Raw genomic sequence first — 46,220 nt, forward strand, 5'->3', positions numbered from 1 at the left:
TTCAGCCGCGCACGCCCTTCCGGGGTCAACTCCGTGATGTCCTGCCCCAGTTGATACGCCATCTCCACCTCATCGGCTCTCAACTGCGCCACCACCACCGCCTCCGAGCTCGGGTTCTCCACCGCCGCCGGCACCTCCTCCACCGCCACTACCCCCAAGCCCTCCGGCGCCTTCACCTTTGACACCGACCCTTTCCCTTCCTTCAACACCTCCACCGCGGCCGCCTCCTGACCCTGGCTCCTCCCCTCCCCCGCGGGGCTCAACTCCACCTTCCCCTTCATCACTACCACCATTACTCCCACCGTCACCAGGCTCATCAACACCACCGCTTTCGTTATGTTTCGGGTCGTTTTCATCGTCGTGTCTTTCTTTCAGAAGTTTCGTCAGCTGTTCTCTCCCTCTGCCTCTTACCGAACCAGGATGTCCGTCGGCAGGTTCACTCCGGGTTTGATGATGATCGGGTCAATGATCGGCTTGATCGGGATCAGCGGATCGATAATCGGCTTGATGATGATCCGGTCGTCAGGGCACTCCGTGCTCCCTTCCCCACTTCCCAACAGGATCGTCAGGTTGTTGAAGTCCTGCGTATGCGGGAACACCAGGCTATACCCGTTCTGCACCCGGCTGCTGGCCGCCAGCACGAAACTATACGCGCAGGACTTGCTCGCTCGCCATTCTCGGCTCGCCAACGGCACTTCCAACGTCGTCACCCCATTCCACTTCCGCGCTCCATCCGCATTGATGTGGTTCACAAAGAACGGCACTCCCAGGCTCGATCCCCCGCTGGTGTAGGTATCCGAGTAGATCGTTCCCGTGCTGTGCCCGTGTCCATAGTTGCCCGCCAGCCAGAACCCGTTCAACGCGCCGTTGTCATCCTTCACCGTCACATCAAACGTAAACCCGCGCGGGGCGCTTCCCTGCGTCACGATCCCGCACTCGCAGATGTCCTGACCGTTATACTGAATGTTGTTGATCTTTACTTCGGGGGCCGTGTTTACCACCTTCAAGGTCAACAGGTTACCAGCCGGACTCGGCAACACACCGCCCACCGCATTGAGCAGCTCCAGCTTCAACCGATACGTCCCATCCGCAAACGACGGGGTGTGCCAACCCAGGATCTGGTTGGGGTTATACCACAGCTCCATCGCCGTCGGGATCGGATACGCGTCCTGGGCATCAGGTCCAATGGCCTGCACCACCCAGCTCGACCCATTCCACTTGTAGTTGCTCCAGCTCTGGCGCAATCGGGTGAACGCTCCCCCATCCTTCGAGGCCAGGATCCGATACCGGGCGGCTCCGAAGTTGTAGCGCAGCGTGCTCCACCGGCCGAACACCCGCAGATCGCTCCCGAACGGGGCGTTAGTCGCGTAGTAATAGCCAGGCTGATTGATGTTCGCATACCCGTCCCCGCTGATAAACGTGGCCGGCACCAATCCCACTCCCATGAACACCGGGCCCGATCCACCGGGATACGCCGGGCTCGTGGCCAAGGACAGGTTGAAGAGGTTCGACAGGTCGGGCATCAGGGTGTTCGACGGCTGATGGGTGTTGAACGCCGGAGCTTCCGATCGGGTGGTCACGTTAAATCGAACGTGCGGGGTGAGCATCGGCAGCCAGCTCCAGGTGGCCGGATGGGCTCCGATCTCATTGAGATCCAGGCGCAGTTCCCAGAACCGATGCGGCACCGCCGAGTTCAAGGTCGGCCCAAACCCGACTTTGCCCAGGGAGTTGGGGTCCGTAGCCATGCAACCCGTCGAGGAGTTGAGGCTGAGCCTCATCGACTTTACGAACTCTTTGCCATCATTGCACGAGCTGTAGTCCAGATCCACGTTCGGGGTCACCGCGCGGTTCAAATCGATATCAAACGCCAGCCGGAACCAGTCTCCGGTGTTGGCTCCGCCACCGGCGGGCGGGTTATTCACGGTGTCATCCACCACATCGATCAGCACATACAGATACTGACCATTGTTCATGGTCATGAGCTTGCCGTGCGCCAAGGGGGTCGACTGGGCGGTGGCCCATTCTCCGGGGCTTACCACCCCGTTGATCACCGGCGTGGTGTTCGCCCACCGCCTCATGATGTTCACATCCGCGTGGGCTTCCGTCGCTCCCATCGTCACGACCCCACCCAGCACCGCGGCCATCGCCGCGCTCTTCATTCCGTCCGCAGTCAGAAAGTTCTTCAGGCTTTTCATAATAGTCAGCGTCGCTTCGCTTTGGGTGGAACTTCCATCGCGTTGCTAGGGGGTCTACGCGCCGCCTTTTCCGGTTCTTTCACTTTTTTTTGGGGGGAAGGGAACGATTACGAAGAAGATGGGGGACAGGTCCCGAACCCGGCAGGGTTCACAGAGATTAGCCGGCGATCGCAGCGCAGCGAAGATCCCCGGTCAACGATCCCCCCTTCCGCTGCACCTGAAAGGCGTGCCACCCCTATGACTGCGGAGACACGTCTCCGCTTTTCCTGCGCGCGACGGAGTGGCTAGGGGGGTGCCCTTCGCCAAGAGGCGCGCGGGAGGGGATCAGGTGGCGTGCAGGAACAGCGGTGTCGTGCCACCGCGGTCCATTGCCCGTCGCCCCCCTGATCCTCCTCGCTTGAGAACCGGCCCTAGGCAAAAACCACCGCCCCCGGCAGCGTTGGCCCGAATCTCGCTATACCGTCCTTCACGTGACTGACCGAATTGACCTATGAACCCGGAATATGCAGTTGATCTTCTCAAGAATACGATGCTGCAAGCAGCCACCCTGGCTGCGCCCGTCCTGATGGCCGCGATGATCATCGGGCTGGCAGTCAGCCTCTTTCAAGCGGTGACCTCGATTCACGAACAGACCCTCTCCTTTGTTCCAAAGGTCGTGGGCATCATGGCCTTATTGGTAGCTCTCCTGCCCTGGCTAACCCGATCGATGCTGGAGTTCACTCAGTCCATGTTCGAACGCATTCCTCAAATGGTTCAGTAAGCTAGCCAACACCCAACGACGTGACCCCTTACCCATGACTGGCGCGGCGAATGAACTCTTTACCGGGCTGATGGTGTTTTTTCGCTGCTCCGCGATGCTGTTTCTTTTCCCGGTGCTGTCCTCGCCCCAGTTCCCTGTTCGCCTGCGCATCGCACTCTCAGCGATGGTCAGTCTGATCGTCACTCCCGGTGCCCTCCAACCGGCGCCTCCCGATGTCCAGCTGTTTGGACTCGCTCTGCTGATGCTCAAGGAAATCGGAACGGGGCTCCTCCTAGGATTCGTCTCTCGCATGACCTTTCATGCGATGGAACTCTGCGCGAGCATCATTGGCATCGAGATTGGCCTGAATATCGTTTCGACATTCTCGCCGATGTCCGACGGTCGGGCGGAGATTTTTGGCACGATCACCTACTTCCTCGGGGCGATGCTGATCTTCACCCTGGATCTTCATCACTGGATGCTGGGCGCCTTTCAACGCAGCTTCGATGTACTGCCCATCCACGGCGCACAGCTCTCCATGCCGCTCTACTACGACGTGCTCCGCCGCACATCCGGGGTATTCGAATCAGGGCTGATTATGGCGGCTCCCGTGCTGGCCACCTCCTTTCTGATCACCCTCACCTTTTCCGTCATCAGCCGGGCGGTGCCGACCGTCAACGTGTTCGCCGAAAGCTTCAGCTTCAAGTTGCTAGCCGGATTGCTGGTTTTCGGCTTCACCCTGAATCTCACCGCCCAGCACGCGGCCAACTACCTGCGGAGGCTGCCAGAGGACTTGTTGCGTGTGGCTAAATTGCTCGCCCCCTCCTAATCCATCGCTGCTATGGCCGACCAAGAGGGAGAGAAAATATATGAACCAACGCAGCGGCGCGTTGAGGAGGCTCAACGACGAGGCCAAATCCCGCTGAGTGCTGAGGTTCAAACCGCAGTGGTCCTGCTGGCATGTCTCTTGGGCGCGCTCTTCGGCGGCCATGAACTGTGGCGGGGGATGATGTTTTCGATGACGGGAATGCTCAATCACCTCCACGATTTCCCGCTCACCCAAGAAGGACTGCAAAAGGACTTATTCTCAGCGGGGCTTTATTTCCTAAGTTCGATCGCCTCGCTGCTTCTCGCCATCATCGGCGGAGGACTCCTGGCCGGAGGTTTGCAAAGTCGGTTTCAGACCTTTTCTGAAGTGCTTCGTTTCGATTGGGAACGAGTTAACCCCATGAACGGGTTTTCACGCATGTTCTCCACCCAGGCAGCCGTCCCCACCCTGATCGCCATCGTGAAGCTCAGTGTGATCGGATGCCTGACCTACGGGCAGATCAACAAAATCATCGCCGACCCAATCTTCTCCACCGCGGTCACAACGGCAAGAATTGCCGAGTTCCTTGGAGAAACTGCCTTCAGCATCATCCTCCGGGTAAGTGTTGCCCTGTCCTTCATCGCGTCAGTGGACTACGGCTACCAACTCTGGAAACACCGTCAGGACATGATGATGACACGGCAGGAGTTCGAAGAGGAGCAGAAGAGCAGTGAAGGTAACCCGCAAGTCAAAGCCGCCCAACGGAAACGTCGCCAAAAGGTGAGCCAACGCCAGATGCTCTTGGATGTGCCCAAGGCTGATTTGGTGGTCACCAACCCCACCCACTTGGCGGTCGCTCTGCGCTATGACCGCAAAACGATGAAGGCCCCTATGGTCATCGCGAAGGGGTCACGCCTCAACGCGTTGAAAATTCGAGAGATAGCTAAACAGCATCAGGTCCCGATCATCGAAAACAAGCCCTTGGCGCGGATGTTGTTTCGGCACGCGAAGGTGGGTGGCGAAATTCCTGCTCAATTCTACGCCGCCGTGGCGGAACTGCTCGCCTATGTCTACCGGGTGAACCGTTATCGCTATTTCGCCGAGCAGAACCGTCCGCAACCATAACATGGCCGCCACTAACTCAAGCATCGTTCGTCTTCTCCGCCAGGCCGACCTCTGGTTCATTGTCGGACTGTTCGGCACCCTGATGCTCCTGGTGTTCCCGGTGCCATCCATAGTGTTAGACCTGCTGTTGGCGGTAAGCATCGCGCTATCCCTCTTGACCGTCTTGGTCATTCTCTACTTGCGAGAGCCCTCGGATTTTACGGCATTCCCGACGCTGCTGCTGATTACCACCCTGTTCCGCCTGGGCTTAAACGTCGCGTCAACGCGTCTGATTCTCCTCGATGGCTTCGCCGGACACATCATCGAAGCTTTCGGCAATTTTGCCGTGGGTGGCAACTTCGTGGTGGGATTGGTGGTGTTTATCATCCTGGTCCTGATCAATTTCGTCGTCATCACCAAGGGCGCCGGCCGTATCGCTGAAGTGGCAGCACGCTTCACGTTGGATGCGTTGCCCGGCAAACAAATGGCTATCGACGCCGAACTGAACGCCGGTTTGATCGATGAAGGCGAAGCGCGCCGACGCCGACGTCGGGTCGAACAAGAAGCTGACTTCTATGGGGCAATGGACGGTGCCAGCAAGTTCGTTCGCGGCGATGCCATCGCGGCGATCCTGATCACGCTGGTGAATTTGATCGGCGGTTTTGCCGTGGGCGTCGCCCAACGCGACCTGCCGCTGGCGGAGGCGCTGAAGCAATACACCCTCTTGTCGATTGGCGACGGTCTGGTGTCACAGGTGCCGGCGCTGATTACTTCGACCGCCGCCGCCATCCTGGTCACCCGAGCGGCTGCCAAGACGGATCTCGGCCACGAGCTAGGAACTCAACTCCTCTTCTCACCTCGAGCATTGGTGATTCTCAGCACCATGCTAGGCCTGCTGTCGCTGGTGCCCGGCCTGCCGACGTTCCCGTTCCTAGTCCTAGCCGTCATCACCGGATCCCTTAGCTACGCCATGCAGCGCTGGGGCCCGCTGCTGCAAGCGATCCCTGCGGCCGCCGGTCAGGACGACCCCAAGTCGCCCGCCAGCAAATCTGCCGGGGCACCAGGCACAGCGGAACCTGGCGCGGCCGGCTCCCCGGTTCCCAAGCCGGGCGGCAGTGGAGAAAAGTTGGAAACGCTGCTGCAACTCGATTCATTCCAAATTGAGCTGGGATACGCGCTCGTCAGTTTGGCCGATGTCCGCAAGCGGGGGGATTTGCTCGAGCGCGTCACGGGTGTCAGACGCACCTTCGCCCAAGAGATGGGTGTGATCATCCCGCCCATCCGCCTGCGGGACAATCTGCAACTGGCGTCGAACGAATACCGATTCATCCTGAAGGGAATGATCATCGCCAAAGGAGAGCTGATGCCCGGCTACCTCCTGGCCATGAATGCCACCCAAAGCAAGGTCTCGCTCAAGGGAGTTCCCACCGTGGAACCGGTGTTTCAGCTGCCCGCCACCTGGATCACGGAAGGTGAACGAAAAACGGCCGAACTTGCTGGATATTCCATCGTCGATGCGGCCTCGGTGCTGGTGACGCATCTCTCCGAGGCGCTCAAACGCCATTGCCACGAGATTCTCAGTCGCCAGGATGTGCAGGTCCTCCTCGACAACCTCAAACAGACCCATGCCACGGTTGTCAACGAGTTGATCCCGGCCCAGATGAATGTAGGCCAGGTTCAGCGGATCCTGCAAAACCTCCTGGCCGAAGGCATCTCCATCCGCAACCTGGCCGGCATCCTCGAAAAGGTCAGCGACTACGCCTCCGTGACCAAGAACCCTGACGAACTGTCCGAGCAGGCTCGTCGAGTGCTGGGTGCCCAGATCACTCGCCCCTACCAAATAGAGCCCAATCGGATGCGCGCCATCACCCTGGACCCGCGTTTGGAACAACAAATCGCTCAGTTCGTCCGACATACCCCCAATGAGATCACTCTGGCGCTCGAGCCAAGACTGGCCAAGCACATCGTCGAATCGCTGTCCCGACAGCTTCAGCAATTGCTCGCGGCCGGATACCCTCCCGTCGTTCTCTGCGCGCCAAGCATTCGTCTCGCTTTCCGTCGCTTCTTTGAAGCGACCTTCTCCGACCTGGCAGTGGTCTCCTACGCGGAAGTCCCCTCCAAGGTTGACGTGCTGAACACCGCCGTGGTGCCGGCTCTCGCCGAAACTGCTCAAGCCGCCTAAACCAACCCCGTCGCCACCACCTCACTCCAGGAATCGCATGGAAATCATTCCCTTTGTTGCACGCACCGCTGCGGAGGCCTTCGCCAGGATTCAAGCGGAGATGGGGCCCGAGGCCGTGGTTCTCAATGTCCGTCAGCTCCCAGTCCACGGATTGGCGCGCCTCTGGCGCAAGCCGCACATCGAGGTGCTCGCGTGCCCACCGGGGTTGTTCCACGCAAAGGCACCCACTTCCGGTTTCATCCCCCCGCCCGCGATGGCTGCGCCCCTGCCCAGCCAACCTGCCATGCCGGGATCGGGAAGGTCATCCGCCGACTCCCACCTGGATTCGTACACTCCAGCCAGTCAAGGCGAGCGGGTCTGGCCGGTTCCAGGACTTCGAAAAAGTCGCTGGCGAATCTCAAGCCTGCTCGGCACGGCCGGGCTGAGTCCAATCACCGCCCAACGGCTGCTGGACGATATCGAAACGCGGCACGGAAGCGAACCCCCGCGGAGCCTTCCCGAGGAGATCGTGGTGCTCAAGGAGACCCTGCGCCAGCTCTGGACAGTTTCCGGCCCGATCATGCGCAAGCGTCCACAAATTTTGATCGGGGCGGCGGGAGCTGGAAAAACCACACTGCTCTGCAAATGGCTGACCAAGCTGGCGCTCACCGAGGGCAATCCAGTACGGGTCTTCCGAATCGACGGCGTGACGGCCAATACCGCCGAGACGCTCGACGTTCATGCCGAGATCCTCGGAGTTCCGGTGGAGCGCACCGTCGCCGGGCTCTCAAATTCCACTTCAGAGGAATGGCGTCTGGTCGATGTACCCGGTGTCGACTGGCGGGATCGTCCTGCCATAGGCGAATTGCGCCGGGCATTGGACAAATTTACCGGCGCAGATGTCCATTTGGTCCTCAACGGTGCCTATGAGGTCTCGGTCCTTCTTTCCCAGGCCAGGGCATTTTCTTCCCTTCCCATCACCGGACTGATGGTGACCCACTTAGACGAGGAAAACCGATGGGCTAAACTCTGGAATCTGGTGCTGGAAACGCCACTTCCACTGCGTTTCCTGAGTGCCGGGCCCAATATTCCCGGCGAATTCCTCGAAGCCACACCCGATCTGTTGAATGACCGATGGTTAGGCGGTCATCGACCCTAAATCGGTGCCTAACCGGTGATTGCCACAGAGTTGGCAAATCACCTGCTAGACATCCCACCGTGCCGCAAAGGTATGAAGCTCATGATGATTCTCGGAGGCCTAATCGGGTTCACTGTGAGCTTAGGTATCGGACTGAGTCAGGAAGGATACTGGCCGGGGATTTTGGGGCGGGCCTGTGTGGCCGCGCTGATCACCGGATGGCTGCTCCGCTGGTGGAGCCATCAATGGCTGAGAAGTTTGCAGGAGGCAAACCGCCAACGCTGGTTGGAAGCCCGACTCAAAGCCGAGCAAAAAGCCGCCGCCGAAGGGACCGTCGCGACGGAACGACCGAATGCCGCCACGCATAAACCATGAAATCTCCATCCACCCAACCTCAAGAACCTGTGGCCCTGACCGAACCCCGCGCGATCCAAGCCAGCCTCTGGCAGCGGTATCGCAAACCCGGCGCCGATCGCTCGGTTGAAAATGAATTGATCCAGCAGTACTTGCCCCTGGTCAAGACCGTGGTTGGCCGGCTGGCCATGACGCTCCCGCCCCACGTGGACATCGAGGATCTCTATAGCGCCGGAATGGTCGGATTGCTAAATGCGGTCCGCCAGTTCGATCCCAAAATGGGCACCGTTTTCGAAGGCTATGCCCGCTTGCGCATCCGCGGTTCCGTGCTCGATGAATTGCGCCGCATGGATTGGGTTCCCCGCTCCGTGCACGTCAAGGCTCGCGAGGTGGAGGGGGTCATGCGTCAGCTCGAGCAAAAAAACGGACGACTGCCCACCGACGCGGAGATGGCCGAGGGACTCAAGATCAATCTCCAAGAATACTATCAACTGCTGGAGGAAATTCGCCCCGCAACGTTCGTCAGCCTGGATGCGGCCACCCACTACGATGTGGACGACGGAACGGGACAGAACGAGACCATCGCGGATCCCCGCCAGGAGGAGCCGGGCGAGGATGTCTCGCGTCGGGAGCTCGCGCGGCTCATCGCCAAGCGCCTGGAAACGCTCCCGGATATGCAACGGAAAGTACTCGCCCTCTACTACTTTGAAGATCTGCGCCTGCGCGAAATCGCCGAAGTCTTCGGGCTCACCGAGTCGCGGATCTGCCAGATCCACGCCAAGGCCATCCTCTCGATCCGCTCAGCCATCAACAAGCTCGACCAACGCAAGCTGGAGCAGATGGCGGCCTGATTTCAGCTCGGCCGGTTCGCTCCGGCCGAGTCTTGGTGTCTGACAATTTCGGTCACGTTCGCACATGTTTGTCATCATCGGCAGTATCATCGTGATTGGCTCGGTCATCGGGGGGTTCCTGATGGCCGGCGGCAGTCCCGGATCCCTGTGGCAGACTTCCGAAGTCGTGGTGATCTGCGGTGCCGCCTTCGGCGCCATGGTCATCATGGCCCCCAAGGATGTGCTGATCTCCATGTTCAAGATGGCGCTCGGATGCCTCAAGGGATCCCCTTACGGAAAGGCAGCTTACGAAGACCTGCTGAAGCTGCTCTATGAGCTATTCATGCTCGGCCGACGGAACGGCATGATCGCCCTGGAAGAACATGTGATGAAGCCGGAGTCCTCCAGCATCCTGAGCAAGTACCCCTCGTTCGTTAAGAATCATCATGCCGTCGAGTTCTTGGTCGGCGGCCTCAAACCCATCATCGACGGGAAGATCAAGCCGGATCAGCTGAAGTCCCTGCTCGACGCCGAAATCGACAAGGCTGGCCACGAGGATCACATTCCTATCGCTGTCTTGACCAAAACAGCGGACGCGATGCCCGGATTCGGGATCGTCGCGGCCGTGTTGGGCATTATCATCACGATGGCCTCGATCGGCGGCCCGCCCGAAGCGATCGGACATCACGTCGCCGCCGCGCTGGTCGGGACGTTCTTGGGGATTCTTGTATCCTACGGCTTCCTCAATCCGCTGGCGACGAATATGGAGATTATGGCCGAGGAGCACCATGCTTACACCAAGTGCATCGCCCTCTCCGTCGTCAGCTTCGCCAACGGCATGGCTCCCATCATGGCGGTGGAAGTGGCCCGCCGCGGTTTGGGTCATTCGGTAAAGCCGACGGCCGACGAACTGGAAGCGATGATGAAGAACTTGAACACGGCTCCCAAAGGTTGATTCGGACTGACACCCTATGGCTGGCGCTGGTGGATCATGGAAAGTAGCTTACGCAGACTTCGTCACTGCGATGATGGCGCTATTCCTGGTGCTCTGGCTGGTCTCGCAGGACCAAAAGATCAAGGAATCCGTGGAGCGCGCCTTCCGAAATCCCTTCGCCTCCCTCACCAAGGAATCGGTCGGCATCATTCCCAGCAAGGAAACCCAGGCGGTTCGTTCCGAAAGTGGGAACTTCGATTCGGCGTCGGCCGTGGAGCTCACCATGCTCCGCCGCCTGATGCAGGACTTGTCCAAACAGCTCCAAGACCAAGATTCCAATCCTGAGGAAGAAGTGGTCAAGCTCGAGATGTCCCCTGAAGGATTGCGCATTAGTGTGTTTGACCGCGGCACCAAGCCGGTCTTCAAGGGCGACAGCGACAGTTTCACGGATTACGGCAAATGGATTTTTAGCACCCTGGCGTGGGATATCTCGCGCTACACCAGCTTCAACATCGAACTCGAGGGGCATACGGAAAAGAAGGGTTCTTCGACTGAGAACAACGCCGACCCTTGGCGCCTGTCGGCGGATCGTGCCAACGCCAGCCGGGAGGTTCTGACCCAGCATGGCGTCAAGAACACTCAGATTCGCAAAGTCGCGGGTTTTGCCGATACCGAACCGTTGGCTGGTATCACTCCTCAGGATGAGACCAATCGCCGGGTAACCGTCATGCTCAAAATTCGCGGCTCATGAAATCTCCTTTCGTTCCCTTGACCGCGAACAGCCTGCCTAAGGTCCAAAAGGCATTCGTCCCCAAAGTTCTGCCGCCGGCCGACCATTCGTCTGCTCCAGCTCCTGCCTCCCCTGGCGCGCACGCTCACGCGGCGCATCACCACCCACGCGGCGAAGCGTCCATCGAGCTCAAAAAGGAGGGCGACCGAGTGGTTGGGATCACGGTGCGATGCGGCTGCGGCGAGGTGATCGAGATCGAGTGTATGACGTAAGGGATGGGCAAGCGTGGATTTGGAGTCCCGCTAACCACGCGAACCACGCGAAGAAGAACCCGAAGCGAAGTGCCCAATCTCGATGCTTCTACGATGTCTAATGTAGCGACGTCCGTCCTCGGACGCCTCCCCGCCCTATGGGCCGACACGGCCCACGCTACAATTGTCGAGAGGTCCGTCCTCGGACGTTCCCAACGTTACCAGCAGATGACATGGTACGACAGCCTTTTGAGCTCCGACTCCCCATCGCTCCCAGAAGCCCCATCGATGCAAGACCCATCCAAAGCAACGTGGCGCAGTTAGGTTCCGGTATTAGGAAAAGATTAAACATCTTGAGTCCATAGCCCAGGCTGCCGTTCCCCAGATGGGGTTGACCAAGAGCATCCACACCTGACAGCTCCCAGGAAGTGATCAGGTTTGACTTTCCCCTGGGAATCCCTGGGTCTGCCAGTGCTTCCGCCCAAGACTCCACAGTGCCACCTCTATTGTCCCAGACACGTAATTGCATGGTAATAAAATCACCTCCATAGGTATCAGGGAAGTCCAGCTTAGCTCTTCCGTTAATCCGACCATCAGCTCTGAACGTCACTTTAGTAAGCTCATGAGGCGAAAGATCCGTCTCCTCTGCCACTGCCCGAGGAGCCCACCAAAGTTCCGCGTAAAAACCATCCCCTGTTACGATCTGGCTGCCTGCGAAATCCGATACCGAGCTGCTCACGATCTGCTTATCGGGGGCATCGGGGTGAGGCTGGAAAACAAAGGCTTCTCGACTCATGCGAACATTGGAGTAGGTCAACGACCCTTGACCAAGAACGCCCCACGAAGTGTGCAGCAGAATCGTGAAGATGAAGAGCACTAAAGTTTTCACGGGTTGAGCAAGCTATCATCGAGCTGTGGGGCAGATCCACCCTGAGTTGGGCTTACACAACAAGAACGCGAGCCCCAAAAACCCAGCCAGAACCAAACCGGATGGTTCCGGCACGACAGAGAGTGCAAAAGACTCCATCCCGATTCCTATGATTCCGGAGCCCAAATGAAAACCACCATTCGCATCAACCCCATCAAGTTCCCAATCGAAGATGAGGTTAGATACACCGCGTGGAATTGTAGGATCTCCAATTACCTGCTCCCAACTTGAGAGTCTACCATTTCGGTTGTCCCAAGCTCTCATTTGAAACGTCACCCTATCACCACCAAAGGTGTCAGGAATAGTCAGCCGGGAAATCCCGTTGAACAGGCCAGAGTGTCGAAAGGTAACAAGAGAACCTGGAACAGGGGTTAGAGACTCAGGCCCAGCAAATCTCTCGGGCGAATACCACAACTCGGCGTAATAGGATGCACCGTTCAGGGGCGAACGATTGGTGTAGAGGGATCGATCATTCCCATGCACCTCGAGGTGAGGAGCCGCAGGATCAACACCGTAAATGGGTCGATCTGCGAGGCCCAAAGCATTCTGATAGCCCACGTAACCTTGCGCCGACGAGTTTCCTGCGCAGAGCAGATTAAGTGCTAAGCCAAACAGGCCCCCCAGGCACCGGCGTGGCGAATGAAGAACCAGGTTGTGAGTCATCATAGGCTCGAGGTCCAGTTCATCAATATCCCCTCGAGAATCTTGTCTTCCAGTTTGGGTGCAATCGAGATGTTCATAAAGCACTTTCTCCAACTCCGCACACTATGATTCTCACTACAAAAAAACCGTAATGGGCGATCCCTGTTGTTGGGTTAGGTCTGTCGTGGGAATGGTCTCAAGGCTTGGAGTCGCGAGGGCCGCAGGCTCCTCGGAGACAGAGCAGACCCTACTTTGCACCGCAGAGACGGGAAGAGCGCCGAGAAGACTAGGTGCAGGTGAGTAGTATGGGGAGAGCAGAGACCGAGAGTCCTTGCGGCTATCATCAGAGAATTGGTCCATTCCAGAAACCTCTGCGCCCTTCCCGTCTCTGCGGTGTAAAGTCAGGAGGCACCAGTATTCCCAAGCAGAACGCCCCTTCTGCTCTCGGACATCGCGTCCTTTGCGACCATAGCGGTTCAACACATCCGTCCGTGTCCTTCCGCTACACCTCAACTCACTTTCGCATGAACCCTCGGTAGAAGGAGCGGATCCCGCGGAACAAGCCCGTAGCCTGCCTGAGTTTCGTAACCAATCCTCCGCCCAGGTGGGATTTTGCCCACCAGCCGCCAATCAACGGGGCCGCTGCGGAGAAAACCGGGGCGGCTTGGCGGGCCAGTCGGGAAAGCGTGTCCACCCACGACAATGCCGGCTCCAGCTGGCGACACTCTCTGGCCAGCCGAGCCCGCTTCTGAGCGCCCGTCGCAATCAGCTCCTGCTTGCGACGCCGGAGTTCCTCTAGTCCTTGATTCCCAAACATTCGCGATCCTTTTTCAATTCGCTGAGGGTTCCGGAGAACGGAGTCGCTGATTTGAGTCGGTAACTGAGCCGCCGCCAGATCATCACCCCTGCGCCGATGTAGATTACCATCAGAATGACCACCGCAGGAATGCGGGCAGTCTCCCAAAAGTAAATCACCACCAACAAGGTCAGCAGCGTCATCGTGAGCATGCCTACCGCCACCAGCGTTGCCGCCAACAGTATCGCTTCTACCAAGCGATACTGCTCCTCACGCAGCTCCACTCCAAACAACTCGATCCGGTCGCTGGCGATTTCGAGGGAGCTGTCGAGAACCCGCCTCAGGGAGGCAATGATTCCTGGCGCTGTTGAGTCGGACTCGCTCATGACATCACTTTCGCGCCACGAGCACGCCGATCAAAATCCCCACAGCGGCCGCAATCCCGATCGATTGATACGGGTGCTCCCGGATCACTCGGTCGGTCGCCCGCACCCCTTCCAGGGCACGCTCCTCCAATCGTCGGCACGTCACCTTGGCGGCGTCGATCGCCTCCGTCAGTCGTTCCCGAACCTCGCGACCCTTGTCGTCCAGCACATCGGCTGAGTCACGCAGCAAAGCTTCAGAGTCGCGGACGATCCGCTTGAGGTCTGCGATCACACGATCCGTGTTCATATCCGTAATATTATCGTTCATAAGCATCAGCCTTTCGTTGAGCCGTTTCACTCAAGGGGTGTTCGCGCACACAGCCGAACATCAGCCTGCAATCAAGATGAGACCTGGCTAACATGGAGGCTGCACGGTTGTTGGCAAGGGGTGGACAAGGGTTGCATCAAGATTGGGTAGGAGCTCAACAACGGACGGGAGGCGGAAAGGATCCGTTCACCCCAGGCTTAAACGGAGACGCATCATGGCTGAACTTTTTGGATCCGACTGCTACTCGCCCCGTGAGATTGCCGAACGTGTGGAAAACGTCGGAGTCGCCAAGGCGCACCTGCCCTGGCTATCGATGACGGCCCTCGGGGTTCTCGCTGGGGGTTTTATCGGGCTCGGGGCGCTCGGCTTCACCCTGGTGGTGAGTGACCCGGCTTTGAGCTTTGCCGCCCAGCGACTTCTGGGTGGCTTGATGTTCTCGCTGGGACTCATCCTCGTGGTGCTGGCCGGAGCGGAGCTTTTTACCGGGAATAACCTTCTCGTGATGTCCTGGGTCTCCCGACGCATCTCTACCGCTCATCTCCTACGGAACCTGGGGATCGTTTACGCGGCTAACCTGGCCGGAGCAGCAGGCCTAGCCTGGTTGGTCCAGCTTTCGAATCATGCCAACCTGAACCACGGAGCGGTAGGCAAGACCGCAGTGCTCATCGCGGCTACGAAAACTGCCATGCCCTTCGCCGAAGCCTTTTTCAAAGGAATGCTGTGTAATCTGCTGGTCTGCCTGGCCGTTTGGATCGCTATGGCCGGGCGGAATGTTACCGACAAGATCCTGGCCATCGTGCTCCCCGTCACGGCCTTCGTCGCCGCCGGGTTTGAGCATTGCATCGCCAACATGTACTTCATTCCCCTCGGAATCCTCCTCCGCGACCCGTCCTCTTCCGGCCCAGGCATGGAAACTCTGAACCTAAACGGATTCCTTCAGAACCTCATCCCCGTGACCCTCGGCAACGTGGTCGGAGGGGCAGGCATGGTTGGTTTGGTATTCTGGGTAATTTACCATAAGGGCAAAAAAGCGGATAATTGAGTGATGAGTGATGAGTGATGAGTGACGAGTGACGAGTTCTGACCACTGACCACTGACCACTGACCACTGACACCTACCACCGATTACGATTACGGTTACGAGAAGACAAAGACAAAGACAAAGACGAACCCGCCGGGAGTACGACGATTTTAGCTCGACGGGGGGACGAATAAACCTGTTACCCTTACGATGAGCATGAACCCCATTGGCAAACCAACCATTCTCTGCGGGACCGATTTCTCCATTCAAGCTGCCGAGGCTACTCAGGTCGCAGCCGCGCTCGCCAAAAGAATTGGCTCGCGCCTCTTTTTGGTGCACGCGATTGACGACTCGGGCCTGAGCAGCTCGTATCCCGATATTCTGCAAACCCTGAGCCAGCGGGGACGCGAACGGCTCGACCAAGAGCGCGTCCGTTTGCAACCAACGGGTTGCGAATTGGTGGATGAAATCGTTGTTGGTTCGGCCGCGCGCGCCTTAACCACCTTGGCGGAACGCGAACAGGCGAGCTTGGTCGTGGTTTCTTCACTCGGGCAGATCGCCCCGAGCCGATTACTGGTCGGCAGCGTCGCTGAGCGGACGGCCGAGACCGCGGCAGTTCCCACGCTCGTCGTCCGACGTTCAGCCGATCTGCTGAACTGGGCCGGAGGACAAACGACCCTCCGAGTCATGGTAGCCATCGACTTCTCCGAAAGCAGCCTCACCGCGCTGCAATGGGTCAAGGAACTCTCCGAATTGGCGAAATGCACCGTCATCGCTGCTCATGTAAACTGGCCGCCGGAAGAAGCCGAGCGGTTAGGACTGAGCGGTTCGATGTCCTTAACCGAGAACCCACCCTTGGTCCGACAGGTGCTCGAGCGCGACCTCGGAGAGCGGGTCAGCGAGGTCTTTGGAGATCTGCCCGTGACACTCCGCGTGATTCCAGGCTGGGGCCGCACGGACCATCACTTGCTCGAGCTGGCGCACGACGAGAAGATTGATTTGCTGGTGGTAGGAAGCCATCAGAGGCAAGGACTGAGCCGGTTACGACTGGGATCGGTTTCACGAGGCATCCTGCATCACGCTCCGATGAATGTAGCCATCGTCCCCACCCGTCCCCGCAGCAGCACGGGACGCTCCATCCCCAAGCTCGATCGTGTGCTCGTGTCCACCGATCTCTCGGAGCTGGGAAACCGGGCAGTGGCCTATGCCTATAGCCTGCTCGAGCGCGGAGGCACGGTGCAGATCGTGCATGCGATGCCACCCAGTCCGGGCAAAGATCCGGAATCCCAACTCTGCGATGCGGCCACTAAGGATATCGCGGCGACTATCCGGACACTCATTCCTGAGGCATCCGCCGGTCGGGGCATTTTGACGGAAATAGAGCTGGTCGCCAGCAGTGAGCCTGCCTTGGCGATCCATCAAGCCGCGGAACGCTTCGGAGCCGACGTCATCTGCCTGAGTAGCCATGGCAAGTCCGGCCTGAGTCAGGCCTTGTTTGGTTCGGTGGCCCAAGCCGTCATGAAACAGACCCGCCGCCCCGTCATGGTCGTCCGCGGAACCGCGGAGTAAACAAGCAGCGCGGCGGAAAAGCCGATTGATTGCCCACGGATCACGAGAACCACACGGAATGGGAAAGAAACTAGGAAAGGGGCAGCCATTCCAGCGCCCTCGTTTCAGGGTCTCATCCGTGTGTTCTGTGTGATCCGCGGGCAAAAATTGGGATATCCCAGTTCACCGTGGGGAGGGCATGCTCTAGGGTCACGGTCCGCGATCGTTTCACTTTGAGTTTTCGGGAAAGCCTGCGCATGCTGGGCCCGTGCCTGACCGAATTATCAGTGACGTTCTGACGAAGCCCGACCCCGCCCTGGAGGTCACGCTGCGCCCTTCGTTATTCACCGACTTCACCGGGCAAGCCAAAGTCAAGGAACGACTGGAGATCGCCGTCGAGGCCGCGAAGCGCCGAGGAGACCCTCTCGACCACATTCTGCTCAGCGGGCCGCCTGGACTCGGCAAGACCACCATCGCCAACATCCTGGCGAAGGCCATGGGTGGCAGCCTCAAGTCCACCAGCGGACCGACGATTGAGAAGGCCGGCGACCTGGCCGGGCTACTGACCAATTTGGAAGAGGGTGATGTCTTGTTTATCGATGAGATCCATCGCCTCCAAAAGACCATCGAGGAGTATCTCTATCCCGCGATGGAGGACTTCAAACTCGACATCATCATTGACCAGGGTCCCAACGCACGAAGCGTCCGCCTCAACCTGCCCCGTTTCACCCTGATCGGCGCGACCACCCGCAGCGGGTTGCTGAGCTCCCCCCTGCTCACCCGCTTCCCGGTGCGCGAGCGCTTGGATTACTATCAAGCCGATCAGCTGCAAAAGATCGTCGTTCGTGCGGCTCGGCTGCTCAACGTGGAAATGGAAGAATCCGGAGCCATGGAGATTGCGCGTCGCAGCCGAGGCACTCCCCGAATTGCCAACAACCTGCTCCGTCGCGTGCGCGATTACGCACAGGTCCGAGGCGATGGACGAGTGACCCACGACACCGCCGACCGGGCGCTGGCCATCCTCGAGATCGACGAAAACGGGCTCGATGAGATGGACAAGCGCATTCTTGAGACCATCATCGTGAAGTTCGGAGGAGGCCCGGTGGGGGTCAACTCGCTGGCCGTGGCAGTGGGGGAGGAGTCGGATACGCTGGAGGAGGTGCATGAGCCTTATCTCATTATGGAAGGCTATCTCAATCGCACTCCCCAAGGACGTGTCGCCACCGACCTCAGTTACCAGAAACTGGGCCTGCAGCGCACCCGGTCGGGGACGCAGGGCAGCTTTCTGTAGGCCTAAATCGGATCGGTTGGCAACCCCACTTTCGGATAATAAATACTGGTTGGAAACCCGTTGACCCTCGATATCTTGCTGTCATGGCATTTCCTGAAACGGAGTGGTCAGCCCTCGCGCTGGCCACGGCTCATGGCGACCAGTCTGCTCGTCAGGCTATGGACGAGCTGTGCCGTAGGTATTGGCAGCCGGTCTTTACGGTGATCTGCAGCCGCGGGACGAATCCCGAGGGTGCGCGAGACCGCACCCAGTCCTTCTTCCTATACCTTCTGGAGAATTCGACGCTCCGTAAAGTGAACCGCAGCCGTGGGCGATTCCGCACGTTTCTCCTAACGGTTCTCTGGCGTTTCCTGAGAGACGAACAGAAGCGGGCCACGGCGGACAAACGAGGCGGAGAGTCGGAGGATCTGTCGCTGGAGGAGAACACGGACGGCCTGGCCTCGACACCGAGCCCGCTTAGCGAACTGCTGGACCGTGAGTGGGCGATGACGACCATGCAGCGGGCAATTGACGCCGTGGGGCGCGAGTTCGTTGCGAAGCGAGGGGAGCCCGCCTGGACCCTGTGGAAGGGTTTTCTTCCGGGCAGTTCGACGGTTCCTTCGATGTCAGCTGCGGCCGAGGCCATGGGCATCAGCGAAGCTTCCGCCCGCGCAGAAATCCACCGGCTGCGAAACCGCTGCCGCGAAGCCCTCCGGAGGGAACTCATGATCACGGTTTCCTCGCCAGAGGACTTGGACGATGAGATTCGCTACCTCGGACGCGCTTTACAGGTCGCCACGAGCGGAACCCAAATTTTGACACCCAGCGCGGAGGTTCCTCAACCGGCCGCAGAGTCATGACGCAACTCTGTCCAGAGTGCCGCCAGCCTATCCCGACGGGACGATTCGAAGGTGTATGCCCGGCTTGTTTCTTCACGGCAGCCGTCGAGGCCGCCACGGCTTTCAATAGCGAAGTTCTGCGCATCCCGGGTCATGTGGTCGGCGAGGAACTGGCCCGAGGGGGGATGGGGATTGTCTACGCGGCGGAGCAGCTGGAGCCGGCACGAACTGTCGCCCTGAAGATCCTGTTGCCACGCTGGTTGGAGCATCCAGAGGTCAGCGAACGTTTTCGTCGAGAGGTGAAGGCGATCGCTTGCCTGGAGCATCCAGCCATCCTGCCGGTATACACCGTCGGCGAGCAGGATGGCCTCCCCTGGTTCACGATGAAACTGGCGACCGGCGGATCGCTCGCTGAACGCCTAGCGGAGCTCGTGGGTCAGTGGATCTCGGTGGCGGAGCTGGTCGCAAAATTGGCGGGAGCGCTGGCACACGCCCACGAGCGCGGCATTCTCCACCGCGATGTTAAGCCGGCCAACATCCTCTTTGATGCCACCGGCCAGGCGTACCTGGCCGACTTCGGACTCGCCAAAGGCCAATCTCCCGAGGACTTGGCGCTCACCTTGCACAACCAGGTTCTGGGCACGCCCAACTACCTGGCACCCGAGCTGGCTTCCGGGCGGGCACGAACCGCAACCACCAGCAGCGATATCTACAGCCTCGGAGCGGTTCTCTACGAATTGCTCAGCGGCCGGCCTCCACACTGCGACGATCACCTCCCCGCTTTGCTACGCCGGGTGTCCGATGAGCCACCCCGCCCCTTGACCGACTTCGTTCCTCTGCCCCCGGGTGACCTGCGGGCAATCTGCGACAAGGCCATGTCGCGTTCGCCTGAAGATCGCTATGCGACGGCTCGAGAGTTCGCCATCGACCTCGGACGCTTCATTCGCGGCGAGACCGTGCGGGCTCGTGAAGCTGGCGCGATGGAATGGATCTGGAACTGGTGTCTTAGGCATCCAGCCGTTGCCGGACTATTGACAGTGGTGGTGGCACTGGTCGTGGTTCTCACCGTGGGATCCATGGTGGCAGTCATGCACATCCGGGAAGCGGAAAGGGTTGCCATCGCCTCCCGCGATCGGGCGGAGGCGAGCCTGCGCCAGAGCCAGCTCGCCGAAGCCGAAGGACTGCGTCGAGCCCGGCAGCCTCGATTTCGGCAGCAAGCGCTGGATCGCGTGCTGGCTGCCGGTGCCCCAGGCGAAGGCGCCGAGATGAGACTGCAGAGGCGTTCGGAAGCGATCGCGGCATTGGCTCTCCCCTCCATGCACCAATATGCGCATCCCGCGGGGCCAAAGGACTGCACCCTGGCGGCCGTGGCGTCCGGGCACACATTTTTGGCCTGGCGCGCGCCTGGCAACGCCGGCTGGCGGGTAACACATGGACGCGATGGAGCGGTGGTTTCGACAACCCAGGCCCAAGGAGTCCCCACCCGCATCAGCCGCAACGGTCGCTGGCTGGCGGCGCAACTCCCAGATCAGGATCGCTGGCAACTCTGGGATCTGAGCCGGCTGGAGGCCCGGTTGGTGTCCGAACTCCCGGGCACCGCGGAGGACCTGAGCGAGGATGGAAAGCTGGCAGCCTATTGGACCCGCGTATCGCCCGATGTCGTGTCGGCAGAAGTGCGCGAGACCTCCAGCGAACGGGTACGCTTCCGTGTCAGCTTCCCCAACGTCTCGGTCAAAATGCGGTTCAGTGGCGATGGTTCCCGGTGCGCGATAGCCCCCAGCTCGTCTCTGAACGACACGATGTTTCCTTATTCGGTACGCATTCACCGGAGCAGCGACGGGTCGGTCGAACGCGAACTGTCAGCCGGCATGGCGAACTGCATCTGGGCGATGTCCCTGAGCCGCGACGGCGAACTCCTTGCCGCAGCCGAGCGCGGCGGGGCGACCATCGTTTGGGAGACCCGCACTGGCAATGCTCGACATGTTTTCCACGGAACCGGAGCCAACTTGTGGCAGGTCGCGTTCAGTGAAGACGGACGGCACCTGGCGACCGTCAGCGATGATCGGCTGATTACCGTCCTCGAGACGGTGGGCGGCCAGCCCGTGGCTCGCGGCGGCCGGGCTTGGCAGTCGGACCGGGTACCGCTGCTGTCCTGGTCCGCCACGGACCCGTGGGTATTCGGTCCCTTGTCCCAAGATGACAAGGACACGTTCTTCATACTGAGGCCGGGAGCCTTCTCGACGTTTGTAGCGCCCGATTCGCATGGCAGCGCCCTGGGAATCGCGATTTCACCAGGCGGACGATGGCTGGCGGTCGGGGATTCACGGCATGCCCGACTCTGGGACTTGCAGCACTCCCCCAACCGTCAGGTCTTTGCCAGCGGCCTCTGGAACGCGTTTGCGTTCGCTCCGGACGGCCGATGGATCTACGGAGCAGGTGAGCCGGGCGTCGTGCGTTGGAGCCTCGCTGCCGATGGGTCGGTAGACCCGCGTGGGACGGAATTGCTACCTGCCGGATGGCACAATGAAGTCGTCCTGGATGGCTCTGGGCGCAGACTAGCCGTTGAAATGGGCAGTGCGCAGCAGGTTCGTCTTCTGGAGAATCCTGGATCCCTATCGCCCGTCCCTCAGGATTTCACCACCGGTCCCTTGTCCTGGGTGAGCCTCAGCCACGACGGCCAGTGGCTGGCCATCACCGGCGAGGAGGGCTTAAGCGTCTGGCGCATCCAAGATCGCACCCGCGTGCTGTCCCACCCCACACCCGGGCATTGCGTTTCGTTCAGCCCGGACGGCCGGTGGTTAGTGGTGGGCCGCGAACGGTATGAGGTCTGGCGAACAGATGATTGGACTCTGGCACGCACGCTCGATACCCGGGCTGTCAGTCCGCAGCACACACGCGCGGCCTTTACGAGCGACGGCCGCTGGGTCGCGACGGGTCATGGATTCGGAAAAATCGCACTCTGGTCATTGCCATCGTGGGAGCACTTGGCGATCTTGGAGAGTCCCAACAATCAGCCGGTTGGCCGGTTTGTATTCGATGACCGGGGCGACCATCTATATATCGCCAGCACCGGCGGGGTGGTGGAGGTGTGGGACTTGAAGATGCTCCAGCGGGAACTCCAAAAGCTAGGCTTGGGGTGGTGATGCTTGACGGAAACACAAGGCCGCCTGTAGAGATAACTGGAATCCAACAAAACCATCACAAAGTTCAACTCATTAACACCTCTCCACACCACGTCACGACACCAACCAACTCAGCAATCCTGAGGCCAAATCTTAAGGGAACTCGCCTATGAAAACCGCGACCGGAACGACCATCATCACCCACGGCCAATTGGTGGATGGAACAGGCGGAGCCCCCGTGGCAGACGCGGCTCTCGTGATACAAAACGGAATCATCGAGTTTGCGGGTCCCGCTGTCTTAGCGCCGACGGTTCCGGCCGATGCTGAACGCATCGATGCCCGAGGCGGCACGATCATGCCCGGCCTGGTGGAAGCTCATTTCCATGCGACCTACTTCAACATCGCGGCTTTGGAAGATCTCGACATCAAGTATCCTGTCGAATACGTGTCGCTGCTGTCCTCGGTCAATTGTCGTCTGGCGCTGGAATGCGGCTACACAGCCGCACGCTCGGGCGGCTGCCTCTTCAACGTCGATGTCTGGCTGAAGAAGGCGATCGAGGGCGACCTGATCCCCGGTCCCCGCCTCGCCTCGTCCGGACGTGAGATCTGCTCGGCGGGCGGCCTGATGGACTGGAACCCGGAGTTTCGGAAGATCGGAATGGAAGGATTGGTCTTCATCATCAATGGTCAGGAGGACGCGCGCAAAGCGGTGCGCGCGCTCGTGAAGGACGGCATCGAATGGGTGAAGACCTATCCAACAGGGGATGCTGCGGCTCCCGACGTCAACGACCATCACACTCTATGCATGACGTTCGAGGAGATGCATGCCGTCGTGGCTACCGCTCACAATCACAAGCTCAAGGTGACCGGCCACTGCCGCGCCACCGAGGGGATCAAGAACGCGCTGCGAGCAGGCTACGACACCATCGAGCATGGGACCTTCATGGACGATGAAGCCATGGAACTCCTGCTCCAAAGGAACACACCCGTGATTCCCGCCCTCTATTTTGAGAAGGCGAGCGTGGACCGCGGCCCTGAGTTCGGGCTGCCCCAGGCGGTCATCGATGGTCACCAGGAAACCCTCGAAGGCGGAGCCGAAAGCGCTCGACGGATTCTGAAGGCCGGAGGCCGACTGGGCATGGGTGGCGATTATGGATTCGGTTGGAACCCTCACGGCGACTACGCCAAGGAACTGGTCTTCTTCGTAAAGGACGTGGGATTCACGCCCCTCGAGGTCATCAAGTGTGCCACCCAGACCGGCGCTGAGATCATGGGGCGTGGGGATGAGTTCGGCACCCTAACGAAAGGCAAGCTCGCGGACGTGCTGGTGATCGATGGGGATCCCCTCAAGAACATCTCCGTCCTGACGGAACGCCAGAAGTTCCTGGCTGTGATACAAGGCGGGGTTGTTAAGGCGGGTTCTCTCGCTAAGTCCTTTCCAACGGTGGTGACGCGAGAGCAGTGAGATCGAAGGTGGGTCAGAGTTGGCAACAGGAAGGGGTAGCGCCCCCTAACCCCAAGGTGAGAAACAGCGGCCATGTCCAACTTGTCTAGTCTTCATTTTGGAGGTGAAGACGAGGGAGCAACACCGCTTTCGGTTCACGCCGCCGAAGACCCTTCTGCTGGCCTCCCCGAGCCGGGTTACTCAAACCTCGAGGCCGGCGGCTCCAATAGAGTCAAGGAAAGCTGCTTTCCGTTCGGCTCCCTCAGATGGCTAACTCCTAGGCCGAGAAGTCTAAGCGGACGATGAACGAGTTTCTCCCGCCCGAGCAAGAAGCATCCCAAACGGTAGATCTCGCGGGCCGTAACCAAGGGCTCTTCGACGGTAAGTTGGCGTGAGACAGTGACAAAATCGCTGTAACGCACTTTGACCTGGACTGTGTGCGCGCCCAATCGGCGTCGCGTGAGCTTTTCAGCGATCTCCTCCGCCTGCAGTTTCAAGCATGCTCGCAGGATTCGACGATCCTCAGTATCCTGCAGGAAGGTTTCTTCGGCGCTAATGCTTTTGATCTCCTCCCCCAGTTCCAATGGGCGGTCATCCTCCCCCATCGCGAATTGCTTGAGTTTGGCACCAAAGGATCCCACGAGTGCCCGCAGATCTCGAGAGGTATCTTGGAGATCGCCAACAGTAAAGAGCCCAGCCTCATGAAGAACCTTCTCGGTCACCTTCCCTACGCCATAGATCGCCCGCACCGGCAGGGGGCGAAGGAAGCTTACCTTTGAGGACTCAGGAATCACCGTGAGGCCGTCAGGCTTTTGATGATCGCTGGCAAGTTTAGCCAGGAACTTGTTGGGGGCGATGCCAATGGTGGCCGTCAACTGGCGTTGAGTCCGGATCCGCTCCTTCAAGCTTTGAGCGATGGGACGTGCACGCTGAAGGGAATCGTCCGCGTCGGCTCCCTGACAGGCTCCAGACAAGTCCAGATAAGCTTCGTCGATGGACATCTGCTCGACGAGCATCCCCGAGGTCGCGATCAGCTGAATGATCGCTCGGGATTCGGCTCGGTAGTAATCCATCCGAGGCCGAACGAAGATCCCCGAAGGACAGAGACGACCTGCGGTAGCGCTTGGCATGGCAGATCTAACGCCGAACTTTCGCGCCTCATAGCTCGCCGCGCACACGACACCCCGTTGAGTGGGCGGCGCGCCCACGATCACGGGCTTTCCGCGCAGACGCGGATCCTCCCGCTGCTCGATGGAGGCGTAGAACGCATCCATGTCCAAATGGCAAATGACACGAAACATCTAACTGAACACGGCAACATCAGCCGTGGGAAATCCCGATCAAGACCGCCCTCCCGCTACCCTACCGGATCTTCTGGTCGGGCAGCGCCTTCTTGATGCCTTCATCCAACGGCATCTTGTCGCGGTCGGGGGTCAACCCTTCGGCAGCAAGCAAGCTGGCCAACTGAGCTTCAAGCTCAGCCCGCTTGCTCGCGAACTTCGGGTTATTGGCCAGGTTGCGGCGTTCGCCCGGATCTTTGCGCAAATCGTACATCTCGGCCATGTGCCGGTCAGGCGAGCCGTCACCGTGGGGATAACGCATGAGCTTCCAGTCGGCCGTCCGAATTCCGCGAACGTTGGGGGTGTAGGGAAACTGCTTCTCGTAGTTGTACTCGTAGAACCAGCCCTGACGCCAGGCAGGTTCACGCCCGAGGACCAGGTTCCTCCAAGAACGACCCTGAATGGCGGGAAGACCCGGCACACCGCAAAGCTCCAAAAGACTTGGAGCGATGTCCATGGCGAGCACCTGCCCTTTCTCGATCCGCCGGGAAGGCAGACCAGGGCCCCGGGCTATCATCGGAATACGGATGCTGGCCTCGTGCATGGTGCGCTTGTCCACCATGCCGTGCTCCCCTTCCAGCAATCCGTTGTCGCCCATGAACACAATCATCGTATTGTCATACTGACCGGTCTTTTTCAGCCACGCGACCAACCGGCCCACACTGTCGTCGACGCTGAGGATGGTCCCCCAGTAGCCGTGCACCATGTTTTCGAAATCCTTCACTGCCTCCGGACGGTCATCGGGGAAAGTCTTGCGCCACTCGAAAAGCGGCCCGTAGATCCCATGCCAGGTGTGTAGGCGTTCTTGCATCCAGGCTGGCTTGTCCTGCAATTGGAAAGCGCTGGCGGGATAGGGAACCCGAACATGATCGAATCGACGCGCATACTTTTCCTCGGGCGTGTAAAAGCTGTGGGGAGCCTTGTGGCCGAGACACAGGGACCACGGCTTTTGCGAGGTTTGCTTGCCCAGCCAATCCAGGGCCAGGTCCGTGACGACCGTGGTGTAGTAGCCCTTGATGGTTTCGGTGCTGCGGCCGTTGAGATTCCAGGGGGTGTCGAAATACTTCCCCTGCCCCTTATGGGTGGCAAAATAGTCAAACCCAGGCCGTGGGGCGTCATTGTTCTCCCCCATGTGCCACTTGCCAATGTAGGCGGTGGCATAGCCGTTCTCACGCAAACGACCCGGCCAATGCGGCAGGGAGGCTGGCAACTCGGTAAAGTTGTCGCGCACCCCATGCCGGCTGGCATACAGCCCCGTCAGGATACTGGCCCGGCTCGGCGAGCAGAGCGAAGTGGTGCAGAAGGCGTTGGCAAAGCGAACTCCGTCTCTCGATAGGGCGTCAATATGAGGAGTGCTGACGTGCTTCGACCCGTAGCAACTCAGAGCCGCCGGCCTCAGGTCGTCGCAGAGGATGAACAGGACATTGGGCCGAGGTGCAGCCGTCAGGCCCATAGCGCACATAAAAAAGCAGAACAGTCGAATGAGGTGCATGGCGGGATGATAAAGGGCGATCCCCATTCGACCAGCACTGAGTTTATGGAGTTGACCGCAAATTCGTCCGATGAGGTGTATAAGTCTAAGGTCCGGCGAGGCTTTTAAGCTCAATGGTTTCAGACGATTGCCGACATCTCTCTCGTGATGGGACAGTCCGAGTCTACGGAAGTTCAGTGCGAGTCCTGCGGAGCAACGCTTTCGATCCAAGGAAGATCCATCGCGTCGCGATGTCTGTTTTGCGACAATCCCTCGGTAATCCATCGCCCAGCGATGAGGCATCGCTCCTCCCCCGTATTCGCACTCGTGTTCACCACTGAGCGCGAGGAGGCGGTGCAGGCAGTGAGGCACTGGATCGGACGACAGACGATGGCCCCTTTTGGTTTGAAACGGGGTGCCGTAGAAAAAGTAACGGGCGTCTACATCCCCGCCTACCTTTACTCCTCGACAGCCCGCTCCCGCTACCAGGCTTCAATCGCGGAATCCTACCAAAAAACTGGCATCCGGGTCGTGTCGGACAGCCAGCTGTCCCTCGGGAGCCGAAACCGCACCGAATACCATGACTTGACTGGCACTCATGTGACCTATGTTTCCGACGTTCTTGTGACGGCTTCGCACTCCGTCTCCAACCAAGAACTCCAGGCGATCGAGCCTTTCGACCTGAGTCAGCTCCGGCGCTACTCCCCGACGTTGGTAGCAGGCTGGAGCGCGGAGGAGCCGTCGCTGTCCCAGGAGGAAAGCCTGCGGGTGGCCCGCGGCGAAACCCAGGCGTCGATTCCGGGAATGCTCCTTAATTTCATGCCGGGCGACGGCGTGAGGGATCTGCGGCACACCACCGAGTTTTTGGAAGAATCCGTCGCTCCGACGCTCACCCCAGTCTGGGTGTGCGCGATCCGATATTCTCCGCACAAGCCTCCGCTGCGAATTCTCGTGAATGGGCAGACGGCCAAGGTGGCGGGGGAGGTCCCGTTCTCCTGGTTGAAATGGGTACTCATGATGGCGACGGGAGCGGGGATTCTGGCCGGTCTTGGAATGGCAATTTGGGCGGATTACTTCACTGGCTCAGCCGTTGACCCTCGACAGCAACAGAATGGAATCGACCGCTCGTTGATTCTGTGGTGGCAAAACCGATTTCCTTTTGCCAAGGTCGCATTATGCAAATTGCGGCCACCGAAAGGCCCAGGATTCGCCAGGAGGAATTCAGATCGTTTCTCGTTGCACGCCCTTTGGCTCGGTTTGTCGCCTCCCTGTTCGGATCACACCCGCACCTCAGGCTAGGATTCACTCTCTGGATTCTAGGGGCATTTGACAGCCGCGGGCAGGCGGACGGCGAGCGAGCCATTGGCCTTTCAGCCCCCGAGTTCTCGGTACCAGGCGGGGTCTATTCGAAACCATTTAATGTGGAGATCCGAGGCTCCCCGGCATCCAATGAGGCCGTCATTCGCTACACTCTGGATGGAACGGAACCGACGGAAAAGTCGGCTTTGTACCAGCACGCGCTGAACATGAGCAGCTCGACTTATCTGAGGGCTCGATCCTTCCTGCCGAGCGGCGGATCTAGTGCCATCTCTTCGGAGTCCTACACGGTGCTTGGAGCCGAGTTCCAACACTTTCAGTCAAGTTTGCCGCTGCTCATCATCGAAACCTACGGCCAGCCCATTCCGCACCGATCCAAAGCAACAGGTTCATTCCGAATGATCGAACCTAAGGGCACAGTCATCTCCATCACCAACCCCGCCAACTGGCAGGGACGCCTAGAACTGAGCCAGCGCGGGAATACCTCGCGGCGATTCCCCAAACGTTCCTACACGATCAAGTTGATCGACCACCAGGGCGGCGCGGCGAAGTCTCCGCTGGGCGGCATGCCGCAGGACTCTGATTGGGTTTTATACGCGCCCTACTTCGACCGTACCCAACTGCGCGACGTGCTAGCCTACGAACTGAGCAACGCCATTGGCCGATACGCGCCGCGAACCCGTTTTGTGGAGGTTTTCGTGACGGAAGCCGGCGGCAGGTTGGAGAACCGCCACTATGCGGGAGTGTATGTGCTGGAAGAAAAGATTAAACGCGGACGCCATCGCGTGAATCTGGCCGATGCAGCGGCGCATGGAGGTGCCCAGGGTGCTCTCGGTGGTTTCCTCTTCAAGATGGATCATGTAGATCCTGGAGAAAACGGCTTCCACACTGCTCGGGGACTCCATTTTCTATATGTCCATCCGAAGGAGCGCGAAATCACCGGAGAGCAACGCGTCTGGCTCGTCAACTACCTGAATGATTTCGAGCGGGTGCTCCACGGTCAAAATTTCACCGATCCAACCAAAGGATACGCCAAGTTCCTGGATGTCGATGCCTTCATCGATCACTATTGGCTGGTGGAGATGTCCAAGAACGTGGACGGCTTTCGTTTCAGCGCCTTCCTGCAACTCACTCCCGGAGGAAGGCTCAAGATGGGCCCCATCTGGGACTGGGACCAAAGTTTCGGAAACGCAGACTTCTACGGAGGGGACGACCCCGAGGGCTGGTACTGGCCGAACATCCGGAGAACTGAGATCAATTGGTTCGCCCGATTGAACCAGGATCCGGAGTTCCGACAACGCACAGTCAACCGGTGGACCGAGCTCCGACGCGGCCCCTTCTCGACATCTCAAATCCTCGAGCGCATGGATGTTCTGGTCGCGTCCCTGGGGGAAGCCCAACAGCGCAATTCCGCCCGTTGGCCTACGCGGCGAAATTACCCGGACTATGTTCGTCAGATGAAGGGGTGGATTCAGACCCGGGTGGAATGGATCGACAGAGAGCTGGGTTCGAGATCAAAAAGGGCGGGAGTGAAGAGTGAAGAGTGAAGAGTGAAGAGTGAAGAGTGAAGAGTGAAGAGTGACGAGTTCCCGAGGCGTACGCTGACAGCGTTACTTTTCCCGCAGCGTCGGTTGTCCCCGGACGGTTTCCCTTCGGGAACTCATCACTCATCACTCATCACTCATCACTCGCCACTCTTCACTCATCACTCCAACAGTTCCTGAACCGTCCATGGCGTTTCCCTCTGCCGTGTGGCCGTGCGAACAGCCTCAACCTGAGCGGCCGTCACGGCCGAAGCATTCGCCCCAAACGTGCCACGCACGAACGTGAGCACGTCGGCGAGCTGCTCGTTGGTTAAGCCACCCATCGATGGCATCGGGACGGCGCCAGGTCCACCGAAAGATTGACCTGCCACCTTCAGTGGCCCGCTCAGGCCATGAAGCACGATCTTGATGAGTCGGGACGGATCACCTTTGACCCACTCGCTTCCGATGAGGGGAGGGTACACGCCGGGCAAGCCCTTGCCTTCCGGCTGATGGCATGGAAGACAGGCCATCTCGTAGAGCCTTTCGCCCGGTGAGGCCTGCTTCGGAGGCGTCCCCAGGAGCCGGGTCAAATAGTCTGTTTGCGGGGCACCGCCAAATTTCAACTGCCCTGAGGTGAAGGCTGCCGCCCAGCGGGATTGGGATGCTCGAGCGCTCTGGCGAATGGCATAGTCAAGGAACGGGTCACGTGGCAGATCCACCGCCGCAGCGATGATCTCCACAGCCTCCGCCTTGGGCACATAGCTAGCCGCGACGACCGATTCCAAGCGCACTCTTGGATTTTCATCCTGCACGCGCTCGCGCAGCAGCGTGAGGGACTCTGGGAGACGATCCGCCCACATGCCGGCCACGCGAGTGCCGTAGGCCCGGACTCGCGCATCCTTCGCGTTGAGGAGCCTCTGGAGCAATTCCAGGTAAGGAGTTTCATGGGCCTCGAACACGCCAATCACCTCGAGCAGTAGCGGCTCATTTTCGGGTGTGTTGAGTGGAACATGCGCCACGAAGGTCTTCGCGGCAGGAAGCACATCTTCCCTCGCCGCATCGAAAAGCAGTCGCTTGGCCTGATACCGAGTCCAGCGTTCCGGCGAACGAAGCTGTTCGAGAAGTTCGGCCGGCTTCATCGCAGCAAGATTGGGTTGCTTGATCGAGGCCCGGCCTTTCGCGCTAACGCGCCAGATACGGCCATGGGTGCGATCGCGCATCGGGTCCGCATAGCTGGCCTGGTAGTGCCCGATGACCGGGTTAAACCAGTCGGCCGCATAGATGGCACCGTCGGGTCCGACGCTCACATCCACCGGACGAAACGAGCTGTTGGATGATTTCACGAGCCGCGGCAGCTGCTTGGTTTTGAACCCGGAGCCGGCCTCCTCAAACTGATGCAGCTCCACCACCGCGCCAAAGTATCCACCAATCAGAGCGCAGCCCTGGATGTCGTCGGGCAACGCGCGTGTACCGACAATGTCGAGTGCAGTCGTCTTCGGGGAGGTGTCGAAGAGCGGGCCCACCGAGTGGTATTGCTCCGGCGTGTTGGCATAGGAGGCATTCGCGTCGGTCGTCGAACTACTGCCGCTCGGACTGGCCCCGCGGACCATGCCGGGCACCGTCCAATAGCCTTGCGGCCGATCACCGGACTTGTGAAAGACTTGACCAAAATCATCGAAGGCCACGCCCCAGCAATTGGCCCCGGCCATCCCGCCGCCGAAAAAGCCCTCGAGGTGAAGCTGACGCGGACGCATCCTCCAGACTGCCGCGCGATCCAACCGCGCTACACCATGCGGGGTTTCCACACGCGACATCGCGTGAAGCCCTTGCGTGAACCACAGGCTACCATCCGGGCCGTGGCAGATGCTGTTGATGAGCTGATGTGTGTCGCCGATGCCAAAGCCCGAGAACACAACCTGCCGTTCGTCGGCTCTGCCGTCGCCGTTCGTATCGCGCAAATGAAGGAGCTGATCAAAATCGCAGACGTACACGCCTCCCGCGCCCGGTTCCACGCCCTGAACCATGGTCAGCCCTTCGGCGAATTTCCACGACTTGTCGGCCCGGCCGTCGCCATTGCTGTCCTCGAGCACGAGAATGAAGTCCGTCGGGGGAATGCTCGCGAGCGTTTGGGGATAGGTGGGTGAACAGGCAACATACAGGCGCCCCTTCTCATCCCAGGAGAACTGGGTAGGTTTCACCACGCCGTCACGCTCCGAAGCGAAGAGATTGATCTCATAGCCTTCGGCCAGGGTAAAGGTCTTGAGCTGTTCCTCGGGTGGAATCGCCTTCGCCTCCTCGGAAGAGATCGGCAGTCTGGGTAAAACGAGTGGCTTAGCCGGCTCATTGCGAACCAGGGCATGGATCCGAGCGTCCGCTTGTTCCACGAGCGGTTTCTGTCGCTCGAAAGCTTGCAGCAGGGAAGGTTCCGATCCGGCAGCTTGCCCAAATTTCTGACTCATCCGGTCTCCATAGACGAACGACCAATTGGCCGGACGCCAGCAATCGAACCACAGACGGTTCTTCTCCACAATGGCGGCTCGCACCGGGTCGAGGGAGGCGGATGCGTTGGGCTCCGCCCCCAGACTGCGGGTGATGGCGGCGGCAACCTCGCGCAGACCACCCGCGTTCAAATGAACTCCATCGTCGGTCAGGCGCTGTCGTGAGACGCGCTTCGCCAGAGCGTCGGGAAGATCCACAAACACGGCTCCGCGCTGCTTGGCGATCTCCCGCACCGCCGCCGCATAGGCGGCCACATCTGCATTGCGCTGAGTGAGGTCGGGCGCGTGGGAGGCAAGCGGCTTCTCAAAGGGCATGGGAGCGATCAGAACCAGTCGCCGTGTTCGCGTGGCCAACTGGTCCAAAAGGCGATGGTAGGCCGCCGTGAACTGCGCGATCCGTCCCACTCCATCCAGCGCCTCCATCTGCCCAAATTGAGCCATCACGACGGTCGCCCCAACCGACTCGATCTGCCCGGCCCAAGGGCCGAAGTTCAAATCACGCCATTGCTCGTAGACAGTGTCAGCCTCCCACGCCATGGAGCGAAAGCGCGGCGCCTTATCGAGGAACGCCGATGCCAGTTGGGCCTCCAACTCCCCCACTTTCTGTTCACGCACCAGGTTTTCCTGGCCTACCAGCACGATCGTTTCGTTAGAGCTCAGCTGAAACCTGCCGTCCGGGAAGGGTGCGAGGGGCAAGGTCGGCTGCCCGTCGCCGAACCGCCGCAGAACCTCGGCTGGAGTGCGCTCCGCAGAAGCGGGCAACTCCTCGAGAGTGATATTGCGAAACGAAATCTCCGCCTTGCAGGCTCCGTGGATCTGCAGGGCGATCAGGCCCTGTGTGTCGATGCCTTCCGCGCGTTCAACAAAGGTCGCCGTGCGCTGGCCGTTGAGGAAGAGCTGGATGTCCGGGCCGCGAGCGATAACTTCATAGCGATTCCAGTCGCGGGGCTTCTCCAAGCTCACTACGAGATTCGTATCCGCCATCGCTAGCATCCTGTTGCGGCGTGACTCGTCGTAGAGACAGCCCGAGTAGCCCGCGCCGATATCCGCCTGGTAACCGGACATTTCGTTTGGCGGATTGGCGATGCGCTTGCTGCGGAACTGCACACCGCCGTTCACGAAACCTTCGGTTCCCACCAGCTTGTATTCGAAGCGAAGGTGAAAGTTCTGGAAGGACTTCCGCGTAGCCAGAAACTCGTTGCGCGGATTGCCCTCCAGAGAGCCGCCAACGATGACACCCTCACGAATCCGCCAGACCTGAGTCGTCTCGCCTTCCCACCCCTCGAAGGACCTGCCGTCGAACAACGCAACCGGCGCGCCGACGGAAATCACGGCCGAAGTGGCACAAAGACTCAGGATAACCAGAATCCGGTATATTGCAGTCATGATGAGGGACGTTGATGCCTGTGCGGAATCCTAGATCCCGGAGGAACCAGGAATCTAGGCAAATGAATCCAGAGACGAACACCGGCGGTGTTGTCGAACGAGCGAGGGCACCGCCCATCAGAACCGATCGATCACTTTTTCCAAACCACGCGCACGATGGAATCGTTCGTGGAGGGTTTCGAAGCGCCGCCGTGAGTTGCCAGATAGAGAGCCCCGTCAGGTCCCAGGCGAAGGGCCAACGGACCAGCGGTGAGACCCTGAAGAAAGGCCGCACTCTCGCCCGGCTTACCGGTCTCAGCGTTCACCGGAGCGCTGCGAACCGACTTGCGAGCAAAGTCGGCGTAAAACAGGGAGCCATGATACTTGGCTGGAAAACCCGCACCCGTTGACGAGGGACGATAAATGATCGATCCCACACACGAGGCACTGCTGTTGCGCTTATAGCTGAACCACGGAGAGGTGAAACCCTCGAAACGATTGGTGCGGGAGAACGTCGACCAGCCATCCCCAAACACCTTCGGCCATCCGTAATTGGCACCCGGGACGATGCGATTCACCTCATCGTAGTCGTCAGCCAAATCCCCTCCGTTCTCAGAGAGAAGGATCAGCCCGGTGGGGGCATCGTAATCCAGAGACCAGGGCTGGCGATGCCCGCGTGTAAAGATGATGCCATCAGCTCCAGCGGTTTTGACGAACGGATTGTCAGAGGGAATGGAGCCGTCGAAACCAATCCGTACCACCTTGCCCCGTCGGTCACTGAGTGACTGGGCTCGGTTCTCAGGGTCATCACAGTATTTGCGCAGATTCGCGTTCTGATTGTTCTCTCCGGTGGTCACATACAAAAGTCTCTCCTGGGGATGAGCCAGCAAGCCCCCACCCACATGTTGTCCGGCCGAGTCCCCATCCCATTCCAGGATGCTTTTCTCACTCGCAGGTTCCAGGGCCGACTTGGCTCCTTTCCCGACCACCGTCCATCGGGCCACGCGCGCGCGATACTGGGTGGGAGAGTGGTTGGTAGTATGATAGGAGAGGAAGAGATGGGGGGTCTTGGGAAAATCCGGATGAAAGGCCACCCCATGCAGGCCGCGGTCCCCGCTTACGTCCGTACTGACCCGACCGACCTGATGAGCCGTGCGCGCCGTCGTGTCGATCCGCCACAACTCCCCCGCCCGTCCCGTCACCCATGCCGATCCGTCCGGGGCAAAATTGAGGTCCATAGGCTCGCTCACGAGATCCGGGCCGGCCACCACCTCCAGAGCGAAGCCGGGAGGCAAATTTACCTCGGCCTGGGCGGCAGTGAACGACGTCAGGATCGCCGTCACAAAAGCGACGGCAAGAAGGCGATGGCGATATGACATGGTGGGACGTAGGTTGCGCGAAACTCGGGGCTCTGTCCAGATTTGGTGTGTGGGGGGCTTTTAGATTTTAGATTTTGGATTTTGGATTTGTGATCGACCAAGGCGGGCGGCTCGTCGCTTATCACCGCAAGTGGCGATGTTCCTCATCCCTCCCCATCCTCATCAGCTCCGTGTGCTCCGCGTGTTCCATGGGCAACGATCTCCCTTTTCTCCCGCGGGAACGAGGAGTTGGCCCGGAGTGGTTGAACCGCGATGGACGCAAAGGACGCGATGTCCGAAATGGAAGAAAAGCTCTAGTTTTCTTTTCCCTCCGGATTCCCCATCGCGTCCATCGCGGTTCCACCCTCGAGAACCTACCGCGGAGTCTCCAGGAATTCTATGTATTCCAGAGCTCCAGGCCCCAGCTCGAGTTCGACTCTCCCGGGTTTCTCAAAAACCTGGCCTGATTTCCACGCCTTCGCCTGCTGGCAATCCACCCTGGTGTTGATGGTAACCCGAGCCCGAGCTTGGGGATCCACCGATGCGGGCTGGTCGCCGCGCTTGCCCACGCCCCGATTGTTGATGATCTCCAGCACCCAACCTTTCGGAACTCGGTTGATCCCGTACTGCACCGGGTCGCCCTGCAACTCAAAGGGCGAGTAGTCCTGGGTGATGCTGGCCAACCGTTGATTCGAGATCGCTGTCGGCCGACCGGTGGTGGGATTCATCCAGGGTTCCAGCACCTCCACACTGCCCTGCTTGGATAGCCGGTCAAACCCCGCGCCCAACACGTCGCGATGACGCTGCGAAATAAGAACCCGGCTTCCTCGTCGGAGCGACTTCTCCAACTCGCTCAGGAAGCCCACTTCAAACTCGATATCGCCCACCAGGAGAATCACGGGGTACGCAGGAAGAATCTCCGGGGGCACGCTGGTCAGCAAGACGTCGAAGACTTCACCAAATGGAGTGGGGCGCAGATAGCTCGCCTCCGGATTGGTTTTATCGGGTTTGGAGTGAATGTGATCACTTCCCGGAAAAAGCTGGTGATCGAACAAATCCCGAGCTTCCCGGTCCCCAGCCGTCGGCGTGAGAATTCCCCAGGGCTTGTCCATGTATCCATTGTAGCCGGCGTAGCGATCCATCACCACGGCTACCGGGGTGTAGGGAATTCCCCGCGCGCGCGAGCTCATGAACTGAAAGACTTCGGCCCCTTTGCGACCATGTTCAGTAAACGTCCACGGGGCCTCCGGCTTTTCAAAGAAGATCGCGATGCTATTCTCCGGGGTCACCATGGCAGCTCCGGAAAACCAGGCGTGCAGCCACATGCGCTCGTAGAAACTCAGCGAGTGACCCGCGTCCAGCCCACGAACGATGTCTCCTTCCTTTCTCAGTGGTCCGCTGGTGGTGCAGCTCGGACCAAACCAAGGGCTCACTTGAACCGACCACGGCTTGCCCCACTGCCGAGCCGCCCCTCGGGCAAAGGCCAGTTTCGACTGGGTAAAGGCGATGTTCTCCCCCAGTTCCAGACCAATACAGCGGGCGCCCCACTCGCCCGCATAGGCCTCGTAGTGAGAGTGGCCGGTGACACTGATCACCCTTCCCAGAAGATCGCGACTACGACTGGCGAAGTAATCCTTCATGACGTCGTAGCATTCCTTCCGGCTCTGCGGCATCCGATCGTATCCGGCCAAACCCGCAGGCTTTTGGAGATGCTTGAACTGGTCATAGTCCTTACCGTAAACGTCCCGCCACCACGATTCCCGATGCGAAAGATTGTGGAAATAGTACCCCCACTCGCCCAGCTGATAGGCGGCGAAGACTCCGGTTCGATCAAACTCGGCCACAGCGGACTCCTCAGGAGGGCCGAACACTCCCCTGCCCCCTTTGATCTGCATTTCGCCGCCGGAATAAAATACGACGGGCCAGCCGCTAGCCGCCAGAAAGTCTAGGATGGGTCGCGTCTGGGGGCTGGGACCCGGCCCGGGATCGAACCCGTTGCCCAGCTTGCGCTCCCGCATGACATCGACGACTTGGTGCACCATGGCCGAATCCCCGGGAACACCATAGAGACTAAAGACAAACTGTCCGACTCCCGGAAGGAGCTGCGGTGAATGTCCCCTGGCTCGGAGATCATCGTAGCGGGGAAAGCTTGGTCTCCCTGCCTCGCCTCGTCCGCGCGCTCGACCGGGAGCCTCCGGAATCAACTTCAGTTCCGCCAGCCATTGGAGGGATCCTGATTGCCAGGCATCCCACATCGGCCCCTGGTAGCCATTCAACCCATGGTCCCCCGAAGGCAACTCCAAGAAACGGGTCGGAACTCCGTGTTGGCGAAGAGCCTGGTAGAACAAGCTACTATTGCTTACCGGCACCGCACGATCATCTCGCGCATGGGCCAGATAGGTCGGCGGGGTCTGGGCCGTCACCTGCTTCTCATTGGAATAGTACACCACCACGTCCGCCGAAGGATTCGGTCCCAGCAGATTCTGCCGCGATCCGCCATGCGTCTGGTCGCCCATGGTGACCACCGGATACACCAAGATACCGAAATCAGGTCGACAACTTAGTCGTTCTAGGACGTCGGGTGCCTGAGCATCACCCCGATCGAAGTGCGTGATCGCAGTCGCGGCCAAATGTCCTCCGGCAGAGAACCCCATGATCCCAATTCGCTGCGGATCACAGCCCCAGCTAGGTGCCTGGGCGCGGGCCCACCGAAGCGCACGTTGAGCATCGAGTAACGGAACGAACCGGTTACCGCCCGGTAAACGATACTCCAGAACGATGCCGGTGATTCCATGCTGATTCAGCCAGCGGGCGATGCGGGATCCCTCGGCGTCCTTGACCAGCCCACCGTAGCCTCCACCCGGACAGATGATGACCGAAGCTCCATTGGGCTGAGTCGGACGGTAGACCGTCACATAAGCATTACCGGCTATGGGTTTTCCCTCCCCCGAGGGTGCCGTTCCTGACCAGAGCGGGATGCGCTCAGGGGCGGCCTCCGCGGACCGGGCAGGCAGCACGAACCACGGCAACAACACCGAGAGAACAACAACGCCGAGTGCTCGAGGGGCGGAACGGATGCGAGAGCGAGTCGATGTAAGGAATGGCTGCATGGTCAACATAGGCGAATCACGTGACGATGCCCGCATTGGAGAAGGACTTGAAGCAGACTGCAAGCAGAACCCGCCCCAACAGAACAACCCGAATGGTTGCCCACGGAACACACAGAACACACAGATGGAACCGCAGAGAGGACGGTCCATTCCCTACCCAATCCGACCTCTGTGCCCTTCCCGTCTCTGTGGTGCAACTCGGACGTCCCCAGTTCGGGTCCCATCCGTGTGATCCGTGTAATCCGTGGTCACAATCGCCTCGTTCCCTCTTCCCCGGTCAGCGGCGGTTCCGAAACAGCAACAGGGGGCATCGTCCGGGGACGGACGACATTACAAGCAAACGGTTTTCTTTCGCGTGGCGGGTGTGGTTCGTGGGCATCACCACCCAAGGCCTAATTTGGACAGCTCGGCTCGTAGCTGGGCCACCTGCCAAAGCTGCACCCGTCCCGTAGTTGTGAGCACCGCCAACAGATCACCGGAGGCATCCCAGGCCAGATCCCCAATCGGGCTCGGCCGCAACGAGGGCAGATCGCATAGCAGAGAACCTGTGGAGCGGTCGAAAAGCCGCACAAGGTTCAACTCGTGCTCCACAGCCACCAACCCGCCACGCTCGCTTTCCGCATATCGGTTTCCCGGACGAAGCTGTTTCGCAATCGCACCTACCAGGGCCGGACGCCGGGCATCAGCTGGACCAGCCTCCCGACTGGTGATCGTCCGCCCCGCACCTGGGTCCGTGGGCGAGGTGGCGACCCAGCTAGGCTCTAGACTATGCCGGCTTGGGGGCAGGTCCTCCTTTGCTTGTCCTGGGAAGCGATGATTACCCGCCCCCAGATGCCGCAGTTCGGGATCCAGCACGGGCCATCGCCACCAACCGTTTGAAGCCGGGGTGAACACGCAGGATTGTTCACGGGCAACCACGATCGAGCCGATCCGGAACCCCGTTTCCTGTCTCACGTCAAGTTGGCGACGATCGACGGTGCTGTAGAGCCGGAAACCGTTGGTCCCCAGTGCAACGCCCAGCCATCGCCCGTCAGGACTGAGCGCTATCGATTCAGCCACCACATCGAGGTCCAACTCACTTAAAATCGGACTCGAAACTCCTTCCCACATGCTGAGCTGAGGCCGTCGGCCCACAAGATCGACCATGGCAAAACGGGATCCTGTCCGCGACGTCGCAATCGATTCAACCGAACTTGCCACCCTCATCAATGGCGCGAACGCGTGAAAGTCCCATACGATGGCCTCGTTCGATTCGCCACAAACCAAGAACCATTGCCCGTCGCCTCCGAAGGCGACATAGTCAATCGACCCTTCCCGTCCACGGGCTAACCGATGCGACGGGAAGGACGACATCGCGAAGACTTCGATCATGCCCGTCTGGTCAGTGACTAGCAGGTGCTCCCCTCGAGGATGCCACGCGATCGAGAGAGGAACCGCGCGAGTTCCGCTCTCGGGAGCCGCCCGCTGCGCCTTCCATAGGACCTTCCCGCTCTCTGCCTCCAGAACCACCACAAACTCTCTCTGCAGCACGGCCAACCACCTTCCGCTCGGAGAATACGCCAACCCAAAGACCGGCTCGGCGGGTTGCTGTTCCTGCCGCCATCGCTCCCGACCCGAGGGAAGCTCATGGACCACGACTCCGTTTCCGGCTGGAAGCGCAACCTGATCTTCCTGGGCTGAAAAGGCGAACTCGCGCTCAGGCCTGCCGCCAAACTTCGCTCGTTTTTTAAAAGGCTCCACAGTTCGAGATCCATCGTCCCCCAAGGCCAGCACCGTCAAACGGTCATACCAGCGAGCGCCCAGCCACTGCGCACGCGGGCTCAACCGCAACCAGCCAATCGCACCGCTGAGGCCGGTCACAGTTCGAACCAGCTCCCCCTCCGGCAACCGATAGATTTCAACGCCGTCGCCATCATCAACACCTACGGCGATCAAGTCCAAATCGGCTCCCAAGGCATAGTTTTTGGTGGAGCGAGGCAGCGCCCACCGGCTCCGAACCTGACGGATATCGAAAAGGGTCAGACAGACTATCGCCTCGTTACGCAACGCCAGCGGGGCCGGATGCTGCGCTACCGCCGCCAGTCTGGAGAGATTGTCGAATCGCCTGCCCGGCCGGCCCTTCTCCCGGTCAGCTCGCACCGACGCGACCGTGTGGGCGGCCAACTCATCCCGGACCTGCACGAGCACGCGTTCCCGGACCTGATTCTTCCAATGCAGTTCCCCGGCTATCAACGCAGCCGACAGGGCGATGGTGCCGGCCACCCACGCAGCCAGCAGCGCGGGACGCCGACGACACCACAGCAGGAAACGGCCCACCCCCGAGATCGGACGGGCGCGAATGGGCTCGTGCGCTAGAAATCGGTCCAGGTCATCAGCCAACTCTTGAGCCGAGACATATCGCCGGAGCGGATCTTTCTGAAGGCACTTCAAACAGATGGTTTGCACATCGCGTGACAACCCCGGACGAAATCCGCGCAACGGTGGAGGTTCTTCAGTTCGGACGCGCTGTAGAATTTCATCCGGAGATTCGCCCAGAAACGGGGGGCGACCGGCCAGAAGATGATAAAGTATGGCACCGAGACTCCAAATATCGGCGGCGGTCGTCACGTCGCGACGGCCTGCCCCTTGCTCCGGTGACATGTAGGCAGGGGTGCCGAGCGAGGACCCAGTCTGTGTAAGAAAACTCTCGGCGTCCAATCGTCGTGCCAGGCCGAAATCCGTTATGTGCGGCTCGCCCTCCGCATCCAGGAGAATATTCCCGGGCTTCAGGTCTCGATGAAGCACTCCGCGCAAGTGAGCGTGATGCACCGCTCGAGCGATGGTGCCCAGGAGCCGAAGCGATTCGTCGACGGAGAATTGGTTCCCCGACCGAGCCGACGCGTCCTCGGACTGGGCCGGAGCTTGTCGGAGTCTCTGCTCCAGGGTCCCCCCCTCTACCAGCTTCATCGCATAGAATGGGCCGTCCTCCGTCTGGCCAACCTGATAAATCGGGACGATGTTAGGGTGGTCGATCTGAGACGCGAGTTCGGCTTCGGCTAGGAAGCGCTTACGCCCCAGCTCTCCAGCGAAGCGATGAGCCAAGATCACCTTGACCGCCACCTCCCGTTGGAGTTGAGGCTGCCGGGCGCGATACACCACCCCCATAGCCCCGCGGCCAAGCTCCTCGCCCAGTTCGAACTCCCCCAGTCGGCTGCTACTCCGGCGAGCGCCTGGTGCCTCTTCCTCCACGTCAGGATCTTCAGCAGCCAGCAGCATGCGTCCCGCACAACGCGTACAAAAGCTGCCCACCGCAGAAAGCGGCATCTGGCACCGAGGGCAAGTCGCGTGGTTCATAGCTTCGAAAGAATCGCGGTCAGCCAAGCAACGACAGGATAAACAAGCCCCAACTCCTGCCTGAAGGTCTCAACCAAAAAGCTCTCGCAGCTCTCGGTCCGCATCGGCTTGGGTGGCCACCGTGTGCTTCGCTTCCTCGAAGAGCAGCTCCCGGGCTCTCTGACGCAACCGCTGGACCGTCTTCGCAATGGTGTTAGCAGGAACCCCTAGTTCTACGGCCAAGACTTCATATTCTCCGGACTCAACCGGCCGCCCGAGAAGAGGCTGGAGCCGAGCGAACATCGGCCCCTTGCCACTCTCCGCCTGTTCCTTATTCAAGCGAGAGAAGGCTTGTTCCAAGAGTGCCGCAGCCCATCGACGGTCAAAGGCCTTGTCCGGCGTCTCCTCCGTGCGCGGTTCCAAGGCGTAGCGCTGCTCCGCATCCATCGCATCCAGGGCCACGACGGCCGCCCCTCCGCCGCGCTTCGCGGCGTGCGCTCTGGCGCGCTGATCATGAAGGAAATAATCGAGAGAGGTCAGCAGGAACGTCCGAAAGCGGCCTTTTTCGCGTGCCACCTGAGTGAAAGAATGACGTCGAAGCAGCATGGCAAAGAACTCCTGCGTCAGATCAGCCCCGTCGTCCGGACCATATCCCCGCCGGCGAACATGGGCATAAAGCGGGTACCAATAGGTGTTGCACAGCCGATCCAGTGCGGCAGTTGCCGCCAACGCGTCATCCCCCCCGGCACGCAACACCACACTCCAGTGGGTCGTATCAAACCTGGACGAGTTTCGTTCCGCTTCCACCTCGCAACCCTGCCAGCTAGGCCCAGTGTAGTCCAGCTCCCACCCATGAGTCTTCATGTTCCATTTCAGTCCGTTCGCAGACGGAAGTAGCGAGGTCCATCGGCTCCCGACATCACCACGCTCGTCGCACTCCAAGGCAGATCGATCAGCACCCATGGCAGAATCCCAGGCCCAGATAGCCGCACCGCCGTCTCCAGCCGATCTCCACCGAGAAAAGCCTCCCAGCTCAACCTCACCTGATGCCCCTCCAAGGCAATCTGCAAATCCAGCCCACGGCTCGAGTGCCAAAATCCTCCCTCTAACCGAAAGCCCCCGCCCTGTAGCGGTCCCGAGTCAGGCTGTCCGACGGTCCCGGACAGCAGAAACCCCCCGCCAGCCGAATTCCCTCCGCCTCCATCGACAGTCCAGGAAGCCAGGTGATACGCTGCGGACGCAGGCGAGTCCAACTCGAGAACCGAGACGCGATCGAGTGCTGACCAGTGAGCGGCGGACACATTCTCAAACCGGAGGAGAGTCCTGGCGGATGAGGCACGGAACGGAAGGGCAAAGGATTGCCACTGCGGGCCGGGTATGAAGGAAGGACCATCGTGTGTAAAATCGGCCTGAGCGGGCCCGGCGGACGCCCGAACTTTGATCGGGCCAGCGTAGGCCTCTGAACCAGGCCGAATCCCCAGCTGGAACGTCAGAACGTAGTCTCGCCCAGGGATGGTCGGAATGCCTTGCTGCACGGCACCCAAGCCGTTGAAAACAGTGTCCGTGAGATCCACTGATTGCCGACCATCGCCCGCAACGAGCAAACCAAGCCCTTCGTCGTAAGGTGTCTGTGTGAGGGCGATGGCCACCCCCGGTATTTCCCACCCGGGAACCACCGCGCTTCCCGGGTTCACCGTGAGGAAGGAGCCGCGCGATGCGACTACCTTCCCCGGGGTCAGGTTCACGTCGGGCAGTTCAAAGGATCCGTTCTGCACCAACTCCGCCGCCTGCACGCGGGAGAGAAGCGAAGCTCCAAGCAAGGCGAGTTGAAAAACTGACCGACCTCGGGGAATATGACGCCAGTAGCCACGATCGTCGGAGATCGGCTGAACCAGGCAAGACCGGCCCGAAAGGTTAAGTAATTTTGTCTTCATCGTGTTTCTGATGGATCTGAACTACGGTGCACCGATCACCACTTCACCACCGCTGGCCGTCAAACACAGGGCCTTGGTGATGGTCACAGGTTCATTGTATCGGCCCGCCTGAATCTGCAGTCGGCTGCCCGCCGAAGAGTTATTGACGGCATCTCCCACCGTCTTGAACGGTCCCCCAAGGCAAGCATTGATCGAGCACGGCAAAGGCGGAAATGGGCATGGAAGGGATGGCGCGCCGGCGGGAGGATTTCTCGGATCGAGCTTCACCCCTAGCCCGTGCCGGGTTCCCCAGGACCATCCGGGAACAAATCCCGCCAAGGTGCGGAACGGGTGAGGCAAATCCTCAGGCCGCAAGCAGGAGTTGTTACGATCCACGAAGACCGTTCGACCAGACGCTACATGAAACCGAGGCCCGTTCACGCTGCTAGTGATCCGATCAATCTGGCCGGGGGTCAGCCGATCGGTATTCGCATGATACGACATCAGATTAAAAAACACCGCGTCCACCTGACGCACCTGATCTGCATTCAGGTTTCTAAAGCGCTTTCCGAACGCCTTTTGGGAAATCTCGTCCTGACCCCAGCACTCCACATCCAGCAACGTGTCCGCGACTTCATCCTCCCCGGGCGATGTGCAGCGAGTCTGAACGATCGGATCGTTGCACGCGCCGCAGGCGGCCCCTTGGGTGTGGAAGAGGCTGAAGTAATGCCCAATCTCATGGGCGATCGTCGTCTGACTTCCCCCCTGACCGATCAGAATGATCTGATCCGGGGGAGCGACCGCGCAGTTTCCCGAGCTCCGGTTGCCGTTGAGGTAGATATTCACCGCGTCGGCTCGCAATTTGTAAACCGACGGGTTGGCCAAGGCTGAAAACTGCAAAGCGAGCCGCTGGCCCGCGTCACGAGCGTCCACGTCAAACCACTGGGACACCCCTTGAACGTTGGCGATCTCAACCAAATCCACGACATACCCGCTGGCCGCGCGATTGAAGATGTCGTTGCCTAATCGGATTTGCTCCCGCACCGCGTCATCGGTGGAAAGAGAGCCGCCGGGACGACGTCCCGAGGCATCCAGGATAAATTTTACCGAGACCCGAAGCCGAATCTCGGCCCCGGCCGAACCAGGTCTCCACAGAATCAGGGCGAGGCCGGAGAGCAGTAGGAAAGTTCGAATGTTCATAGCGCGATCGGATAGCTGTGCACTGTGCATCACGAGTGATTCGCAGTCATGGAAGCCCTATTGAAGACTCACCAGCACGAGAACCAACCCCGTGCCGTCGCGCAAGCTGGTCATGGCTTTACCGAGGATGGCACCTGTGCCTCGAGCCGGGTCCTTGACCCGCATCGCGTGCCCGGGCCGACTGCCGGTAGTGAGCAGGTCGCCCGGTTCAATCGGAGCATCAGAGGCATCCGCCTTCACGTAAACCCGTCCCGACAGGGCCACGTTGCGACCCTCATCCAGCACCCCTTCCTGACGGAGTGACAGCCCGGGACTCACCCCGCCAGCTCCACTGACGATTCCAGCCACTCGGGTGTCATAGGGACGTTCACTGACCATCAAGTGCCCGGGATGCTCGGGATCGATCACCATGACCGATCCGGGTTCGACCTCCTGACCTTTCATGGGGAAGGGCTCCGCGACATCCGCTCCGCCGCGAATCGTCAACGCCCCCACCGAAAGATTCTTGTTGACCCAGACATTGCCGTTGCGATCCCAAGTCAGAGTAGCGCTGTCCGGACCGCTAACCCCCAGGGCCCCGCCGCTGAATCCATAGATGAATGGGCCATCAATCCCCCGTCCTCCCACCGCGAACCGGTATCCGAGCCCATGATTTCGATCAGCACCCGCCCGCAGGAACACATCGTGGTCGTTCATGTGAACATGGCCTTCGATGTCGAGGATCGAGTCCTCGGGAGTTTGCGTGCCGACACCAACCGCTCCCCCATTCGAAATGCTCAGCCGAGGCACGAAGCCGGTGTATAAATCCAATCCATACTGATTTCCACCGGCGCTGCGCTTGGAAGAAATGGTCTCGCCACTGCCCCCGCCGAAAACGATCCCTGGATAGGGTCCTCCTTCATTCAAGCCAGTGGAGTCCAGAATAACGTTGCCGCGAACGGAAAGAGTGCCACTGCCGTCGAGCCTCATCAGATTAACGCCGCCGCCGCCAGGGTTACCTTGCTCACTGCTATGGCTGCCCAGCCGATGCCAGGCGAATTCGCTGCCCGATCGTTGATACAATGTGTTGTCCTGAACCCCGATTCCGAAATCGGCATTGTAGAGGTTAATCATCTGTCGAGTGGTGGCTCCGAAGCTGAGAGATGACGGGGCGCTCACCGACACATTACCAAAGGCTCCTATCGTATTGGGCTCCAAACGGAGTAACCGGGTATTGTTCACCCTGAACTCCATCGGCTGATTGTCGAGCGTGCCCAGAAACTGATTGGCTGGGGCAACGCCCCGGTTTCCGCCGAGCCGCCAAAATGTATTCGACGCCACCGCCACCCCCAAATCGCTGATCGCGATGCTTCCATCCTGAATCCGACTGGAATCCACCGCTCCCACCGCCAACGCTGCATTGTTCACTCCCCCGGGCGCAACTGAGTTGGCGGTGACCGCGGTGGCGGCACTCCCAGCCTGGAGGGCTTGAATGGCGTAAGGCGTGGACGTGAGCCACTGCCGGGGTGCGAGCGTGACAAAACTCGCACCTCCGTTGGTGCGAACCGCAATTTCCAACCACCGGTCCGCCCCAGAAAACACGCTTCCGAAGTTCAGCGGAACGTGAAAAAGGCCGTTCGTAACCCCGACCCCGTTACGATTGACTGCACCGGTCAAAGGAGCACCCCCAGTCAGTGTTCCGTGCAGGTTGAAGGTGAAGTCGTAAAGACCGTTCACCGGACCATCGGGCGAGTGAAGACGGCCCTGATAAGTGAAGGATGTTGTTTGGGCCGAAAGTCCTGATGCCGTGAGGAGGACGACTAGCCAACCAAAAGCAGCGTTTCGATTCATGAGAGCTTTCAAATGAGTTGACGCTCTGCTCCCCATCACAAGCCTCACTCACATGGGATCGATGAGAGGATGCACAGCGCTGTTCATCCTCTGTAAACGGAAAGCGAGCGAAGCGATGACATCGTCCGGGGACGGACGACACTACAATGAATCGGCCAGGATCCCACGTTCTCGCTTTCTTTCGCGTGGTTAGCGTGGTTCGTGGGTCCCTTCCACTCTGGCGGCCCGATCGGCTAAAAAGCGGACGAGTGAACTATAAGCTTTATCGGACCGCCCCGCGATCAACTCCATACCTGGGACTCGGCCCCTTTCGGCGTATGGAGTTCCCACTTTAGTGGGGGCGGCGTGCGTTCAGCGGTTAAGGCTGGGACTCGCAACCAATGCAAGTAACCCCACCGAACAGGCCAGAACCTGAGTTTTTGCCCACGGAACA

Annotated in this window: 33 protein-coding genes and 1 pseudogene; 18 read left to right on the top strand and 16 right to left on the bottom strand. The window is 59.8% G+C overall.

The features are described from left to right. A partial coding sequence (locus JNN07_09875; GenBank protein ID MBL9168037.1) for a hypothetical protein occupies positions 1–356 on the bottom strand: 356 nt, incomplete at its 3' end. Positions 357–407: 51 nt separating this feature from the next. Next, positions 408–2,195, bottom strand: a complete 1,788-nt coding sequence (locus JNN07_09880) for a hypothetical protein (GenBank protein MBL9168038.1) — start codon at positions 2,193–2,195, stop codon at positions 408–410. Between the two features lie 490 nt (positions 2,196–2,685). Between JNN07_09880 and fliQ the strand changes: the two are divergent. From fliQ to JNN07_09930, 10 genes and pseudogenes are all read left to right on the top strand, one after another. Beyond that, positions 2,686–2,955 (top strand): annotated as a pseudogene (gene fliQ / locus JNN07_09885) (flagellar biosynthesis protein FliQ). Positions 2,956–2,989: 34 nt separating this feature from the next. Continuing rightward, positions 2,990–3,763 carry a flagellar biosynthetic protein FliR gene (locus tag JNN07_09890; protein MBL9168039.1) on the top strand — a complete coding sequence of 258 codons (774 nt, stop codon included), beginning with the start codon at positions 2,990–2,992 and terminating at the stop codon, positions 3,761–3,763. Positions 3,764–3,775: 12 nt separating this feature from the next. Then, the gene (locus JNN07_09895; GenBank protein MBL9168040.1) at positions 3,776–4,867 is read left to right on the top strand and encodes an EscU/YscU/HrcU family type III secretion system export apparatus switch protein; all 1,092 of its coding nucleotides are present in this window, start codon (positions 3,776–3,778) and stop codon (positions 4,865–4,867) included. A 1-nt stretch (position 4,868) separates the two neighbouring features. After that, the gene (flhA, locus tag JNN07_09900; GenBank protein ID MBL9168041.1) at positions 4,869–7,028 is read left to right on the top strand and encodes a flagellar biosynthesis protein FlhA; all 2,160 of its coding nucleotides are present in this window, start codon (positions 4,869–4,871) and stop codon (positions 7,026–7,028) included. 37 nt (positions 7,029–7,065) lie between these two features. Beyond that, positions 7,066–8,166, top strand: coding sequence for a hypothetical protein (locus JNN07_09905; GenBank protein ID MBL9168042.1), 1,101 nt, complete (start codon positions 7,066–7,068; stop codon positions 8,164–8,166). Between the two features lie 81 nt (positions 8,167–8,247). Further along, on the top strand, positions 8,248–8,520 hold the full coding sequence (locus tag JNN07_09910; GenBank protein ID MBL9168043.1) for a hypothetical protein: 273 nt from the start codon (positions 8,248–8,250) through the stop codon (positions 8,518–8,520). After that, entirely contained in the window at positions 8,517–9,350 is an 834-nt protein-coding gene (locus JNN07_09915) for a FliA/WhiG family RNA polymerase sigma factor (protein MBL9168044.1), read from the top strand. The genes JNN07_09910 and JNN07_09915 overlap by 4 nt, the downstream gene beginning before the upstream one ends. Positions 9,351–9,414: 64 nt before the next feature. After that, entirely contained in the window at positions 9,415–10,284 is an 870-nt protein-coding gene (gene motA / locus JNN07_09920) for a flagellar motor stator protein MotA (GenBank protein MBL9168045.1), read from the top strand. Positions 10,285–10,300: 16 nt separating this feature from the next. Further along, positions 10,301–11,014, top strand: coding sequence for a flagellar motor protein MotB (locus JNN07_09925; protein MBL9168046.1), 714 nt, complete (start codon positions 10,301–10,303; stop codon positions 11,012–11,014). After that, positions 11,011–11,265, top strand: a complete 255-nt coding sequence (locus tag JNN07_09930; protein ID MBL9168047.1) for a hypothetical protein — start codon at positions 11,011–11,013, stop codon at positions 11,263–11,265. Before JNN07_09925 ends, JNN07_09930 begins: the two co-directional genes overlap by 4 nt. A 157-nt stretch (positions 11,266–11,422) precedes the next feature. On the opposite strand, the gene JNN07_09935 is transcribed toward JNN07_09930, so the two are convergent. The 4 genes from JNN07_09935 to JNN07_09950 form a co-directional block, all read right to left on the bottom strand. After that, positions 11,423–12,133 (bottom strand): hypothetical protein, encoded by a 711-nt coding sequence (locus JNN07_09935; GenBank protein ID MBL9168048.1) that lies wholly within the window; start codon positions 12,131–12,133, stop codon positions 11,423–11,425. Between the two features lie 1,195 nt (positions 12,134–13,328). Further along, on the bottom strand, positions 13,329–13,631 hold the full coding sequence (locus JNN07_09940) for a hypothetical protein (GenBank protein MBL9168049.1): 303 nt from the start codon (positions 13,629–13,631) through the stop codon (positions 13,329–13,331). Further along, entirely contained in the window at positions 13,610–13,996 is a 387-nt protein-coding gene (locus tag JNN07_09945) for a phage holin family protein (GenBank protein MBL9168050.1), read from the bottom strand. Before JNN07_09945 ends, JNN07_09940 begins: the two co-directional genes overlap by 22 nt. A gap of 4 nt (positions 13,997–14,000) precedes the next feature. After that, complete coding sequence (locus tag JNN07_09950) at positions 14,001–14,303, bottom strand: DUF883 family protein (GenBank protein MBL9168051.1); 303 nt, start codon at positions 14,301–14,303, stop codon at positions 14,001–14,003. 214 nt (positions 14,304–14,517) lie between these two features. Between JNN07_09950 and JNN07_09955 the strand changes: the two genes are divergently transcribed. The 6 genes from JNN07_09955 to JNN07_09980 all read left to right on the top strand — a co-directional run bounded on the left by JNN07_09955 (position 14,518) and on the right by JNN07_09980 (position 23,568). Further along, a complete protein-coding gene (locus tag JNN07_09955; GenBank protein MBL9168052.1) occupies positions 14,518–15,345 on the top strand; it encodes a formate/nitrite transporter family protein in 828 nt (275 codons plus the stop codon). 189 nt (positions 15,346–15,534) lie between these two features. Further along, positions 15,535–16,893 (top strand): universal stress protein, encoded by a 1,359-nt coding sequence (locus tag JNN07_09960; GenBank protein MBL9168053.1) that lies wholly within the window; start codon positions 15,535–15,537, stop codon positions 16,891–16,893. Between the two features lie 247 nt (positions 16,894–17,140). Continuing rightward, positions 17,141–18,163, top strand: a complete 1,023-nt coding sequence (gene ruvB, locus JNN07_09965; GenBank protein MBL9168054.1) for a Holliday junction branch migration DNA helicase RuvB — start codon at positions 17,141–17,143, stop codon at positions 18,161–18,163. A gap of 83 nt (positions 18,164–18,246) precedes the next feature. Then, a complete protein-coding gene (locus tag JNN07_09970) occupies positions 18,247–19,002 on the top strand; it encodes a sigma-70 family RNA polymerase sigma factor (protein ID MBL9168055.1) in 756 nt (251 codons plus the stop codon). After that, positions 18,999–22,124 (top strand): protein kinase, encoded by a 3,126-nt coding sequence (locus JNN07_09975; GenBank protein MBL9168056.1) that lies wholly within the window; start codon positions 18,999–19,001, stop codon positions 22,122–22,124. The genes JNN07_09970 and JNN07_09975 overlap by 4 nt, the downstream gene beginning before the upstream one ends. Before the next feature lie 148 nt (positions 22,125–22,272). Continuing rightward, positions 22,273–23,568, top strand: coding sequence for an amidohydrolase family protein (locus JNN07_09980; GenBank protein MBL9168057.1), 1,296 nt, complete (start codon positions 22,273–22,275; stop codon positions 23,566–23,568). A gap of 176 nt (positions 23,569–23,744) precedes the next feature. Here JNN07_09980 and dinB read toward each other — a convergent pair whose 3' ends face one another. Together dinB and JNN07_09990 are read right to left on the bottom strand one after the other, a co-directional pair. Then, the gene (gene dinB / locus JNN07_09985) at positions 23,745–24,848 is read right to left on the bottom strand and encodes a DNA polymerase IV (protein ID MBL9168058.1); all 1,104 of its coding nucleotides are present in this window, start codon (positions 24,846–24,848) and stop codon (positions 23,745–23,747) included. Between the two features lie 61 nt (positions 24,849–24,909). Continuing rightward, on the bottom strand, positions 24,910–26,340 hold the full coding sequence (locus JNN07_09990) for a sulfatase (protein ID MBL9168059.1): 1,431 nt from the start codon (positions 26,338–26,340) through the stop codon (positions 24,910–24,912). A gap of 312 nt (positions 26,341–26,652) precedes the next feature. Between JNN07_09990 and JNN07_09995 the strand changes: the two genes are divergently transcribed. Further along, positions 26,653–27,657, top strand: coding sequence for a hypothetical protein (locus JNN07_09995; GenBank protein MBL9168060.1), 1,005 nt, complete (start codon positions 26,653–26,655; stop codon positions 27,655–27,657). Further along, a complete protein-coding gene (locus JNN07_10000; protein MBL9168061.1) occupies positions 27,606–29,222 on the top strand; it encodes a CotH kinase family protein in 1,617 nt (538 codons plus the stop codon). The genes JNN07_09995 and JNN07_10000 overlap by 52 nt, the downstream gene beginning before the upstream one ends. A gap of 158 nt (positions 29,223–29,380) precedes the next feature. On the opposite strand, the gene JNN07_10005 is transcribed toward JNN07_10000, so the two are convergent. From JNN07_10005 to JNN07_10040, 8 genes are all read right to left on the bottom strand, one after another. After that, positions 29,381–33,085: a DUF1080 domain-containing protein gene (locus JNN07_10005; protein MBL9168062.1), complete on the bottom strand. Its 3,705-nt coding sequence runs from the start codon at positions 33,083–33,085 to the stop codon at positions 29,381–29,383. A 131-nt stretch (positions 33,086–33,216) separates the two neighbouring features. After that, positions 33,217–34,443, bottom strand: coding sequence for a PQQ-dependent sugar dehydrogenase (locus JNN07_10010; protein MBL9168063.1), 1,227 nt, complete (start codon positions 34,441–34,443; stop codon positions 33,217–33,219). 353 nt (positions 34,444–34,796) lie between these two features. Next, positions 34,797–37,532 carry an alpha/beta hydrolase gene (locus JNN07_10015; protein MBL9168064.1) on the bottom strand — a complete coding sequence of 912 codons (2,736 nt, stop codon included), beginning with the start codon at positions 37,530–37,532 and terminating at the stop codon, positions 34,797–34,799. A 378-nt stretch (positions 37,533–37,910) separates the two neighbouring features. Then, positions 37,911–40,865, bottom strand: coding sequence for a protein kinase (locus JNN07_10020; GenBank protein MBL9168065.1), 2,955 nt, complete (start codon positions 40,863–40,865; stop codon positions 37,911–37,913). Between the two features lie 69 nt (positions 40,866–40,934). Further along, positions 40,935–41,708: a sigma-70 family RNA polymerase sigma factor gene (locus JNN07_10025; GenBank protein ID MBL9168066.1), complete on the bottom strand. Its 774-nt coding sequence runs from the start codon at positions 41,706–41,708 to the stop codon at positions 40,935–40,937. Positions 41,709–41,716: 8 nt separating this feature from the next. Further along, a complete protein-coding gene (locus tag JNN07_10030; protein MBL9168067.1) occupies positions 41,717–42,778 on the bottom strand; it encodes a DUF642 domain-containing protein in 1,062 nt (353 codons plus the stop codon). A gap of 21 nt (positions 42,779–42,799) precedes the next feature. Continuing rightward, the gene (locus JNN07_10035; protein MBL9168068.1) at positions 42,800–43,957 is read right to left on the bottom strand and encodes a hypothetical protein; all 1,158 of its coding nucleotides are present in this window, start codon (positions 43,955–43,957) and stop codon (positions 42,800–42,802) included. 57 nt (positions 43,958–44,014) lie between these two features. Continuing rightward, a complete protein-coding gene (locus tag JNN07_10040) occupies positions 44,015–45,787 on the bottom strand; it encodes a hypothetical protein (GenBank protein ID MBL9168069.1) in 1,773 nt (590 codons plus the stop codon). Positions 45,788–46,220: the final 433 nt, after the last annotated feature.

Source organism: Verrucomicrobiales bacterium, assembly GCA_016793885.1.
GTDB lineage: Bacteria > Verrucomicrobiota > Verrucomicrobiia > Limisphaerales > UBA11320 > UBA11320.

What these genes read in the sequence shown, in the direction of transcription:
- JNN07_09990 (MBL9168059.1), bottom strand. Translation starts at nt 26,340, where the DNA reads ATGGGCCTGACGGCTGCACCTCGGCCCAATGTCCTGTTCATCCTCTGC.
- JNN07_09970 (MBL9168055.1), top strand. Translation starts at nt 18,247, where the DNA reads ATGGCATTTCCTGAAACGGAGTGGTCAGCCCTCGCGCTGGCCACGGCT.
- JNN07_10010 (MBL9168063.1), bottom strand. Translation starts at nt 34,443, where the DNA reads ATGTCATATCGCCATCGCCTTCTTGCCGTCGCTTTTGTGACGGCGATC.
- JNN07_10030 (MBL9168067.1), bottom strand. Translation starts at nt 42,778, where the DNA reads ATGAAGACAAAATTACTTAACCTTTCGGGCCGGTCTTGCCTGGTTCAG.
- JNN07_09955 (MBL9168052.1), top strand. Translation starts at nt 14,518, where the DNA reads ATGGCTGAACTTTTTGGATCCGACTGCTACTCGCCCCGTGAGATTGCC.
- JNN07_09940 (MBL9168049.1), bottom strand. Translation starts at nt 13,631, where the DNA reads ATGTTTGGGAATCAAGGACTAGAGGAACTCCGGCGTCGCAAGCAGGAG.
- JNN07_10040 (MBL9168069.1), bottom strand. Translation starts at nt 45,787, where the DNA reads ATGAATCGAAACGCTGCTTTTGGTTGGCTAGTCGTCCTCCTCACGGCA.
- JNN07_10035 (MBL9168068.1), bottom strand. Translation starts at nt 43,957, where the DNA reads ATGAACATTCGAACTTTCCTACTGCTCTCCGGCCTCGCCCTGATTCTG.
- JNN07_10020 (MBL9168065.1), bottom strand. Translation starts at nt 40,865, where the DNA reads ATGAACCACGCGACTTGCCCTCGGTGCCAGATGCCGCTTTCTGCGGTG.
- JNN07_10025 (MBL9168066.1), bottom strand. Translation starts at nt 41,708, where the DNA reads ATGAAGACTCATGGGTGGGAGCTGGACTACACTGGGCCTAGCTGGCAG.
- JNN07_09925 (MBL9168046.1), top strand. Translation starts at nt 10,301, where the DNA reads ATGGCTGGCGCTGGTGGATCATGGAAAGTAGCTTACGCAGACTTCGTC.
- JNN07_10005 (MBL9168062.1), bottom strand. Translation starts at nt 33,085, where the DNA reads ATGACTGCAATATACCGGATTCTGGTTATCCTGAGTCTTTGTGCCACT.
- JNN07_09980 (MBL9168057.1), top strand. Translation starts at nt 22,273, where the DNA reads ATGAAAACCGCGACCGGAACGACCATCATCACCCACGGCCAATTGGTG.
- JNN07_09895 (MBL9168040.1), top strand. Translation starts at nt 3,776, where the DNA reads ATGGCCGACCAAGAGGGAGAGAAAATATATGAACCAACGCAGCGGCGC.
- JNN07_09910 (MBL9168043.1), top strand. Translation starts at nt 8,248, where the DNA reads ATGATGATTCTCGGAGGCCTAATCGGGTTCACTGTGAGCTTAGGTATC.
- flhA (MBL9168041.1), top strand. Translation starts at nt 4,869, where the DNA reads ATGGCCGCCACTAACTCAAGCATCGTTCGTCTTCTCCGCCAGGCCGAC.
- JNN07_09915 (MBL9168044.1), top strand. Translation starts at nt 8,517, where the DNA reads ATGAAATCTCCATCCACCCAACCTCAAGAACCTGTGGCCCTGACCGAA.
- JNN07_09880 (MBL9168038.1), bottom strand. Translation starts at nt 2,195, where the DNA reads ATGAAAAGCCTGAAGAACTTTCTGACTGCGGACGGAATGAAGAGCGCG.
- motA (MBL9168045.1), top strand. Translation starts at nt 9,415, where the DNA reads ATGTTTGTCATCATCGGCAGTATCATCGTGATTGGCTCGGTCATCGGG.
- JNN07_09975 (MBL9168056.1), top strand. Translation starts at nt 18,999, where the DNA reads ATGACGCAACTCTGTCCAGAGTGCCGCCAGCCTATCCCGACGGGACGA.
- JNN07_09945 (MBL9168050.1), bottom strand. Translation starts at nt 13,996, where the DNA reads ATGAGCGAGTCCGACTCAACAGCGCCAGGAATCATTGCCTCCCTGAGG.
- JNN07_09930 (MBL9168047.1), top strand. Translation starts at nt 11,011, where the DNA reads ATGAAATCTCCTTTCGTTCCCTTGACCGCGAACAGCCTGCCTAAGGTC.
- JNN07_09890 (MBL9168039.1), top strand. Translation starts at nt 2,990, where the DNA reads ATGACTGGCGCGGCGAATGAACTCTTTACCGGGCTGATGGTGTTTTTT.
- JNN07_09905 (MBL9168042.1), top strand. Translation starts at nt 7,066, where the DNA reads ATGGAAATCATTCCCTTTGTTGCACGCACCGCTGCGGAGGCCTTCGCC.
- JNN07_09950 (MBL9168051.1), bottom strand. Translation starts at nt 14,303, where the DNA reads ATGAACGATAATATTACGGATATGAACACGGATCGTGTGATCGCAGAC.
- JNN07_10015 (MBL9168064.1), bottom strand. Translation starts at nt 37,532, where the DNA reads ATGCAGCCATTCCTTACATCGACTCGCTCTCGCATCCGTTCCGCCCCT.
- JNN07_09995 (MBL9168060.1), top strand. Translation starts at nt 26,653, where the DNA reads ATGAGGCATCGCTCCTCCCCCGTATTCGCACTCGTGTTCACCACTGAG.
- JNN07_09960 (MBL9168053.1), top strand. Translation starts at nt 15,535, where the DNA reads ATGAGCATGAACCCCATTGGCAAACCAACCATTCTCTGCGGGACCGAT.
- dinB (MBL9168058.1), bottom strand. Translation starts at nt 24,848, where the DNA reads ATGTTTCGTGTCATTTGCCATTTGGACATGGATGCGTTCTACGCCTCC.